Below are 56,973 nucleotides of genomic sequence, written 5' to 3'. Positions count from 1 at the left end.
TTCAAGGCAACCGACGGTTGAGTTGTTCATAACGAATGAGTCTCACCCTCAAGTTTAGGTTTAGGTATTGGCGCGTCGCGTTGATTCATTGACCTCTGCCCCATAGCGTTTCGGGCGTACGCTGAACAGTTACTGGACCAAGATCCAAGAGGGAGTGTCAGTGGGAGATCACCTGAAGGGGCAGGACATACAACCCGGCCTTTTCCCCGACGACTCCGTACCGGACGATCTGGTCGGGTATCGGGTTCCGAGCGCGTGCCAGATCGCGGGAATCACCTATCGCCAGCTCGACTACTGGGCTCGGACCTCGCTGGTCGTGCCGTCTATTCGGGGCGCCGCTGGTTCGGGAAGTCAGCGCTTGTACTCGTTCAAGGACATCCTTGTTCTCAAGATCGTCAAGCGTCTGCTCGACACCGGAATCTCCTTGCAGAACATCCGCGTCGCCGTCGATCACCTGCGCGACCGCGGTGTGCACGACCTCGCCAAGATCACACTGTTCTCCGACGGCACGACCGTGTACGAGTGCACCTCGGCAGAGGAGGTCGTCGATCTGCTGCAGGGCGGCCAGGGTGTGTTCGGCATCGCAGTCAGCGGCGCGATGCGTGAGCTGACCGGCACGATCGCAAACTTCCCGGCAGAGCGTGCCGACGGCGGCGAAGCCGAAGTTCGGCCCGAGGACGAACTCGCGTACCGACGCAAGAACAGGGTCAGTCGCAAAACCGGTTAAGATGGACCCACGTCATCGCCGCGCGGGAGAGTGTCGGTTATCGAGCCAGGTAACCGAACGCCGAAGGAGCAGCACCTCCCCGTCAATCTCTCAGGCAACCGGACCGCGCGGGCTTAGACGTCTCTGGAAAGCGGTGGGAAACCACCCGCCCACGGGGAAAGGCTCACGCCGCCTACACGGTGTGTGAGCTGAATCTCTCAGGCGCCACGACAGAGGGGGAGGGCTAACACCCCTCTACCCTGGAGTAGTCGTGACACGTTCTTTCGTCGACCGTCATATCGGCCCTGACGCAGCAGATCTCGCGCGCATGCTCGACCTGATCGGCGTCGCCACACTCGACGAAATCGCGGAGAAGGCAGTTCCTGCGAGCATCTTGGACAGTTCCGGGCTCGATGTACTCCCACCGGCGCTGTCCGAGCACGAGACGCTTGCCGAACTGGCGAAACTCGCAGCGACGACAACGGTCGCCACGTCGATGATCGGGCTCGGCTACTACGACACGCTGACGCCACCCGTCCTGGTCCGCGGCATACTCGAAAACCCGGCCTGGTACACCGCCTACACGCCGTACCAGCCCGAAATCAGTCAGGGCCGCCTCGAAGCCCTCCTCAACTTCCAGACGATGGTCTCCGATCTGACCGCGATGGACGTCGCCAACTCCTCGATGCTCGACGAGGCAACAGCTGCTGCAGAAGCGATGACGCTGCTGCGCCGGGCGAGCAAGTCGAAGTCCCCGCGCTTCGTCGTCGATGCAGACCTCTTCCCGCAGACGCTCGCCGTCATCGAGACCCGCGCCGAGCCGCTCGGCATCGAAGTCGTCTCGGCCGATCTGACGCAAGGACTGCCGGAGGGCGAATTCTTCGGTGTCGCAGCGCAGTTGCCCGGCGCGTCGGGTCGCGTCGTCGACTGGACCGACATGATCGCCGCAGCGCACGAACGTGGTGCGCTCGTCGCGATCGGCGCCGATCTGCTCGCGCTGACGTTGATCACCCCACCCGGCGAGATCGGAGCCGACGCCTGCTTCGGCACGACGCAGCGCTTCGGCGTTCCGATGGGCTTCGGCGGACCGCACGCAGGCTACCTCGCAGTCCACTCCAAGCTGGCGCGACAGTTGCCGGGACGACTCGTCGGTGTGTCCGTCGACGCAGACGGTGACCTGGCGTATCGCCTTGCGCTGCAGACCCGTGAGCAGCACATCCGTCGCGAAAAGGCGACGTCCAACATCTGTACCGCGCAGGTACTCCTCGCGATCCTCGCCGCCATGTACGCCAGTTACCACGGCGCCGACGGTTTGAAGGGGATTGCGGAACGGGTGCACGGGCACGCCGAGCGGCTGGCCGCAGCGCTGGGGTCCGCGTTGGTTCACACACGGTTCTTCGACACCGTCCTTGCAAAGGTGCCAGGCCGGGCCGAAGGTGTCGTCGCGTCTGCTCGCGCCGCCGGGATCAATGTGCGGCTTGTCGATTCGGATCACGTGAGCATTGCCTGTGACGAAGCGACGACCGAGGCACACATCGACGCCGTACTCGCAGCGCTCGACATCACTGGGCAGGAACCGGTTCGGGTCGACATCGCCGACCGCACCTCCGAATACCTCACCCACCCCGCGTTCACCCGGCATCGCACCGAGACTGCGATGCTGCGCTACCTGCGCGCGCTGTCCGACAAAGACATTGCGTTGGACCGCAGCATGATTCCGCTCGGATCGTGCACGATGAAGCTGAATGCCACGGCGGAGATGGAAGCGATCACGTGGCCGGAGTTCTCCAAACTGCATCCGTTTGCGCCGGTGGAGGATGCTGCCGCGATTCTGAGTGTGATCAAAGATCTCGAGGGTTGGCTGGCTGCGATCACCGGCTACGATGCGGTGAGCCTGCAGCCGAACGCGGGTAGCCAGGGCGAATACGCTGGGCTGCTTGCGATTCGGCAGTACCACCTCAGTCGGGGCGACGATCATCGCGACACCTGCCTCATTCCGTCGAGCGCGCACGGCACCAACGCCGCGTCCGCTGTGATGGCAGGGCTTCGGGTCGAAGTGGTCGCATGCCGACCGAACGGTGACGTCGACCTCGATGATCTGAAAGCCAAGATCGATGATCACGCCGAACGCTTGGCGGCGATCATGATCACGTATCCCTCCACACATGGCGTCTACGAGCACGAGATCAGCGAGCTGTGCGCAGCGGTGCACGATGCGGGCGGTCAGGTCTACGTCGACGGCGCCAACCTCAATGCCCTTGTCGGACTTGCCCGTCCGGGCAAATTCGGCGGCGACGTCAGTCACCTCAACCTGCATAAGACCTTCTGCATCCCACACGGTGGTGGGGGACCGGGTGTCGGCCCGGTCGGCGTGCGAGCACACTTGGCCGAGTTCTTGCCGGGACACCCCCTCGCACCCGAGTTGGGAAGCGGCTCAGCCGTTTCTGCGGCACCGTACGGCAGCGCGTCCATTCTGCCGATCACGTGGGCGTACATCCGCATGATGGGTGCGGCAGGTCTGCGGCAGGCGTCGCTGACGGCGATCGCGTCCGCCAACTACATCGCGCGGCGACTCGACGAGCATTTCCCCGTGCTCTACACCGGTGTCAACGGCATGGTCGCGCACGAATGTATCCTCGATCTGCGCGAGATCACCAAGCGCACCGGCGTGACCGTCGACGACGTCGCAAAGCGATTGGCGGACTACGGCTTCCACGCGCCGACTATGAGCTTCCCTGTTGCCGGAACGCTGATGGTCGAGCCGACCGAAAGCGAGAACCTCGACGAGATCGACGAATTCTGCGAAGCGATGATCGCGATTCGCGGCGAGATCGACAAGGTCGGTGCAGGCGATTGGCCGGTCGAGGACAACCCACTACGCGGCGCACCCCACACCGCCGAATGCCTGGTCGCGGAATGGAATCACCCGTACTCGCGTGAAATCGCCGTCTACCCGCGAGGCAAGTCTCGGCCGAAGGTGTGGCCATCCGTGCGCCGAATCGACGGCGCACACGGTGACCGAAACCTAGTGTGCTCGTGCCCGCCGATCGAAGCGTTCAGCAGCTAGCCTGCATCAGTTCCCGAGGACCTTCGTCAATGCCGGTCCGAGGTCGGCCGGCGGCACTCGTGTGAACGAGCCGCCGGTTCGGTCTGTGAGGGATTGTAGTGTCTGGCCCGCCGAGCCGTCGCCGAGCACGACGACGTCGACCCGGATCGGCCTCGCTGGATCGGTGGCGGCTGCGATGGCGTCGAGCAGCTGCTGCCCCGTCAGCGCAGAGTCGTCTTCCGGACCGTCCGTGATGAGCACGATCGAATTGGTGCGGCCGGGCACGTAGCCCGCGACCGCAGCCGTGTAGGCATCGACCAGGGTCGGGTACGCCTGGTCCGTCGCCGATGTCGACACTCGTACATCGTTCAGCGCGGTATCGACGACCTTCTTTCGCTCGGGGACGAGCGGTTCGGTTCGTGCGTCGACCTTGTACGGCTTGTTCACGTCGAGGTCTCTGCTGTAAGTCCAGATACCGAAGCTGGACTGCTCCGAAGCTGCAGCGACATAGCTCTTCAGTGCGTCGACAACGGACTGCAACCGAGTGCTCATGGATGCCGAAACATCGAGCAGCGCAGTGGTAGTGGTGCCGAGCACCGGATTGGCGACGAGTTCGGCAACCCGGTCGAGCACCTGCGCAGGTGCTGGCTGCAGCGATTGCTCGACATCGCCTACCTGAAAGCCGGCTTCCTGCAGAACCTGCATCTGCTCCCACTGAACGAGGTAGTCGACGAACATCGCCGCGGCCAGGTTCTGCGTCTCGTCGACCCACGGACCGGACAGCAACGTTGCCGGAAAATCAACGACAACAGTCGAACCCGACGGCGCGTACCCGGTCAGCACATCGTTGCTCAGCGTCGCGAGCCGTTGCTCCGTGGTCGCGACGGCGTGCGCCGGTGCGATCGCAGCATCGGGCGGTGCGAGGATTGCGGCGACGGCGTCGGCCGCAGTCGGAATTTTCGGGGCGGCACCGGCGAGCGCCGAGATCGCAGCCACCGCTTGACTGGCGCGCACCGTGTCCTCGCTGAGCGGACCGAAGCGTGAGCCCGCGGCGGCGGCACCCACTGCTTCTGCGGCGATGAGCGTCGAATCGGAGTCTGGTGCGGTCGGCATCGCCATCCGCAAGCTGCCCCAGGTCGGCAGACCAAGCGCGGCAAGTGAATTCGGATCGGTCTGCACCCGTGGCAGATCCTGCCAGCCGATGTTGCCCGATCGCAGTGCAATAGCGAGTGCGGTCGGCATGGCAAGGACCACTTGGCTGAACGCAACCGATCTCGGATCACCGTCGACTATGTTCGCCGGGATCTGACTCACCGCACGCGTCGATTGCGGAATCCACAGGGCCGGTTGTGGTCCGAGGGCTGCAGCGTCCCACGGAGCCGTACCGGCAAGGGCCGTCTGAACAGCCTGGGTCGGTCGACTGTTGACCGCGACGCTGACGCAGTGGTCGCGAACGACAGGCTCGGTCGCGTTGTAGCGGTCGGCGAGGACCTCGATCTGTGCCGCGAGGTCGGGATCCGCGGTGACGTCGAGCGTCGTGTTTCCCTCGACGCAGGACTCCGCAGCCGCATTGTTGCGATCGTCGATCGCGTCGCGCAATTCGAACCAGCCGACAACCAGCGCGATCACGACAACGATCGCGACCAGTGCGATGATCGGGCCTTTACTGATGCCTCGTCGTTGGCTACCACTTCGGTGGCTACCAGTGTCCTCGGAGTTGTCGGTCATGCCCACAACATCGTTCGGTAGCGGCCGGTCAGGGAGTACTCCTCGAGTCCATGGTGCACGCCCGTCAGGATATGCGCTTGGCGCTCGTGCGCGGTTGAAGGGTCTATGGACCCGTCATCCGCGCACGAGCGGCTTACCGCCTCTAGGCGTTCGCTGCTTTGTATTCTCTGCGGCGGCGATGCAGGATCGGCTCCGTGTAGCCGTTCGGCTGTTTGGTGCCCTCGAGGATGAGTTCCTTCGCTGCCTGGAAGGCGATGTTCGTGTCGAAGTCGGGGGCCAGCGGGCGATAGGTCGGATCGCTCGCGTTCTGCCTGTCGACGACCGGAGCCATCCGCTCGAGGCTGGCAACAACGTCGTCTTCGGACACGATGCCGTGACGCAACCAGTTGGCGACCAGCTGGCTGGAGATGCGCAGGGTCGCGCGGTCCTCCATCAGTGCGACGTCGTTGATGTCGGGCACCTTCGAGCAGCCGACGCCGTGATCGATCCAGCGCACCACGTAGCCGAGGATCGACTGCGAGTTGTTGTCGAGTTCGTTCTGCTTGTCCTCGTCCGACCAATTGGTATCGGCCGCAAGAGGAATCGTCAGGATGTCGTCGACGCTCGCGCGCCTCGACTTGGCGATCTCGTCCTGCCGGTCGAAGACGTTGACCTTGTGATAGTGCAGCGCGTGCAGGGTCGCAGCTGTCGGGGAAGGCACCCAAGCGGTGTTCGCGCCCGCCATCGGGTGTGCGATCTTCTGCTCGAGCATGTCGGCCATCAGATCCGGCATCGCCCACATACCCTTGCCGATCTGAGCCTTGCCTTCCAGTCCGTCCGCCAGGCCGGTGTCGACGTTGAAGTCCTCGTAGGAGGAGATCCACTTCTGCTTCTTCATGTCGGCCTTGCGCACAACGGCGCCGGCTTCCATCGACGTGTGGATCTCGTCACCGGTGCGGTCGAGGAAGCCAGTGTTGATGAACACGACGCGCTCTTCGGCGGCCTCGATGCATGCCGACAGGTTGACCGTCGTACGACGTTCCTCGTCCATGATGCCGACCTTGAGCGTGTTCTTCGGAAGTCCGAGAACCTCTTCGACGCGGCCGAACAGTTCGTTCGTGAACGCGACTTCTTCGGGTCCGTGCATCTTGGGCTTCACGATGTAGAGCGAGCCGGTGCGGCTGTTCTTCAGCTTGGTGTCGCCATTGAGACTGTGGACCCCGAGAAGCGAGGTGAACAGCCCGTCGAGGATGCCTTCCGGCACCTCGTTGCCCTCGGAGTCGAGAATAGCGTCGCTTGTCATCAGGTGACCGACGTTGCGGACGAACAGCAACGAACGGCCGTGCAACACAAGCTCTCCGCCCGCAATGGCGGTGTAGACCCGGTCCGGATTCATCACACGGGTGAAGGTCTTGTCGCCCTTGACGACCTCTTCGGACAGATCGCCCTTCATCAGCCCTAGCCAGTTGCGGTAGCCGACGACCTTGTCGTCGGCGTCGACGGCTGCGACCGAATCTTCGAAGTCCATGATCGTGGTGACCGCAGATTCGAGCACGAGGTCCTTGATGCCCGCGGGATCGGTCTGGCCGATCGGCGACTCGGGATCGATCTGGATCTCGATGTGGAGACCGTTGTGCTTCAACAAGATCGACGTCGGGGACACCGGATTGCCCAGGAAACCGACGAGCGCGGACCCGTCCTTGAGTCCGGTGATGCTGCCGTCGTCGAGGGTGACGAGCAACTTGCCGTCGGAAATCGTGTACGACGTCGACCCGACATGTGACCCCGACACCAGCGGCGCCGATTCGTCGAGGAAGTCGCGAGCGAAGGCGATGACCTTGTCGCCGCGAATCTTGTTGTAACCCTTGCCTTTTTCCGCACCATCGGCCTCGGAGATGGCGTCGGTGCCGTACAGGGCGTCGTACAGCGATCCCCAGCGCGCGTTGGCGGCGTTGATCGCGAACCGTGCGTTGAGAACCGGAACGACAAGCTGCGGTCCGGCGGTCTTGGTGATCTCGTCGTCGACGTTGGACGTGCTGATCTTGAATGCTGCGGGCTCGGGGAGGAGATAGCCGATTTCCTGCAGGAACGCCTTGTACGCGGCGCGGTCGTAGCCGGTGCCGGGATGCTCGCTGTGCCAGGCATCGAGCTTGCCCTGGATCTCGTCACGCTTCGCGAGCAGTTCACGGTTGCGGGGCGCCAGGTCGTCGATCACACGTTCGGCGCCGGTCCAGAAGGCGTCGGGATCGATTCCGGTCCCAGGGATGGCCTCGCTCGTAACGAAGTCGTGCAGGACCTTTGCGACCTGTAGACCACCGACCTGAACGCGCTCAGTCATGAACTGCCTCACTCTTTGCTGGTTTCGGGACACCTGATGTTACCTGGCGGTATCTGGCATCCAGTCAACCCCGATACCCCCTGCCGGTATTCCGGTCTTCAGCCCACGTCACACCCACCCGCGTATCCGGGCGAGGAGGCGACTGCGCAGCTCGACCGACCGCTCGGCCAGTGCTGCTTGCCCTCGAACGTATTCCGCTCGGCCTGCGGCGGTTTCGATCGGCACCGGTGCGTAGCCGTAGGACGACAGGTCGTACGGACTTGCCCGCATGTCGAGTTCGCGTGCCGCTAGTGCGAGTTCGAAACAGTCGAGCACAAGATCGGAGTCGACCAGTGGCGACAACTTGTAACACCACTTGTAGAGATCCATCGATGCGTGCAGGCAGCCTGGCTGCTCGCGTTCGATCTGGTGGCCGCGGGTGAGCTGCTCGATGTTGCGGGGCTCGGCGGCGGGAGTGAAGAAGCGAAACGCGTCATAGTGGGTGCACCGCAGGTTCATCGACTCGACCACGGCGTCCGTACCGTCGTGGCCCAGCCGAAGCGAAACACTATGCCGCAACGCCTCCGGCCCACCGCGATAGACCATCGCCCATTCGTGCAGCCCGAAGCAGCCGAGGTTTGTGGGTCGGGCCGCCGTGGCGGACAACAGTGCCGCGACGAACTCGACCGTCGAGCGCCGCTTCTCGAGGTACGCGTGATCGGCAGTCGCGCCCGCCTCGGTCGGTCGATACCCCTTCAGGGTCGAGTACTCGCCCGCCGACGGACCGCATAGTTCGACTCCGAAACCCGGATGCCAGCGCCGCAACTGCGCAGGACGTTGTGAGTAGTACGTGAACAGGAAATCGACGACAGGATCGGATCGGCGACCGCCGGCGGTTCCAGCGTCAGGACCGTCGATCAAAGCCGTAACCCGAGCGGCGTGCCGATCACGACGTGCCGTCCAGACTTCCTCGGTCAATGCCTCCATCGGCTACGTCTGGCGCCCCGGTACGACATCGGTGATCTTGTGTGTGCTGTCGCGGACCGTGCCGACGAACTCTTCGACAAGATCTTCCAGCGCAACGATTCCCACCGTGTTCCCGAGCAGGTCGACGGCTCGACCGAGATGGCTGCTGGCTCGCCTGAGTCTGCCGAGCGCCTCGTAGAGCGGCGTGGTGACGGTGACGGTCGGCAGGGCGCGAATCCCGGTCCGCGGGATGATCGTGTCGGGGCCGACCCTGTCGTCCATGATCTCGTCGAGGACGTCCTTGAGGTGGATGTAGCCGGCGAGCGAACCGTCGTTGGCGCGCACCGGATAACGCGAGTAGCCGGTCTCGATGACAGCCTGCTCGACGAGGCCGAGCTTGGTGCCACCACCGATCAACGGCACGCAGCGCGCCTTGTCGAGCGGTATGACGACGTCGGCGACCGTTCGGTCCGCGGTCTCCAACGCCTGCGTGAGTCTGCGGTGTTCCTCGGCGTCGAGGAGGCCCTCGGACCGCGATTCGCCGATGACCTCGGCGAGTTCGATCGCGGAGACCGTGGCGTCCAGCTCGTCCTTCGGCTCGATCCGCAGCATCTTCAACGTCAGGTTCGCGAAGAAGTTGTACGACGCGATCAGTGGCCGTGCGATCCGCAGCCACGCCAGATGCACCGGAACAAGCAGCACCGCGGTCCGTTCCGGACCTGCCAGCGCGATGTTCTTCGGCACCATCTCGCCGAGGAGAATGTGCAGCACGACGACAAGCGCGAGGGCAAGCGTGAACGCGATCGGGTGCAGAAGTCCCGGCGGCACGTTTACCGCACTCAACGGGATTTCGATCTGGTGCGCGATGGCGGGTTCGGCGACCCGGCCGAGCAGGATCGAGCAGATCGTTATGCCGAGCTGCGCGGCAGCCAACATCAACGACAGATTCTCACCCGCCTTGATGACTGTCTTTGCACCACGTTTGCCCTGTGCCACAAGCGCTTCCAAGCGGTCGCGGCGTGCGGAAATCAGTGCGAACTCGGCACCGACGAAAAAGGCGTTGCCGAGCAGCAACAGTACGGTGAGCCCGACTCCTACGTAGTCACTCATCGTGGCTCCGTTTCGATTCGAGTACCTCGATGGGAACCGGCGTCAGCAACACCCGATCGATGCGTCTGCCGTCCATCTTCTCGACGCGAGCGATCCAACCGCCGTGATCGGGGTCGGTCTCGTCGATGCCGTGCAGTGGCAACACAACTTCGTCGCCTGCTGTCGGGATCCTGCCGATTTCGGTGAGAACAAGTCCCGCCAAGGTGTCGTACTCGCCTTCCGGTGCGCGGTAGCCGGTCGCACTGGATACCTCGTCGATACGCAGTAGCCCGGAGCAACTCCAGCTCGCGCCGACCCGTTTGACGTCGAGGTCGGATTGATCGTGTTCGTCACGAACGTCGCCGAGGATTTCCTCGATCAAGTCCTCGAGGGTGACGACACCTGCGGTACCGCCGTATTCGTCGACGACGAGCGCCACCTGCATCCCGTCCGCCCTGACCCGCTCGAGTACCTCGTCGCCGTCGAGGCTCGACGGGACGATCGGGACGGTGCGCGCGATGGTCGAGAGCTGAGTCTTCTTGCGTCGTGCGGCAGGGATGGTGAACGCCTGCTTGAAGTGCACGAACCCGATCGTGTTGTCCAGGTCGCCGTCGACGATCGGGAAACGCGAGAAGCCCGTGCGCGACGCGGCCGCGATGAGGTCGGCGACGGTGGCCGTGGTGTCGAGCGTTTCGATCTTGACCCGCGGCGTCATCAGTTCCTCTGCGCTACGTTCGCCGAACTGCAGCGACCGGTCGACCAGCAGTGCGGTGCGTTGATCGAGCGCGCCGCGCTGTGCCGACGTCCGAACCAGCGAGCCGAGTTCCTGCGGCGAACGCGCCGACCGCAACTCCTCGGCAGGTTCGATGCCGAGTCTGCGGACGATCCAGTTGGCTGCGCCGTTGAGTCCGTTGATCGCCCATCGGAAGATCATCGAGAACGCGGCCTGGGGACCCGCGGTGAAGCGGGCGGTCGGCAGGGGCCGCGAGATGGCGATGTTCTTCGGAACGAGTTCGCCGTAGACCATCGACAGCGACGTCGCGATGATCAGTGCCAACGCCAGCGAGATACCGCCGACGGCGCCTTCGGGAAGGCCGACGCGTGAGAGCAGCGGCGTTATGAGGCGGGCGAGGACGGGTTCGGCGATATAACCGGTGATCAACGTCGTGATCGTGATGCCGAGTTGCGCGCCGGACAGCTGGAACGAGAGGGTCCGGTGCGCCTTCTGTACCTGTCTGGCACGTCGATCGCCGTCGCGGGCGTGTGAATCGACGGTGCTGCGCTCGAGCGCCGTGAGCGAGAACTCGGCGGCAACGAAGAGTGCCGTGCCGAGCGTCAGGGCAACGAAGCCGAGCAGGCTCAGGATGGTGATTGCAATGGCCATCGGCTATCGCCGCCGTCGGACATCGGGTGAACAGTGGACGCCGGGTTTCTCTCCCGGCTCGGTAGAGGACCCCTCCGAAGTGGAACTCTCGGAAGCCGACCCACCTGATGTGGAATCCGCGCTGCGCTCGCCCGCTACGGGTGCGGCACTGCTGCATTCGGGTGCCTCAGGCACCTGGTTCCTTTCGTTCGACCAACTCGAGTGCACCATCCTACCGGGCTGTGCGCGTGCGGACGTAACCGTCGTTACCAGCCCGACGGCAGCGGCCGCCCTTCGGCGAAACCAGCGGGGGATTGCACGCCGAGAACGGCTTTGTCGTGTAGTTCGCCCAGCGTACGGGCCCCCGCGTAGGTGCAGGTGCTGCGAACACCTGCGCAGATGTGGTCGATGAGATCTTCGACACCAGGGCGTTCCGGGTCCAGTCGCATACTCGAACTGGAGATCCCTTCCTCGAACAAACCCTTGCGCGCGCGGTCGAAACCGCTGTCGGTTGCCGTGCGCGCGGCGACCGCTCGTTTGGACGCCATGCCGAAGCTTTCCTTGTATGCATTGCCTGCGCGGTCGATGCGGAGGTCGCCAGGCGATTCGTAGGTACCTGCGAACCACGAGCCGATCATGACGTTCGCGGCGCCGGCGGCAATTGCCAACGCGACGTCGCGGGGGTGGCGAACACCGCCGTCTGCCCAGACGTGTACGCCGAGTTCGTTTGCAGCTGTGGCACATTCGGCAACTGCGGAGAACTGTGGACGACCGACGCCGGTCATCATCCTTGTCGTACACATGGCGCCAGGACCGACGCCGACCTTGATGATGTCGGCACCCGCTTCGGCGAGGTCTCTTGTGCCGGAAGCGGATACGACGTTGCCTGCGACGAGCGGCACGCCGAGATCGAGCTTTCGCACCGCACGCAAGGTTTCCAGCATCTTGTTCTGATGTCCGTGCGCAGTGTCGATCACAAGCAGATCCGCACCGGCGTCGACGAGCGCCTCCGCCTTGGCCGCGACGTCGCCGTTGATCCCTACCGCCGCGGCGATCCGAAGCTTGCCGTCCGCATCGACAGCAGGTTGGTAGATCCCGGCACGCACCGCGCCCGTGCGGGTCAGCACACCTGCGAGCGTGCCGTCGGGATGGGTGAGGACGGCGACGCCGAGATGTTTGGACTCGAGCAGTTCGAACACCTCACGCGGCGACGTCGAGACGGGAACGGACACGAAATCCGTTGCAGCGACGGACCGTAGCCGAGCGAACCGATCGACGTCCGTACATGCCGCCTCGGTGACGACGCCGGTCGGCCTACCGTCGACGACGACGATCGCCGCGCCGTGTGCTCGTTTGTGCAACAACGCAACAGCGTCGGAGACCGAATCGTCCGGTCCGAGCACGACCGGCGTGTCCGCGACCAGGTGCCGACTCTTGACGAAAGCAACGGTCGCCGCGACCGCCGCCGTCGGAAGATCCTGGGGGAGTACGACCAGACCGCCTCGGCGAGCGACTGTTTCGGCCATCCGCTTGCCCGCAACCGCCGTCATGTTTGCGACGACGATCGGGATCGTCGTGCCCGAACCGTCGGCGGAGGAGAGATCGACGTCGAACCGCGACGTGACGTCCGTCTGGTTCGGGACGAGGAAGACATCGTCGTACGTCAGGTCGTATGGAGGCGTGTGGCCTGGTAGGAACTGCACGTGGGGGATGCTACGCGGGACCGCGTGATCGTGAGAGTCGGCGAGATCGGTCAGAGTCCGATGGCAGTTGCGAAGCCCGGCCACGAATTGTGCAGATCGTCTTCCCAGTAGCCCCACGAATGAGTGCCGGTCGGGCGAAAGTCGAAGGTTGCTGGAATCTGGAGTTCGCCGAGGCGCATCGCGAGGTGCTGTGTGCATCCGAAGGTCGCTGCCTCGATGATGCCGCCGGTCACCGCCTGGTTGGCGAGCATCATGGGGTTGTCCTTCAACCGCTCGTTCTCCAGAGTTTCGTGGATGCCTGGTAGTCCGGTGCCCGATGAAATGTAGAGATGCTTGCCACGTAGCTTCTCCGCGTTGACGAATGGGTCGGCCGCCGCCCACGCGGGGTCGTCGCCGGGTCCCCACATGTTTGCGGTGTTCGCACGCCCACGTCCCTCGACGACCAGTCGTACGAATTGACGTCCGATCGGAGTGCTGGTTTCGGCGCAGCCGCTGTAGGCGCCGACCGCCCTGTATAGGTCTGGTGCGGCTTGTGCGAGAGCGAGGGCGGAGCTGCCTGCCATCGACACACCCGCGATCGCGTTCACACCGGTCGTACCGAGTGCGGCGTCGACGATCGGTGGCAACTCCTGCGTGAGAAAAGTTGTCCACATGGGACGACCGAGCACGGGATCGGGCTGCTGCCAGTCGGTGTAGTAGCTGAATGCGCCACCGTTGGGAATGACGACGTTGACGTTCTTGTCGGCGAAGAAGCCGTCGAGATCGGTCTGCGAGTCCCAGTTGGCGCCGTCCATGCCGCCGCCTGCGCCGTTCAGGAGATACAGCACGGGCCGCGGTGCACTGGTGTCTGCCGGCTTGATCACCTGCACTTTGATCATGCGGTCCATCGCGCCGGAGTACACGTAGAGGTTGAGACGGCGGTCGCTCAGCACTTCGGTCTGTTCGAGCGACGCGGGCTCGGCGCCGGGTTCGGCGACGGCGGGGGCGGCTGTCGCGAACGCGGTTGCGGCGAGCGCCGACGTGACGATCGTGGCCGCGGTCAGCCGTCGCGCGGACTTACGAAAATCGAACATGGATACAGCACCCTCTCCAACAGCGGCGTTGCTCGAAGGTTGTGGTGTGTGCACGTCGTGCGCACACACCCACCTCCGTCGAAAATTCGAGACTGGCTAGCTGCTGCCGAGCGCGACGGGCAGGCACAGGGAACCGAGGCACAGCGTGGCAGGCGGGGGCTCGGGCGCCGGCTCGTTTTCGAAGACCATGCATGCGGTAGCGCCTTCTTGCTGGATGCATTTGCCGTTGCCTGCGCTGGCGGCACCTGGTGCGAAAAGGGCGGTGGAGGCTGCGATCGTGACGCCTGCGCCGGCGACGATCAGAGTGCGGACGATACGAGAGCGGTACATGTGAAGCTCCATTCGGTGCAGCGTGACGGTTCACGCAAGTTGGACGAGCAAATCCCCGACGGACGCGGAACGAAGATTCGCACGACGAAAACTCCCGCGCCACAAAGCGACCGAACCGGTTCCGAATGGTATCCACTCTGTTACCAATGGGGTGAGTGGTGCAGATGTGACCAATGGGGTTCATGTGGTACCTCGAAAGCCGGTGGGGAGACTGTCAAAAGCGGCGCTGCGCAGGGGTTCTCGGCCGATCGCTAGGCTCGGCCGCTGTGTGGTGCACTCGCGTTTTGCTGCCCGTCGTCGCCGTTGCGCTGGTGGCCGGCGTCGGTCCATCGGCGGCGACGCCGACTTGGGGACCGCTCGCCCCGGCGAACCCCCATCTCGGTCCGATCGGAACGTCGACCATGCACGGCGACGCAGGCTCCTCGGACGCGACGCCGCTCGCTGGGCCCGGCTCCGGACCCGTGACCGTGCAGGCCTTGCCGCTCGGCGCAGCGTGTCCGACGATCCTGCAGGGCTCGGATTCGTTGGTGGTCGCACTCTGCACGTCGATCGTCGGACAGATTCCGACGGTGTACCTGATCGATCCACGCGGGCCGATCCCACTCGCGCAAATTGCGTTGCCGAAGGGCAGCCTGCTCGGAGGTGTGTACGCCTACCTCGACAACGACGATCGCCTCGTCGTGGTGGACGGCGAACGCAGACTGGTGCGCGTCGCACACCACGCGACGACCGACGGCGGTCGGCAACTGTCGATCGACGAGGCAACCGACCTGACGGGCGCAATACCGAACGGCGACAACGTGACCGGTCTCGCACCGGACTGGCGGGGCAACGTCTGGTTCGCGACGGGTGGTGGGATCGTCGGAGTCGTCGATGCGGCCGGCGTAGCGCGCACGCTGGCCCTGCCTGCCGGTGAACAGGTGAGCAACAGCATCTCGACTTCACCTACCGGCACCGCAGTCGCGACGACGGCCGCACTCTACGAACTGGTTGCCGACGACAGCGGCCGACCACAGGTTCGATGGCGAGCAGCCTACGACCGCGGTGTCGGTCGCAAGCCTGGTCAACTCGGTTGGGGAACCGGTTCGACGCCCACCTATTTCGGTCCGCAGACGGGTTCGGAGTACGTGACGATCGTCGACAATGCCGCGGATACCGTCGAACTGCTTGTGTTCCGTTCCGGTACGGGCGAACCGGTATGTGCCGTGCCCGTCCTTGCTAGAGGTGGTCCGGGCAGTGAGAATTCGCCTGTCGGCGTTGGTGGTTCGGTATTCGTCGCCGGTACGTACGGCTACCCGTATCCGACGGTTCCGGAGGGCGCAGGCCTTGCGGTGCCGTCGAGCGCGCCGTTTCCCGGCGGGATGACGCGCGTGGACGTATCGGCGGCGGGACAGTGTTCCGTCGTGTGGGACAACCGGATTCGCAGTGCCGCGGTGCCGCACCTGTCGATTGCAGACGGACTGCTCTACACCGTCGTCCGCGGCTCGCTGCCCGGTGCAGGCGATGTGACGACGCCGCTCGACGGATTCGCCTTCGCCGTCCTCGACCCGAATTCGGGTGCTGTGCTCGCGATGCAGGAGTTGCCGGGAACGCTGGCGGGGGACACGCTGCAGATGTCGGCGCTCATCAGCGCGGCCGGGGATTACCTGCAGGGCACGGTGACCGGACTTGTTGCCGTGCGTCCCGGCTAGTTCTTCGCGGAGTTGGCGCCTTCGGCCGCGTCCACCTGCGACCGTGACAGTGCAAGCGCTGTCGCCAGCATGACAACGACGGCGAGGATGGTCGCCGCGAGCCCGAGATCGCCGGTGCGCAGCCGTTCGTCGAGAACGGCCATACCGACGAAGATCGCGCCGAGTGGTTCGGCGATGGTGACCGCAGGCAGGGACGCCGAGATCGGACCGACCTGAAATGCCTTCTGCTGCAGAAACACTCCCGCGGCGCCCGCTGCGACAAGTGTGTAGGTCTGCCAGCTGGTCAACACCGCGCCGAGCCCGTCGGAGAAGAGGTCGGTGACGTACTTCGTCACAGCTGCGGCAAGACCGTAGAGCAACCCGCTTGCGGCACCGAGAAGTAGTGCGCGCCAATGTGCTTCGATGCGCGACAGGCCAGCGACAGTTGCAGCGACGACGACGCCGACCAAGATCGCCAGCGGCAGCACCCAATCGCCGAGCGGGGCGTCCGAATTGCCTTCTGTCGGATCGCCTACAACGAGAAACACGCCGAGCGCTGCGACAAGTGCACCCGCAAGCAACCAGGTTCGAGCATTGATTCGGCGGCCGGCGAAGCGTGCGGCGAGCGGCAGCGCGAACACCAGCGAGCAGACGAGGATCGGTTGCACGACCAACACGGACCCGAGCGCGAGGGCAGCCACCTGCATGGCATAGCCGCCGCCGTCACCGATCAGGCCGGCCCACCAGCGTGGGCTGCGCAGAATCCCGGTTACGAGCGACGAGCCCTCGGGCACAGCCGCGGCGGCGCTCTGTTGCGCGACGGCGGCGCAGGCGAAGAGCAGGGCAGCTAGCAGTGCGCAGGCGATAGACGCGATGGGGAGTCCGGACACCCGATCAGTGTGCCCCGCGTCTGCGATGCGAATGTGCGCGACGTGCCGACTTGTTCTCGTGTTTGGGCGTCCGCGGCTTCGGGGCCTGCGCCGGGGGAGCCACAACCGGCACCGGTTTGCCGCTCGGACGGCGCGCACCGGTGATGGCGATCATCGCGCGGTCACCGGGACGGACGTCGATCGCGGCTATTTCCACGCCTGCCTGGTTCGTCATCCGCTCGACTTCTTGGCGTTGGTCCTCGGTGACGAGCGTGACGACGACGCCGGCTTCCCCAGCACGCGCTGTGCGACCCGCGCGGTGCAGGTAGTCCTTCGGATCGAGCGGCGGATCGACGTGGACCACCAACGAGATTCCGTCGACGTGAATACCGCGCGCAGCGACATCGGTCGTCACCAGAACGGGCGTTGTACCGTCGGCGAAACCGGCCAGCGTCCTGGTGCGATGGTGCTGAGTTTTGCCGCCATGCATGGCACCCGCTTCGACGCCGACCGCTCGCAGTCCGTCGACCACTCGGTCGACACCGAACTTGGTCCGCACGAACATGATCGTTTTGCCTGGGCGCGAGGCGATCTCGGCTACCACCGCAGGCTTGTCGTGATGGTCGACGTAGAGCAGGTGGTGAGTCATCGTCGGAACCTCGACCGCGAGCGCGACCGAGTGGCTGACCGGCGACCGCAGATAACGCTCGACGAGGGTGTCGACATCGTTGTCGAGCGTCGCCGAAAACAGCAGGCGCTGACCGTCGCTCGGCGTGCGGTCGAGCAGGTCGATCACCTGCGGCAGAAACCCGAGGTCGGCCAGCCGGTCGGCCTCGTCGATGGTGGTGATCGCCACGTCCTCCAGCGACGCAGACCCCTGCGCTACGAGATCGACGAGTCGGCCCGGCGTCGCGACGAGGAGATCCACACCGCGGGTGAGTCGTTCGACGTTGCGTTTGAGCGGAACACCGCCGACGACACTGGCAACACGGAGACCGAGCGCGATCGCGACGTCGTCGAGTGCACGTTCGATCTGCTGCGCGAGCTCGCGGGTCGGCACGAGCACCAATCCGCGTGGCCGACCAGGCTTGGTCGACGCGCCCGCGAGGCGAGCGAGCATCGGGAGCCCGAACGCGAGCGTCTTACCGGAACCGGTGGGCGCGCGACCGAGAACGTCGTTGCCTGCCAACACATCCGGAATTGCCGCGGCCTGAATCGGAAACGGTGCGATGAGGTCCTCACGACGCAGGGCCTGCACCAGAAGAGGTGGCAGGCCCAGGTCGGAGAACGAAGGTGATGTGACCATCACGTGCGAACGCTATACGGTTCGCCGATCACGACGCTCGAAACCGCCGTACGAACCCGAATCGGCGCGACCACGGAAACCACCCGACGTCGAACCGCCGCGAGGCGAATCCACCCGGGCAGGGTCGCGACGCGGTGCATGGGGAGCATGCGGCGCAGCCGGTGCGTGGGGAGCGGCCTCACGACGCGGCGAGTACTCGCGACGCGGACCACGATCGGTCGTGCGGTCGCCCCGGTAGCCGGTGCTTTCGCGACGAGGTCCGCGGGTACGGCTGTCGTAGCCACCTTCGCGACGGCCACCGCGGACGGTTGGCTCCGGAATCGGCTCGCCACTCGGCTGCTGTGCTCCGGTGATCGAGGCCAATTCCGTCGAACCCGGTGCGACGGGAACGAGCTGAGCCTTGACGCCCGCCATGGACGTCAACTTGCGCATCATGTTGCGCTGGTTCGGGAGCACGATCGCGACGACGGTGCCCTTCTCGCCTGCGCGTGCCGTGCGGCCTGCGCGGTGCAGGTAGTCCTTGTGATCGGCCGGGGGATCGACGTGAACGACGAGGTCGATGCCGTCGACGTGGATGCCGCGGGCCGCGACGTCGGTCGCGACGAGCACGGGGGTGCGGCCGTTCTTGAAGCGCTCCAGGACGCGGGTCCGCTGGTTCTGTGCCTTGCCGCCGTGCAGCGCCTCGGCCGGAATGCCAAGTGCACGAAGTCGATCCGTGATGCCCTCGCAGCCGAGCTTGGTGCGGGCGAACATGATCGTGCGGCCCGAGCGGGCGCCGATCTCGGCGAGGACCTTGTCCTTGTTGCCACGATCGACGAGCAGGACGTAGTGGTCCATGGTGTCGACACTCGCGCGACCGTCTTCGGTCGAATGCGTCACGTGGTTGGGCAGGAACTGGCGAACCAGCGACTGGACCTCACGGTCGAGCGTCGCCGAGAACAGCAGGCGCTGACCGTCGGAGCGGGTCTGGCCGAGGATCTCGCGAACCTCGGGCAGGAAGCCCATGTCGGCCATCTGGTCAGCCTCGTCGAGCGCGGTGATTTCGATCGAATCGAGCACGCAGGTGTTCTGCCGCATGTGGTCGCCGAGGCGGCCAGGCGTCGCGACGAGGATGTCGACGCCACGGCGCAACTGGTCGACCTGCTTGTTGAACGGGGTGCCGCCGACAGCTGCACGGACGGTCAATCCGAGTGCAGATGCGTAGGGAGACAAGGAATCTACGACCTGGAACGCGAGCTCACGGGTCGGGACGAGTACCAGTGCACGCGGTCGCTTGGCGGCCGGGCGGTCGGTGTGGCGAGCGAGTCGCGCAAGCATCGGCAGACCGAAGGCGAGGGTCTTGCCCGAGCCGGTCTGTGCGCGGCCGAGGACGTTGATGCCGGCGATCGCGTCGGGAAGTGCCTTCGCCTGGATCGGCGACGGAACGGTGATGGAGTTGCGCGCCAGTGCGGCGACGACAGGCTCGGGAAGGCCGAGCTGGGCGAACGTAAGTGCAGGCGCCTCGGTCACGACAGCGTCGTTCGAAGCAATCTCATTCTGGACTTCAGCTTTTTGGACTTCAGCATTCAGGGCAGCGTTGTACACGCAGTAAAACCTCTCCGGACATAGGGCACGTCGCGGAGCGGTAGCTGTCGATGCAGCACGCACAAAGGGACGAGCCAGGGCACGGCTCACCGGTTTCCGCTTTGCAGAGGATCGGGCGATGCGCCACTTGATTCAATCGGCCACTCTGGCGGCCGTTATCGAGTGTACGCGATTCGACCCGTCGATAACGATTCCGCGGACGTGACGTGGACTACTCGCAAATGGTCAGGCGTTGAACAGGCGTTTCAACTCGACCAGCCACGGCACGGCTACGGCAATGGTCGGGATCACCAGAATGGCTGCCGAAGCGGTGTAGGCCGCCAACGCAATTCGCACGTCACCGGCTGGTCCGCTGAGGCGTTGCACCCGTATGAGCGTGTGGGGTCCGCCTGCTGCAAGCGCACCGTCGGGGGCCGCCGACCCGGCGCAGGCGACCAACGCGCGCGCGAGGGGAGTCGGACCGGTGACCTTCACGGCGGAGTCGTCGGCGAGAAGCTCGACGAGCAACGTCACCGATCCGAGCGCCGACCCGCTGCGCACGAACCGGGGAAAAGCCTCGTGCACTGCCGTGAAGGCTTCGAGAACCAGATCGTGACGCGCCCGCAGATGCGACCGTTCGTGGGTGAGCACCGCCTTGAGCTCGGACTCGTCGAGGCTCGCGAAAGTGCCTTCGCTCAACACAACTCGTCGGCGGAGGCCCGGCAGGCAGTAGGCGATGGGTTCGGTGGCTTCGAGGACGCGGATGTCGGCGGAGTGCACGCGGGTCGAGTCGTTCGCGCTGCGGTCGAGTAGGTCTACGAGCATGCGATGCCTGGCACGTCGGCGCCGGGTGAGCACCCCGACCCGCAGAACCGCGTAGATGAGACGAGCGCCGACGAGCAGGGTGAGGGCGAATACGACGACGTAGATCGTCCAGAGTGGGAGGCCGAGCGCGTCGATCTCTTTGGTCGGTGACGTGGTCGGACGGCCGTTCGCGCCGGGCACGAGGAGTTCGCTAGCAATTGCCAAGCCGGACCCGAATGCCGAAAGTACTGCGCCGAGACCGATCGCCTGCCAGAGCACGAGCGCTGCCCGCGGTGCCCGGTAAGGCCATGTTGCGCGAGCAAGCAACGCCGGTGCGGGACCTGCCAGCAACAGTGCAAGGAGGCCGAAAACCGGCGCGGCGATGTTCATCGGGTGACAGTGTTCCCTACGAAGTCTCCCGGATTCGAGGAATCAGCAGGTTCACGGCGCATGACTGCTGCTCTTGTCGATGTTCGGCGGGGCCTTCGCTGCTTCGGACTTTTCGAGTTCGGCAAGAGCCTCGCGCAACGCAGCGGCCTCGTCAGCGCCGACCTGACCGACGAAATGTACGAGCGCTGCCGCTCGGCCACTCGATTCCGCCTGTTGCAGTGCGTCGACCATCAGGCTCGCCACCAATTCGTCACGCCCCGATACGGGTGCGTACCGGTGCGCGCGGTCGTCGCGCTCCTGGGTCACGAGATCCTTCTTCGCGAGACGCTGTAGCACCGTCATCACCGTTGTGTACGCGAGTTCACGTTTTGCAGCGAGCGCCTCGTGTACCTGACGTACCGTCTGCGGTTCGCTCGTCGACCACAGATGATCCATAACAGCCCGTTCGAGCTCACCGAGTCCAGCCATCCCAAAAGTGTACGGCGACTCCGACACAAATGCGTACTACACACCGTCGTACGTAGAAAGCGCTGGATGTGGTATTCCTCATACTTGCGTCACGGCGTCGATCACGGGCTCCAGCGGGTGGCCCGAAGAACCTTTTACGAGGGGGCAGGGTTGGAACGGCTCGAGCAGTTGTCGTTGGTTACGGGAGCCTTGCCGTTGGTACTCACCGCGCTCGGCGCGCTCGGCGCCTGCTGGTTGCTCTTCGGCGGACGAACGCACTCGAGGCGCGCAGTGCCCATCGGAACGACGGCGGCTCTCGTGTTGACGGTCGTCCTCTACATCGTCGTCGAAAAGGTGTGGCATCCGTTCCCGGATCCGATCGCGACGGAGGTCTACGCCTGGATCGGGATCGGCGTAGCCGGCCTCGTTCTCCTCGTGCCGCGTATGCGGCGATCGACCCGCTGGATCGGCCGCATCGTGACTGTCCTCGCAGCGGTGGCTCTCGTCGTCACGGCAGGCGTCCAGATCAATCGGGTGTACGGGCAGTACCCGACGATTGCCGACGCGCTCGGTCTTCCCGACTCGAATCGCATCGACTTCGCAAATTTGCCAGGCCCGACCGGGCGGACCGTCGACGGGACGCCGCTCGACTCGGTCTGGAAGGCGCCGCAGAATCTACCGAGCGCAGGCAGGGTCACCTCCGCGGCCATCCCGGGTGCGAAGTCGGGGTTTGCCGCCCGCGATGCTCAGCTCTATCTCCCGCCGGCGTACTTTGTCGATCCGCGGCCACTGTTGCCCGTGCTGGTGCTGCTCACAGGCCAACCAGGTGACCCGAGGGACTGGTTTTCCGCAGGCAAGCTCGCCGTGACGATGGACGACTTCGCGAAAGAGCACGGTGGACTCGCACCGATCGTCGTGATCGCCGACGGACTCGGCAGCGAACTCGCCAATCCACTGTGTATGGACTCGAAACTCGGCAACGCGGGGTCCTACCTCGGGGTCGACGTACCGGCGTGGACGAAGGCGAACCTGCAGGTGAATCCGGACCCGAAGGCATGGGCAATCGCCGGTCTTTCCTACGGCGGAACCTGCGCGTTGCAAATGGCGACAAACTACCCAGACGTTTATCCGACATTTATCGACATGTCGGGTCAGACTGAGCCGACACTCGGCGATCGACAGCGCACCGTCGATGCAGCCTTCGGTGGCGACGAATCGGCATACGACAAGGTCAACCCGGCAAATCTGATGGCATCGCGCACGTACCCGAACTCCGCGGGGGTTTTCGTGGTCGGCAGCGACGACAAAGATTTCAGATCAGGACAGCAGGCGATGTACGACAAGGCAAAAGCAGCCGGGATGGACGTCCTGTACGTCGAACTGCCCGGCGGGCACAGTTGGGCGGTGTGGCAGCCGGGACTTCGGACTCAGCTGGGTTGGCTGGCACACCGATTGGGGCTGACCGCATCATGAGCGCGACAACACCGACCGAACCGGCCGAAGCTGCCGTTCCCAGACGCACCCTGCGCGATATGTCGCGCGCGGCACTGGAATCGGCGAACCGATACTGGCAGCCGATCGTCAAGACGATGCGTTTCGGCGCGCGTGGTGCCCCCGTCAGCATGGGTGCACTCGTGCTGCTGTGGGTGCTTGCACTCGTCACCGGCAGCGTGTGGCGGCAGTCGGAGTACGTCGTTCGTCATTTCGCTGTCGGCATCGTTCCATTCGAGCACTGGCGGATCTGGACACCGCTCAGCGCGGGTCTCTGGGCACCAACACTTTTCGGCTATCTCGGGGCGACCGTTCTGATCTTCTTCGTCGCCGCACCCATCGAACGAAAGATCGGGTCCACACGGTTCGCGATCGCCGCGGTGTCGACACAGATTCTCGGCGCACTGCTCGGACTCGGGCTGGCGGTGGCGGCCAAGTTGTTCGACGAGAGCTGGGGCTTCCGCCTGCACGTCGGTACGGCTCTCGGGCCGACCACCTGGATCGTCGGTGTCGCGATGGTCGCGAGTTCGCGGATGGACACCCTGTGGCGCAGGCGTATTCGTGTAGGTCTGATCGCTCTGCTGCTGACCCTCTTCCTGTTCGGCGGTCACCTGCAGGACGTGATCAGGCTGGCGGCTGCCTTCGTCGGGCTTGTGCTCGGTCCATGGATCGTCGGTAGGTCCTCGCGCGGGAAGGTGACGACAGGAACTCGCCGTGAAGGCCGGGTGCTCGTTGCGATCATCGTCGCCGCGAGTGCACTCGGACCTGCGTTGGCTGCGCTGTCGCCCAACGCAATCGGACCTTTTGCCGTGCTGCGAGAATTGTTCAGAGGCATTGCGTACACCACCGAAGAAGTCCGCGACATCTGCGACGCCACACCCGGGTCGCTCGACTGCAGGCGCGGGGAACTCGAGCTGCGACTCGGCGGTGTCGGACCAACAATTCTGTCGCTGATGCCGTCGTTGTTCCTGCTTGTCGTCAGTGACGGACTGCGTCGGGGGAGGCGCTTCGCCTGGTTTGCCGCCGTCGCCGGTCAGGTTCTGTTGCTTGCGATGTCGCTGCTGAACTACGTCAACAGGTTCGTCGGTGCCGACGAATCCGATTGGGTCTTCTACGATTTCGAATCAGCGACCGCCTACCGGACCATTGTGCCGTTCCTGACCCCGTTGGCGGTCCTCGTCGTTCTCGTCGCAACGCGCCGCTTCTTCGACGTTCGTGCACCACGCGGTACGTATACCCGGCTGGCTGCCGTCATGGCCGCGCTCACGGCCGGTCTCGCCGCGATCTACGTGCTCGGCGGACTCGCCGCACGCAACGCGTTCGATCACACACCGACGCTGAGCGGTCTGCTCGCGGATTTCCCCGAACGGTTGATTCCGCCCGTCTACCTGCAGTGGCTCGATCCGCGGTTCCTTCCGGACGGTGCTGTTGCGACGTTCCTCTACGAGTGGACCGGCGTTGCCTTCTGGCTGGTCGCCTCGGTGCTCGTACTCGGAACGTTCCTCGTCCCCGCCTACGGCGCCGAGACGGACGCGACCGGACGCGCCCGAGAGTTGTTGCGGCGCAGCGGTGGTACCGCTCTGTCGTGGATGACGACGTGGCGAGGCAACAGGTACTGGTTCGCCGCCGACGGCGCCAGTTTCGTGGCCTACCGCGTCGTCGGTGGGGTCGCGATCACAACGGGCGATCCGGTGGGGCCGCGAGACCGCTTGCGTGACAATGTCGTCGCCTTCGCCGAGTTCGCGTCGTCGAGCGGGTGGTCGCTCTGCTACTACTCGGTGAGTGTCGAACTGAAGGAGATCGCGGACGACCTCGGTTGGGGCGCAATCCAGGTCGCCGAGGAGACGGTGCTCGACCTGACGAAACTGGCATTCACCGGCAAGCGCTTCCAGGACGTCCGTACGTCGATCAACCGGGCGAAGAAGTCGGGCGTCGAAGCCGAGTGGACGACCTTCCACACTGCGCCGATCGAGATTCGCGACCAGATCGTGGCGATCTCCGAAGAGTGGGTGGCCGACAAGGGAATGCCCGAAATGGGCTTCACACTCGGCGGTCTCGACGAGGTCGACGATGTCGAGGTGCGCTGCCTCATCGCTGTCGACGCCGACCGTCATGTGCACGGTGTGACGTCGTGGCTTCCCGTCTACCGCGACGGTGTCGTGGTCGGCTGGACGCTCGACTTCATGCGACGCCGCTCCGACGGCTTCCGTCCGACGATGGAATTTCTCATCGCATCCGCCGCGCTGCTGCTCAAAGACGAAGGCGCAGAGTTCGTCAGCCTCTCCGGCGCACCGCTCGCCAAGGTCGGCGATGCCGCCTCGCAGGATGCGTTGCCCGCTCCCGATGCGTTGACGGGCGCACTCGATCGTTTGCTCGAAGTGCTCGGCGCCGCACTGGAACCCGTGTACGGATTCCGCTCGTTGCTCGCGTTCAAATCGAAGTTCCAGCCGGACTACGTGCCGATGTACATGGTCTTCGCCGACCCGGCCGCGCTGCCGAGCATCGGCAACGCGATCGGTCGCGCATATCTGCCGGAGGTATCGCTCGGGCAGGGTATGAAGCTGGTACGGACGATCATCGATCGCTAGCCGAGGTTCAGCTACACGGTGGATTTGGGTCCGCCGACCGCGCCGTACACATGCCTCGTGCCGATCGGAACGATCAGCGGTCGATCGGAGACGGGGTCTTCGATGACGGTTGCGTCGAGCCCGAAAACGCGCTTCAGCAATTCTGCGGAGACGACGTCCTTCGGCGGACCCGAAGCGACGATGCGTCCTTCCGCCATCACGATGAGTTGGTCGCTGTAGCGGATCGCGAGGTTGAGGTCGTGCAGCACCATCACGACGGTACGGCCGAGCTCCTCGTGCAGGTGGTCGACGAGGTCGAGGACGTCGATCGAATGGGCGAGGTCGAGATAGGTCGTCGGCTCGTCGAGCAAGAGAATGTCCGTGCCCTGCGCGAGTGCCATCGAAATCCAGGCCCGCTGGCGTTGTCCGCCGGACAGTTCGTCGATCGGTCGCTTGGCCAGATCTGCGATACCGGTCAGCTCGAGTGCCTCGGTGACCTCGCGCTCGTCGTCTCCGGACCACTGTCGGATCCAGGACTGATGTGGATGTCGGCCGCGCGCAACGAGATCGGCGACCGTGAGGCCTTCGGGAGCGATCGGGGTCTGTGGCAGGACGCCGAGGATTCGTGCGACGTCGCGGGATTTCATCGACGAGATGGCTTTGCCGTCGAGCAGCACCTTGCCTGCGCTCGGTCGGAGCAATCGTCCGAGGGAGCGCAGCAGGGTGGATTTACCGCAACCGTTCGGGCCGATGACGGTTGTTATGACGCCGGTCATCACCTCGAGGTCGAGGCCTTCGACGACCGTGCGGTCGCCGTAGCAGAGGGTGACGTCGACAGCCGCCAATCGAGTGCGGGTCATATCGACGCCTTCCGGTTGTTGCGTACGAGCAGGTAGAGCAAGAACGGGCCGCCGAGCGCTGCGGTGACGATGCCGACGGGAAGACTTATGGGGAGCAGCGTACGGGCGATGATGTCGCTTGCGAGGACAAGAACACCGCCGACCAGGGCCGAACCGACGATCGGCTCGCCTGGAGTGCGTAATAGTCGACGTGCAATCTGCGGTGCGGCGAGTGCGACGAACCCGATCGGTCCGCTGGCGGCGGTTGCCAGTCCAGCGAGTGCGACAGCGGAGAGCAGGACGACGCCTTGCCTGGCCTGCAGGCGCACACCGAGGGAGCGGGCCTTGTCGTCGCCGAACCGCAGCGTCGCCATGGCGGGTGCAGAGATCAGGGCGACGACGCCGAAGACGACGACGCCGATCGCGGTCGTCCGTACGTTGCTCCACCCCGCTTGATCGAGCGATCCGGTCAGCCAGAGCTGAATGGTGGCGACGTCGTAGGTGTTCGCTTTGACGAACAGCCACCCGACCATGGCAAGCATCATCGCGTTGGTGCCGATGCCGATCAGGACGAGTCGATAGCCTTCGACGGCGCCCTGCCAGGCGAGCAGGTAGATCGCGCCCGCGGTGACGAATCCGCCGACCAGCGCCGCTGTGGGTACGCCGATGCCTACGCCTGCGCCGAACCCGACGATCAAGCCGACCGCTCCGACGCTTGCGCCGGCAGTGATCCCGAGGATGTCCGGGCTGGCCAGCGGATTGCGCAGAACGGATTGCGTTATCGCGCCCGAGATTCCGAGCGCGATGCCGACGAGAAGCCCGACGAGTGCGCGGGGGAGTCGAACGTCGTTGACGATGAATCGTTGCGATCTGGTTCCGCCGCCGCCGAGTGCGTCGATGACCTGGCCGACACTCAACGAGAGCTCGCCGCGTCCGATGTCCACACAGAAGAGCAGCAGCAGCAGCGCGAGCAGAACGATGTTGACGAAGACCATCCACGGGCGAACGACGACCGATACGGGTCCGACTCGTACAGCTCGTCGGGTGACGGGCTTGGTGGTCTTGGCGACCTCGGTCATACGCTCACCAACTTGCGGCGGCGCACGAGTGCGACGAAGAAGGGTCCGCCGACCAGTGCGAGCACGATACCGACCTGCAGTTCGCCGGGGCGTACAACCACGCGGCCGACCACGTCGGCGAGGACGACAAGTAGTCCACCGAGCAGTCCGGCGTACGGGACGAGCCAGCGGTAGTCGGGTCCGGTGATGGTTCGCGCGACGTGCGGAACGACAAGACCGAGAAACGCTATCGGCCCGCAGGCGGCCGTCGCGGCACCGCACAGCAGTGTGATGGCCACGATGCCCATCGTTCGGTTGAGGGCGACGTTCGTTCCGAGCGACCGCGCAACGTCGTCGCCGAGACTGAGGACGTTGAGACCGGGCGTTCCGGCGAAGGCGATCACAAGTCCGACGATGACGAAAGGCAGGATCTGCCAGAAGACGGACGTGTCGCGACCGGCGATCTCGCCGACGACCCAGAAGCGGTAGGCCTCCAGCGCGTTACCGTGGAGCAGTACGACTGCGTTCGTCATGGCTTGCAGGAAGAATGCGACCGCTGCTCCGGCGAGGGCGAGGGTCAGCGGTGTGGCGCTGCCTTTGCCGATCGAGGCCGCGCCGAAGACGATCACACTCGCACAGAAAGAACCGACGAATGCAAACCAGATGTACTCGCTCGGTGCGTTGAGCGAGAACAGATGGATGGCGACGACGACGGCGAATGCGGCGCCGCCGTTGAGTCCGAGCAGTCCGGCGTCGGCGAGTGGATTTCTGGTGTGGCCCTGTATCAACGCGCCGGCAACACCGAGCGCGATACCGACGAGGAGCCCGAGCATCGTCCTCGGCACCCGCAACGCACTTACTATCTCGTCGGCCGCAGTGCCCGTCGGAGCGAAGACGGCGTGCCACACTTCACCGATCGTCAGTGGCTGCGCGCCGATCGCGATGCTGACCAGACCGACCACACACAGCAGACCGGCGAGCACAGCGAGGCCGCCGAGCCTGCGTTTGCGGGTCGCGCCGATCGAATCGTCGCGGGGGAGCGGGGCGAAACCGTCGTCGATCGCGTGTCGTTCCGCGACGACTTCGACGCCTGCCCGGTTGTCTGTCGACAACGCTGTCGAAAGCGCCCTGCGGTGTCCGATCGGATCGCTGGTTGCGGAGTCACGAATTACCAACCCGGTCAGAGCTTTTCCGAGGCTTTGGCCGGCGTCGCCGTCGCGGAAACCCCTGTTCCACACGAAGAGTGCGCCTGCACTCAGTAGCGTGATCGAGCCGAATACGGCACGGTCCGCGGTCCCGCCGCTGTCGACGCGGAGGGCTTGGACGATCAGAACGCCGATCACGATGGGGGCGCAGATCACAACTGCGTCGATTGCCGCCGCTGTGGCGCGAAGACGCCGAGGTACGGGGCCACGATCGGTCACGTCGGCGGGTTTCTCCTGCAAATCGGGCTGAGGGCAATGCTTCACGTTTGCCCCTGTGCCTGGTAAGCCTAACCTATCTTAAAACGGCTACGTCCTTGACTTCGAGGAGGCTTTCCATGCCCACCGCCGCGACCGCATCTCCGGTCGACCGGACGCGCACCGATCGGACCTGCACCGCTTTGGCGGACTCGTGTCACCGGTTGCGCCGCCTCTATCCCGATTACCCACGTGTGTACGCGGTAGCCGCCGTCGCCGACGAGGGTAAACGGCGCTGGTGGAGCTTGCGGGACGGGGTCGAGTCCGGACGCGTCGAGCAGATGTATGCTCGCGCCCGCGGAGAAATGAGCAGCGCCGATTCGGCAGCAGAGGTCGTTGCAACGTCGTTCATTCACGCGGTCGTCGGCCGGGTTGCCGCGTCGATCGTCCTCGAGGGTCGCGCGTGGGACCCCGGCATCGAGAACCTGTGGATTCACTCCGACAACGACGGGGGAATGGATTGGGCCGGCGTGGTCGACACGACTGTGCGTGCGCTGCCGGGCGATCCATGCGCTGCCGAAAAGGACGTGGTTGTGCTGCCGTGCGAGCAGTCGCTCGGCGTGTGGACCGCGCATCGGTGTGTCACGTCGCTCGACGCCGTCTACGAAAAGCTTTCCGACTGCACCGAACTCGGCTACCTCCGCTACTGGAGCATTGTCGGCGAAACGATCATCGGTGCCGCGACCTACGTACCGATTCTCGCCGAGGCGAGTGAAAGCGACGCGCTTCGACGCGGTCAGGGTCTGCTCGACGCGTTCACCACGATCGGTCGACCGGTTCGCAGGCAAAGGGTTGCGTAGTTAGGCAAGGCTTGCCTATAGTCATCAGCGGGACGCAATCGGACCGCGCCGGTGTCCAGAGGGCTGCTGAGACCCCCGGTCCTTCCCGCGACGGGCTTCGCGCCGAAAGGCGAGGAGCCCGTCGCTTCGTCGGGAACGTTGTCGTGTACATCTGATTGGGGTAGTCACACGATTCTGGAGGACCTCTTGACCGACAGTGCGCAGCAAGGCCTGAGTGGCATAACACCGGAGAAACTGACGCAGTGGGTCGGCGGTGGATTCGACGGGGTCATCGGACTTCGCTACACCGCGCTGGAAAGCGATTCCGTGCGCGCGCAATGGACCGTCGGTCCCGCGATGCATCAGCCCGCCGGACTTGTCCACGGTGGCGTCTACTGCGCAGTCATCGAATCGGTGGCCAGCGTGGCGGCCGGACTGTGGTTCGGCGACCGCGGCAGCGTCGTCGGCGTGAACAACAACACCGACTTCCTGCGAGCCGTTCGGTCGGGGACCCTCTATGCCGAAGCGACTCCGATCCACCGCGGCAAGACACAGCAGATCTGGGTCGTGACCATCAAGGACGACGACGACCGACTCTGCGCACGAGGCCAGGTCCGCCTGCAGAACATCAACGGTGAGAAGAAGCTGGGGCAGTAGCGCACCGACCCGCCCTTGCGCGTACTTGTACTGCCGTAGCTTCTGGTCCGTGTCAGAATTGCCCCCACCACGCTGGAGGAGAGGGCATGCGACTGTCGCCGCACGAGCAGGAACGACTGCTGCTGAGCTATGCCGCGGAGCTGGCCCGCCGCCGCCGCGCGCGTGGTGTGGCGCTGAATCATCCTGAGGCGGTGGCAATCATCACCGACCACGTGCTCGAAGGTGCGCGTGACGGCCGCTCGGTAGCCGAGCTGATGACCTCCGGTCGCGAGGTGCTGACGCGCGCCGACGTGATGGAAGGCGTGCCGGAGATGCTGCACGACGTCCAAGTCGAAGCGACCTTTCCCGATGGCACCAAACTGGTCACCGTCCATCATCCGATCAGCTGAGGGCCGACGACATGATTCCAGGCGAATACTTTTGTGCCGAAGGCGTTATCGAGATCAACGAGGGTGCCGACCGGGTGACGATCGAGGTGGTGAACACCGGCGACCGCCCAGTGCAGATCGGCAGTCACGTGCATTTCCCGCAGGCGAATGCCGCGCTGAACTTCGATCGCGCCGCCGCGCACGGTCGCAGACTGGACATTCCTGCAGGCACCGCGGTTCGCTTCGAACCCGGTCTCGGGCAGTCGGTTTCGCTCGTACCCCTCGGTGGAACGCGTGAGGTCCACGGTCTGTCGTTGACGCCACCAGGAAAGCTCGACTCGACGGTCGGAGACGTGAAGCCATGACAAGCCTGCCGAGAACTCGCTACGCGCAACTGTTCGGACCGACGACCGGTGACCGAATCAGGTTGGCAGACACCGACCTTCTGATCGAGATCACCGAAGACCGTTCCGGGGGGCCCGGGCTCGCCGGCGAAGAGGCGGTGTTCGGCGGCGGCAAGGTGCTTCGCGAATCGATGGGTCAGTCTCGTGCGACGCGCGCAGACGGGGCACCCGACACCGTCATCACCGGTGTCGTCGTCGTGGACCATTGGGGAATCATCAAGGCGGATGTCGGTATTCGCGACGGGCGGATCGTTGCGCTCGGCAAAGCGGGCAACCCCGACACGATGAGCGGAGTCCACCCGGACCTCGTTGTCGGTCCGTCGACGGAGATCATCGCAGGCAACGGCCGCATCCTGACCGCGGGCGCCATCGATTGCCACGTGCACTTCATCTGTCCGCAGATCATGGACGAGGCGCTCGGCGCAGGCATCACCACTCTGATGGGCGGCGGCACCGGACCTGCCGAGGGCAGCAAAGCGACCACGGTGACGCCTGGGGCCTGGCACCTCGCGAGGATGTTCGAAGCGACCGACGGCTGGCCGATGAACATCCTGCTGCTCGGCAAGGGCAACACCGTCAGTGCCGACTCGATGTGGGAGCAACTACGTGCGGGCGCTTCGGGTTTCAAACTGCACGAGGATTGGGGCTCGACGCCCGCCGCGATCGATGCGTGCCTGACCGTTGCCGAGGCAGCAGGTGTTCAGGCCGCACTGCACTCGGACACGTTGAACGAGGCCGGTTTCGTCGAGGACACACTCGCTGCCATCGCGGGGCGGGGCATCCACGCCTATCACACAGAGGGTGCGGGCGGTGGCCACGCTCCCGACATCATCACAGTCGCCTCGTACGCGAATATTCTTCCGAGCTCGACGAATCCGACCCGACCCCACACGGTCAACACACTCGACGAGCATCTCGACATGTTGATGGTCTGCCATCACCTGAGCCCGTCGATCCCCGAAGATCTTGCGTTCGCGGAGAGTCGAATTCGTCCGTCCACCATCGCCGCAGAGGACCTGCTGCACGACCTCGGTGCGATCTCGATGATCGGCAGTGACGCGCAGGCGATGGGCCGCATCGGCGAGGTGGTCATGCGGACCTGGCAGACCGCACACGTGATGAAAAAGCGCAGAGGGTCGCTGGCGGGGGACACCAACGCCGACAACACACGGGTGCAGCGCTACATCGCGAAGTACACGATCTGTCCGGCGGTCGCTCACGGGATCGAGCACGAGGTCGGGTCGGTCGAGGTCGGCAAGCTCGCCGATCTGGTGCTCTGGGAGCCCGCCTTCTTCGGCGTTCGCCCGCACGTCGTCATCAAGGGTGGTGCGATCGCATGGGCCGCGATGGGTGATGCGAACGCCTCCATACCGACCCCGCAGCCGGTGCTTCCGCGTCCCATGTTCGGAGCCGCTCCGAAGGTTGCTGCCGCCACCTCCGTGCATTTCGTGTCCGAACAGGCGATCGAAGACGGTCTCGCCGACCGCCTTGCCTGCGAGCGCAAACTCGTCGCCGTCGGCAACGTCCGCAAACGCAGCAAGGCCGACATGCCGAACAACGATGCGATGCCGCGTATCGAAGTCGACCCCGATACGTTTACCGTCCGCATCGACGGTGCGGTCTGGCAGGAGCAGCCTGCGACCGAATTGCCTATGGCGCAACGTTATTTCCTGTTCTGAGCCGCATGGGACTTTCAACGCTGTTTGCATTGGCCGATTCGCGGTTGCCGACCGGTGGGCACGTCCACTCCGGTGGTGTCGAAGAGGCGATCACGTCGGGTCTCGTTCGCGACACCGTCACCCTCGACGCGTTTCTGCGACGCCGCATCAGGACGGGCGGCCTGGTCGCGGCTTCGATCGCTGCCGCGGTGTGTGCTGGCCTCGACGTGCTTGTCGCCGACGCCGAGACGGATGCGCGAACCCCGTCGCCTGCAGCACGGCTCGCATCGCGCGCGCAGGGCCGGGGGATGGTCCGCCTCGCCAAACATTCATGGCCGGAACATGATTGGTCGGCGCTCGGCGTGCGGCCGCATCAACCGGTCGTTCTCGGCCGGGTCGCTGCGCTCACCGGAGCTTCGGCGACCGAGACTGCGACCGTCGTCGTCTATACAACGATGACGGGCACAGCGACCGCAGCGCAGCGCCTGCTGGCACTGGATCCGAGCGACGTCGCGACGCTGACCATTCGGCTCGCCGATCTCTGCGACGCGACAGCGCACGCCGCAACGGCGACGCTGGCGAGTCTGTCCGATCCGCTGCTCGACGTTCTCGCCCAGCGGCACACCGAACGCGAACGACCACTGTTCGCGTCCTGACGACCACAACGAACGACAGTCACGAGGGAGCAGCACATGCCACCGCATCTGATCGACGGTGAACCGCACAGTCACGTCCACGACCGACCCAAGCGAGTTCGGCAGCCGGGGGAGCCGCTGCGTATCGGTATCGGCGGTCCGGTCGGATCCGGCAAGACGGCCCTCGTCGCAGCACTGTGCCGCCAGCTTCGGGACGAGCTGTCTCTCGCCGTCCTGACCAACGACATCTACACCACCGAGGACGCGGACTTCCTGCGTCGCAACGCGGTACTGCCGGACGAACGCATCACGGCCGTGCAGACCGGTGGCTGTCCCCACACCGCGATTCGCGACGACATCACCGCAAACCTCGACGCCATCGACGATCTGATCGAATCGAATCCGCCGCTCGATCTGATCCTCGTCGAATCCGGCGGTGACAACCTGACCGCGACGTTCTCGTCGGGCCTGATCGACGTCCAGATCTTCGTCGTCGACGTCGCAGGCGGCGACAAGGTGCCGCGTAAGGGTGGACCCGGCGTGACGTTCTCGGATCTGTTGGTGGTCAACAAGACCGACCTCGCTCCCATGGTCGGCGCCGACCTCGGGGTGATGGAACGTGACGCCGTGCGGGTTCGCGAAGGCAGGCCGACCGCTCTCATCTCCCTCACCGAGGATCCTGCCGCTACGAAGGTGTTGACCTGGGTGCGCGAACAATTGGCGGCCGTTGTATAGCGAACTTCTCATCGTCGCCGAGCGCGGCCGGCTGCCGCAGATCTCGGGCTTCGGTGCGATCACGGCGAGGATCACCGATCCCGAAACAGTGCACCTGATCGGTGCGGCAGCGACGCCTCTCGGCGGGGATCGCATCGACGTCACGGTCCGCGTGTGCGCGGGTGCCCGCCTGCGGGTTCGCTCGGTTGCGGCGGCGATTGCTCTCCCCGGCTCGTCGCAACTCACATCGAGCGCGCGGTTGACCCTCGTCGTCGCCGACGACGCGTTTCTCGATGTCGACCAGGAACCGATGATCATTGCCGGCGGCGCCGATCATCGGGCGAAAACCGTTGTACGACTGGCAGCGTCGGCCACAATTCGCGTACGCGAACGGGTCCAGTTGGGCCGAACGGGCGAAACCAACGGTCGCTGGCAGGGTGCGCTCGACGCAGATCTCGACAACGGTCCACTGCTGCGGCACTGCGTCGAACTCGGTGCGACAACCGCGAGCACCGACGTCATCGACGCTCCGCAAGCAGCTGTCGGTGAATTGCGCTATCCCGATTCGCGGCCCGCCGAACTGTTCGGATTATCGGCCGCTCGACTGCCTCTCGCGGCGGGCGGCTCACTCTTGACGTGGCTGGGTGCCCGATTGCCCGCGGATCTCGCTACCGTGGAACGGTGAGCGAGCACACCCCCGAGGATTCGACCCTGTTCGATCCGGAACACGTGGCGCAGGCCCGTGCGGCGATCGCCGCCGCCGACGATCTCGGCCTGTGGGTACGTCGATTCGAACTGCTCGGCGACCCGACCCGGCTACGCATACTGCTCGGCATGCATCGCTCGCCTGGGATCTGCGTGTCGGATCTCGCGGCTGCGCTGTCGATGACCGCGACAGCGGTGTCACAAGCGCTGCGGTTGCTGCGAAACCAAGGGTGGGTCGCGGTCGAGCGGGACGGCAAGAAGATGACGTACCGGTTGGACGACGAGATCGTGCATCGATTGCTGCACGACCTCGGCGCCACCCATGCCACGCCTGTCGGTACGGCTCGTGCGGCGCATACTCACTCGGCTCATACTCACACCGAGCAGGTGCCGCACGACTGATCAGCCTGCTGCTTTGCTTTCGGCCTTTTCCGGCTCGGCTTTGTTCAGCGCGGCCTTCTCGGCTTGAGCTTTGTCGTAGTCGGCCTTCTCCGGGTCCGCGGTCTGGCCCTGTGCGGCTAGTTCCGCAGCCTGCTTCTGGTTGAGTTTCTCCATGGCGGTTCGGGCGTAGACCATCTGCCCGGTGATGGCCATCTGACCGCGGTTGCGACCAAGGAACGTGATGAACCACGCGACGATCGTTGTGAAGCGGTTCTTGTAGCCGACCAGGTAGAACAGGTGCAGAGCGAGCCAGGAGAGCCAGGCGATGAAGCCGGCCATCTCGAACTTGCCGACCTGGGCAACCGCGTTGAACCGCGACACCGTTGCCATGCTGCCCTTGTCGAAGTACTTGAACGGCTTACGGGCAGCTGGATCGTCCTTGCCTTCGAGGCCTGCCTTGATCAGCTTGGTCGCGTACTTCGCACCCTGGATCGCGCCCTGTGCCATACCGGGTACGCCCTGCACCGACATCAGATCGCCGACGACGAATACGTTCGGATGGCCCTTGAGTGTGAGGTCGGGTTCGACGACGACACGGCCTGCGCGGTCGGTCGTCGTGCCGTCGGACTGTTCGGCCAAGAGCTTGCCGAGTGGGCTGGCCTGCACGCCTGCCGACCACACCTTGCACGCCGATTCGATCCGACGCTCGTTGCCGTCTTTGTCCTTGACGGTGAGGCCCATGTAGTCGACGTCCGTGACCATGGCGTTGAGCTGAATTTCGACGCCCATGCTTTCCAGGCGCCGCTGTGCCTTCAGCCCGAGCTTTTCGCCCATCGGCGGCAACACAGCCGCCGCTGCGTCGAGCAGAATCACGCGGCAATCGCTCGGATCGATGTTTCGAAACGCGCCGTCGAGCGTGCGGTCGGCAAGTTCGGCGATCTGGCCGGCGAGTTCGACTCCGGTCGGGCCTGCTCCGACGACGACGAAGGTCAGGCGACGGTCGCGTTCGGCCTGCGATGTCGTCACCTCTGCGGCCTCGAAGGCACCGAGAATACGACCGCGCAGCTCGAGAGCGTCGTCGATCGTCTTCATACCCGGTGCAAAGGTGGCGAAGTGGTCGTTGCCGAAGTACGACTGCTGTGCGCCTGCCGCGACGACGAGGCTGTCGAACGGTGTCACCGTATTCATGTCGATCAGCTTGGACGTGACGGTGTTGTTCGTCAGGTCGATGTCGGTGACGTCGCCGAGCAGGACCTCTACGTTCTTCTGCTTACGCAGGATCACGCGGGTGTAGGGAGCGATCTCGCCCTCCGACAGAATTCCCGTTGCGACCTGGTACAGCAGTGGCTGGAACAAGTGGTGCGTCGTCTTCGCGATCAGGGTTACATCGACGTCGGACTTCTTCAGCGCCCTTGCTGCGGTCAAACCGCCGAAGCCCGACCCGATGACAACTACATGATGGCGTGGCTTAGCAGACTTGATGCCCATTCCCTCGCTCCTCGAAGATTCGCTCGCGCACAAAACTGGCGGCCGAAACTGGACGCCCCGCAACAAACCGTAGTCGGCTTCGTCGTGGCCGTCCTGCCAACGTCCAATTCCGGGCGCGAAAGAGGAAGGGATCTCAGCGTCGAAACGCTGCCGTGGTGAACTCGTCGGCGGGGTAGAAGGCCTCGATCGCCAACTCGGCGAGCGTCACGTCCAGTGGCGTCCCGAACACGGTCGTCGTACTGAAGAAGGCCAGGTCGGGCGAGTTTCCATCGGGCGAGCCGCGAAACCGAACGGGGACGACGAGTGCTCTCGTGTCGTAGGCGCGGTCCATGTCGTCGCCCGGGTACGCGCTTAGTTCCCGGTGCAGCGAAGTGAGCTGGGAATCACCGGTTGCTGCGATCTGGTGGGCCAGTCGGTCGAGGATGTGAGCGCGCCACTGGCCGATATTCGCGATCCGCGGCGCCATGCCATCGGGATGCAGGCTGAGGCGGAGCACATTGATCGGTGGTTCGAGCAGGTGTTCCGCGCAACCCGTCGTGAACAGCGGCACGGCCTCGTTGCCGTCGACCATGTTCCAGTGTCTGTCGACGACGATGGCTGGATAGGGGAGATGGCCGTCGAGAATTTTCCGGATCGCGTCCGACACCACTGCCATCGGTAGATCGCTCAGCTGATGCTCCGCATAGGCCGGGGCGAACCCACCGGCCAGAAGTAGCGAGTTCTGTTCGCGCAACGGGATTTCCAGCTGTTCGCTCAGCTTCAGCAACATCGTCCGGGTCGGCTTGGACCGCCCTGTCTCGACGAAGCTGAGGTGGCGAGCCGAGACTTCTGTGCGAAGTGCGAGGTCCATTTGGCTCATCCGCCTGCGTTCGCGCCAGTGTCGCAAGAGCACTCCGACCGGTTCTTGCGCCTCGAGAGTGGTGGTCATAAAAGGTGACGTTAGAACACGAGGGGAAGGGTGGCCATTACCTCGGAGGTAGGCGTCACGCCCGGCTTTCCGGCACGATCGGACCGCTCACCTGTTCGCCACCGACCGACGCGATTGCAGGCCAGATGAATGCGGTGAGCTGTTCGACGAGTTGGGCGCGGCTGATCGTGCCTGTGGTACTCCAGTCCTCGGCAGCCATCAGCATTGCGCCTACGGTCGCGCACGCCCAGGCGCGTGCAGCGCCGGCAGGCAGGACGACGTCGGTGGACCGCATGATCGTCTCGAGGACGGTCGTAGCCCAGTCGGCCGATCGGTTGAACATCGGTCGCTGGCTGCCGGTCGCGTCGTCGGAGTACCAATCCTGCATTAGCAGCGGATGCAACTTCGGGTTCGCTTCGACGAAACTGCAGAAGAGGTCGATCAGTTCGGCGAGCAACTCCCGTACGGGACGGTGCTGGTCGAGAATAGTGTTGGCCTGCATGGTGATTCGCTCGGTGTGGCGAACAGCCAAGGCATGGACGAGCGCGCGCTGATCGGGGTACATCGCGTAGACGGCCGTTCGTGCGAAGCCGGCTTCGACAGCGATGTCGGAGAACGAGACCGAGGGTCCCGTCCTGGCTATCACCTGCTCCGCGGCATCGAGAAGTTCCTCGCGCCGGACCGCCGCGTCGACGCCGGGACCGGGAGGTCGACCGCGAGGGCGCCGGGTATCGAGATCTCTTGTCACAGATAACTCCCTGGCGTAATGTACGTCACGTACTTTAACGGGCAACGGTGCCCGTCCACGTGTATTGCGAGCCTAGTTCGCACGCAACGGCAGTGGCACCGTTCGGCGCTGGAGGCCGCAGATGGTCACTGCACAACCAACACCCGACTCCGCGCGCAGGCTCGCCCGCGAGAACCGGCGGTTCTTCGAGATTCCCTCCTCGACGCTGCTCGACCGACTGCTTCGGCTCGCCCCCGAACGCAGCAAGGTGCTCGCCGAGCCGCCACCAGGTAGTGGATTGCGTCCCGTCGTCGGCGACATGGCGCTCCCGTTCGTCGGCAACGGCCTGGCGTTTCTGCGTTGGGGTCCGGCATTGCAGCTCGACCTCTACCGACGCTTCGGACCCGTCTCGTGGTGCAAACCGCTCGGCAACACCACGGTCTTCGTGACCGGACCGGAGGCGACGCAGGTGGTCGTCAGCAACAAGGACAAGGCCTTCGGTCAGGGCTGGGATTACTACATCGAACGATTCTTTCCGCGTGGGCTTTTGCTGTTGCAATTCGACGAGCACATGTTCCATCGCAGGCTTATGCAGCACGCGTTCACCCGCGACCGGCTCGACTGGTATTTCGCCGAGCTGACCACGCTGGCGGATACCGCCATCGCGCGCTGGCCGGCGGATAAGGAACTGCAGCTCTATCCGACGATCAAGAGCCTGACCCTCGAGATCGCGGGGGAAATCTTCATGGCGGCCGACGTCGGACCCGAACGGGATCGACTCAACGACGCGTTCGTCGCGTGCACAAGGGCACCGCTGTCGGTGATTCGTTTTCCGATCCCCGGTGGCCACTGGAGGGCGGGGATCAAGGGACGCAAGGTGCTGGAGGAGTACTTCTACCGCATGCTGCCGAGCAAACGTGAGTCCGTCGAGGGAGACTTCTTTTCCGCGCTCTGCCATGCCGAAACCGAAGACGGCGAACGGTTCAGCGACGAAGACGTCGTCGATCACATGATCTTCCTCATCATGGCCGCACACGACACATCGACGATCACCGCGACAACCGTTGCCTACTACCTGGGCAAGCACCCGGAATGGCAGGACCGCGTGCGTGCGGAAGTGCTTGCGCGCCCGGCCGGCCCGCTCGACATCGCCGCCCTCGAACAGTTGAAGACGCTCGAGATGGTCATCAAGGAATGCCTGCGCCTGGTTGCACCGGTGCCAGGACTCGTTCGCAAAACGGTGAAGGACACGGAGATACTCGGTCAGTACATCCCGGCGGGGGTCACTGTCGCCGTGGACAACTGGGTCAATCACCTGCTGCCCGAATACTGGACCGAGCCAGAACAATTCGACCCGGACAGATTCAGTGACGAACGGCGCGAAGACAAATCGCACCGCTACGCCTGGGTGCCGTTCGGTGCGGGCGCGCACAAGTGCATCGGCATGCATTTCGGCATGCTGGAGGTAAAGACGATTCTCGACGCAATGCTGCGCAACTACGAGTGGACGATTCCGGCCGACTACGAGATGCCGTGGTCCTACTCGTCCATGCCGTTTCCGCGCGACGGGGCACCTGTCGTACTGCACCGGCGCCGCTGAGGCGCGCTGCTATGAACTGGATACGCCAGTGAGCGACCGAGTCCTCGATGAGTTGCACGTCGCGATCCAGCTCCTCGAGCTGGGACAACACAAACTCCTCCGCGCGATGGGAGGCCATTCTCTGCTCAATGTCAGGTCGGTGGCACTGAAGTCGATGTCGGTTCGCTGAGATGGAGGACCGAGTAGGTCAGCCAGTCCGGATCGGTGTCGTCCATTTCGGCACCCGCAACGAACTCGACCGTGCACCAGGACGTCGGATCGATTCCGGCAACCGACAGGTGCGTGTGCTCGGACTTCTCGGCGGCAGTCTCGACGTGTGAACGTAAGTCCGCGGCTACCTTCGTCAGGTCCGCGTCGGCGCCGAGCGGAGTCGTCCGGATCCTGCCGAAGCGTACGGCGGCCGCAGGGGCTTGGCCGAGCCTGCGACCGACCGGGACCCAGGTTCTGACCGATGGCCGACCGAAGTCGTCGACGATGGCCTGGAATCCGGCCCGGTTCCACAGAAAGTCTCCCGCTGCCGGTGCGTCGTCCCACAGGTAGAACGGCGCGTACTGGTTCACCAAGGCACCGTCGACGCCACGTTCTCGCACGCAGTACGCCTTGAACCCGAGCCCAGCCCGGTGGTCGAGTGCATGACCCCGAGTGCGGACCCGCTCACGGATGACGGCCATGTCGTAGTCGGCGGGCAAAGCAATCGCGTACTGCATGATCAGCTGCCCCGGCGGCGCGAAAGTCGTTGTGCTCATCCGACTTCCGGCTTCCAGTCCCGTTCGGAAACCTGCTCGTGCCAGTGCACGGAGGCACCGTCCGGGGTTTCGGTCTGCACGGCGACGTGCGTCATGGCGTCGGTCGGGCCCGCTCCGTGCCAGTGTTCCTCGCCTGCGTCGGTCCATACCGCCACGCCGGGACGCAGTTCTATCCGTCGGCCGTCCCGTGTTCCGACAAAGCCCTGCCCTGCAGTGCAAATGAGCAATTGGCCACGTTCGTGCGAGTGCCACGCGGTCCGACCGTACGGTTGAAACGAGACGACATAGGCATGAAGCTGCGGATCGCCATCGGGTGCGATGTGGGCGCCGAACACATCACCCGTGAAGCGTGGATCGTCTGCAAAATGGCTCATCGACCCTGCCATGGACTTCATGATCGCTTTCCCTTCTTCGACTTTCGGGGAGTTGCTACCGGCCGGGGGAGTAGCGCGACTGCGCCGCGCACAGCACGTTCGAAAGGATCCGCACTGCCCGCCGCACGCGCGAGGACGTAGCCGCCCTGGACGACTGCGAGCACGGTCTCTGCGAGATCTGCCGCAGGCGTGCCGGGTGCGATGTCGCCCGAGGTCTGTGCTTCGTCGATGACCTCGACCATCAGCGCGCGGACCCGCTGGAACGCCGTATCCAACATTTCGCAGAGTGACGCGGTGGCGAGAACGTCGGCGTCGCCGGCCATCCGGCCTACTGGACAGCCTTTGAGTACGTCGCGCTGCAGTTCGAGGTAGGCCACAATTCGTTCGCGCGGGCCGCCCGGGCCGTGCAGGACAGCCTCGGCTTTGGTCAGAACAGCGTCGGCGTTGCGCTCGAAGGCCGCCAACGCCAGCTGCTCCTTGCCGGTGAAGTGGTGGTACATGCTGCCTTGGCCGACGCCCGCACCGGCAAGGACTGCCCGCGGACTCGTCGCGGCATAGCCACGCTCCCACAGCAGTGCCCGTGTTGTGTCGATCAATCTGTCCCGCGTGGCTTTGGTGTCGGTCACTCTGTACATACTAGTAGTTACAATCCGATCGGCGTCGGTCACCGGTGGACCGGGCGTGCCAAGTTGGCGAGATCGATCGCGACGTGAAGATCGACCGACACTGCAGGCTCGGACTCGTTGTGTCCTCGCCCCCACCGTCCTACTGTGAGGTAGCGGGCGAGGACGAGGCAGCGATGCACGAGATGTCGATAACGCAGAGCGTCGTCGATGCAGTCTGCTCACATGCCGCTGGTCGTCACGTCAACTCCGTGAAATTGCAGGTCGGCGCACTCTGCGCCGTCGTCCCGGACTCCATGCAATTCTGCTTCGAGTTGGTGACCGAGGGGACCATCATGGAAGGTGCCCTGCTCGAAATCGAGCAACCACCAGGTGCGGCGCACTGTCGTGGCTGTGGAACCGATTTCGCCGTAAGGGACTTCGTGCTTCTCTGCGACTGCGGCAGCGCCGACGTGGATGTCGTATCGGGTCGTGAGCTGCGAATCATGTCGATGGAAGTGAGCTGAACCATGTGTGCGACCTGTGGATGCGGTGACGACGGTGGTGCGGTCATCACTCTGGCCGGCGAGGGATCGCACTCACACGACGGACACACTCACGAGCACTCGCACGATCACGAACACACCGACCACGATCACGACCACGTGCACGATCATTCGCACGTACACGAGCACAGTCACGCTCACGATCACACCGATGAGCACACACACGATCATTCGCACGACCACGCGACCGAGACGATCACGCTCGAGCAGAAGGTCTTGGCGAAGAACGATCTACTCGCCGAACGAAATCGGGGCTGGTTCGCCGGGCGCGGCATCGTCGCGTTGAACGTGATGAGTTCGCCGGGAGCGGGCAAGACGACGCTGCTCGTCCGCACGATCGGGGACCTGGCGGCAACCCGACCGATAGCCGTCGTCGAAGGTGATCAGGAAACGATGCTCGACGCCGAACGCATCGAGGCGACCGGCGCATCGGTCGTCCAGATCAACACGGGAGCGGGGTGTCACCTCGACGCCGAAATGTTGCAGAACGCCCTCACCGCGTTGGACCCGCCCTCGGGAGCGCTGCTGTTCGTCGAGAACGTCGGCAATCTGGTGTGTCCGGCGCTCTTCGACCTGGGGGAACGGTCCAGGGTGGTCGTCATCTCCGTCACCGAAGGTGCCGACAAACCGCTCAAGTATCCGCACATGTTCGCCGCGGCCGACCTGGTTCTCGTCAATAAGTCGGATCTGCTGCCCTATGTCGATTTCGATCTCGAAACTTTCGAAAAGTACGCTCGCTCAATCAATCCCAGTGTCGAGATGATGACCGTATCGGCAACCACAGGTGCGGGAATGGACCAGTGGTACGCCTGGGTGCGCGGCCAGACATTCTAAGTGGCCGCCAACGTTGACAATGGTCTTCTGGAGTAGCAAATTAGTGATCAACATCACACAAGAGGGCCGACGGTCGACTCCGGTGATGTAGGAACCTCTGCCCGGGTTCCGGAAGGCGCTCACTATGCCGACAAAGGAAGCAATAGCAGCCGAAGACACTCTCATCCACGTGCTCTGGATCAATGCGGGTCTCAGTTGCGACGGTGATTCGGTGGCCCTCACAGCCGCCACCCAACCCAGCATCGAGGAAATCGCTCTCGGTGCCCTGCCCGGCCTCCCGAAGATAGCGGTGCACTGGCCGCTGATCGATTTCGAATGCGGTCCACAAGGCGGAGCAGACGACTTCTTGGAATGGTTCTGGAAAGCCGATCGCGGCGAATTGGAACCGTTCGTTCTCGTAGTCGAAGGTTCGATCCCCAACGAACAGTTGCACGGGGAAGGCTATTGGTGTGGTTTCGGCAACGACCGCGAAACCATGCAGCCCATCACGACAAGCGAATGGCTCGACAAACTCGCGCCGAAGGCGACAGCCATCGTTGCGGTCGGGACCTGCGCGACCTACGGCGGTATCCACGCGATGGCCGGAAATCCGACCGGTGCGATGGGGGTTCCCGACTACCTCGGTTGGGATTGGAAGTCCAAGGCAGGCATACCGATCGTCTGCGTTCCCGGCTGCCCTGTGCACCCGGACAACATGTCCGAGACGCTGACCTATCTGCTCTACATGGCGACGGGCCAGGCTCCGATGATTCCGCTCGACGACGCATTGCGTCCGCAGTGGCTGTTCGGCGCGACCGTCCACGAGGGGTGCGATCGCGCCGGCTACTACGAGGAAGGCGACTTTGCCACCGAGTACGGCTCACCGAAGTGCATCGTAAAACTCGGTTGCTGGGGTCCGGTCGTCAAATGCAATGTGCCGAAACGAGGTTGGATCAACGGCGTCGGCGGTTGCCCCAACGTCGGAGGTATCTGCATCGGCTGCACGATGCCGGGATTCCCGGACAAGTTCATGCCGTTCATGGACGAACCACCAGGCGGCAAGCTGTCGACGAAAGCTTCCGGTCTCTACGGTTCGGCAATTCGTAGCCTGCGCAAGGTGACCAAGAAGACCTTGGACAAAGAGCCGCAGTGGCGCGCAAAGGGCAAAGAACTCACCACGGGTGCCACACGCACCTGGTAACTCCAGGCCCGGACCCACGCCTGCCTCTGAGAGGGCGATTCGAATGACAACGATAATTCCAGGTGCCTCCAGCAAATCGACCGGTTCGGACGGCCTCGTCGAAATGGCGTGGGACCCGATCACGCGCATCGTCGGCAGCCTCGGCATCTACACCAAAATCGACTTCAAGCAGCGCGAGGTCGTCGAGTGCCACAGCACCTCGTCGATCTTCCGTGGCTACTCGATTTTTATGAAAGGTAAGGACCCCCGCGACGCCCACTTCATCACCAGCCGCATCTGCGGCATCTGCGGCGACAACCACGCCACGTGCTCCTGCTACGCACAGAACATGGCATACGGGGTGAAGCCGCCGCATCTCGGCGAGTGGATCGTCAATCTCGGCGAAGCCGCAGAATACATGTTCGACCACAACATCTTTCAAGAGAATCTGGTCGGCGTCGACTTCTGCGAAAAGATGGTGTCCGAGACCAACCCGGGGGTGCTGGAGCAGGCGAACCGAACCGAGTCACCGCACGCGGGTGAGCACGGCTACAAGACCATCGGCGACATCATGCGGGCGCTCAACCCGTTCACCGGTGAGTTCTATCGCGAAGCACTGCACGTGAGCCGATACACGCGAGAGATGTTCTGCCTCATGGAGGGTCGCCATGTGCACCCGTCCACGCTGTATCCGGGCGGTGTCGGCACCGTCGCAACGATCCAGCTGATGACCGACTACATGACTCGTCTGATGCGCTACATCGAGTTCATGAAGAAGGTCGTACCGATGCACGACGACCTGTTCGACTTCTTCTACGAGGCGCTGCCCGGCTACGAGCAGGTCGGCCTGCGCCGCACCCTCCTCGGCTGCTGGGGATCGTTCCAGGATCCGGACGTCTGCAACTTCGCTTACAAGGATATGGAGAAGTGGGGCCGCAAGATGTTCGTCACCCCCGGCGTCGTCGTCGACGGCAAACTGGTGACGACGTCGCTCGTCGACATCAATTTGGGGATCCGAATCCTTTTGGGCAGTTCGTATTACGACGACTGGACCGACCAGGAAATGTTCGTGAAGAACGATCCGCTCGGCAACCCCGTCGATCGTCGGCACCCGTGGAATCAACACACGAATCCGCATCCGCAGAAGCGGGACATGGACGACAAGTACAGCTGGGTCATGTCGCCGCGGTGGTTCGACGGCACCGATCATCTCGCCCTCGACACCGGTGGTGGACCGCTTGCGCGACTGTGGTCCACCGCGTTGGCGGGTTTGGTCGACATCGGCTACGTCCAGTCGACCGGTAACAGCGTCAAGATCAATCTGCCGAAGACCGCACTGAAGGGGCCCGCCGAGTTCGAGTGGAAGGTTCCGGTGCACGGCAGCAACACGATCGAACGCAATCGAGCACGCACCTATTTCCAGGCCTACGCGGCGGCGTGTGCACTGCACTTCGCGGAGAAGGCACTCGTCGAGATCCGTGCAGGCAGGACGAAGACGTGGGAGAAGTTCGAAGTACCCGACGAAGCCATCGGATGCGGCTTCACGGAGGCTGTTCGTGGAGTGCTGTCCCACCACATGGTGATTCGTGACGGCAAGATCGCGAACTACCATCCGTATCCACCGACCCCGTGGAATGCCAACCCGCGGGACAGCTACGGCACGCCGGGTCCCTACGAGGATGCGGTACAGGGTCAGCCGATTTTCGAGGAGAACGATCGGGACAACTTCAAGGGGATCGACATCATGCGGACCGTCCGCAGTTTCGATCCGTGCCTGCCGTGCGGCGTGCACATGTATCTCGGCGAAGGCAAGACCCTCGAAAAGTTGCACTCGCCGACACAATCCGTCACCGGCGAGTGATCGACGGTAGACGGCGGGATACAGGCGAACATGGAGCACGAAAGGGACAGCAGCAGCGAGGATTCCGGCCAGTGGCGCTCCGCGGGTGAACGCATCGAGTCGTTGCTCGACGCCAGTTCGGCCGGTGGTGTCGTCGCTCGTGAGCGAGCCGAGCAGCTCGTGCGGGAAGTCGTCGATCTGTACGGCGCGGGCCTCGAGCGAGTCATCGGAGTGTTGCGGGCGACGGGGAATCACGCGGTGCTCGACGAGCTGGCGACCGACGACCTGGTCGCCAGCCTGCTCCTCGTCCACGGCCTACATCCGCACGACGTCGAAACTCGGGTCCGCACTGCGCTGGACAGCGTGCGACCGTATCTCGGCTCGCACGGTGGCGACGTCGAACTGATCGGCGTCGCGGATACCGTTGTGCGGCTTCGTCTGACGGGTAGTTGCAAGACCTGCCCGTCGTCGTCGGTGACACTCGAACTCGCGGTCAAGGACGCTGTCCAGGCAGCGGCGCCCGAAACGACCGACATCGAAGTGGTCGGCGAACCGGCCGCGCCGAAGGGATTGATATCGGCCGAGTCACTTATGGCGAGAGTGCATTCGGTATCGCAGGTGTCCGGATCGTGGGTTGCGGTCCCAGATCTTGCCGAACTCGGTCCCGGTGAGGTCGGGGGATTTGCGGTCGGCGGGTTGTCGATCCTGGCAGCTCGGGTCGGTGACGACCTCTACGCCTACCGCGACCGTTGTCCGGCATGTCTGAACTCCCTTGCCGGCGCAGTACTCGCGCGTCGTGCGGGCGGCGTGGCAGGTGACGCGATCCTGCGTTGCCCGATCTGCCATGCGCACTACGACATTCGCAGCGCCGGTGCAGGCCTCGACGACAGCTCCGAACACCTCGACCCACTTCCGGTCCTGATCAAGGACGGCGTGCTGTCGATCGCCGTACCCGCAGCAGAGGCGGCCGGATGACGACAGGGACCAACGGCCGCATCCCAGGTTCGGCGCTGAGCGTGCTGCGCCGGATTGCAACCGAGCGTCCACGTCAGGTCGTCGGCGAACGTTGCGAGATGTGTGCCGAACCCATCCGCGACGAACATCAGCACGTGGTGAGTATGCAAGGGCGCCAACTGATGTGCGTCTGCCGCGGCTGCTACCTGCTGTTCAGCGACCAGTCGGCCACCCTGCGCTACCGTGCGGTCCCGGATCGTTATCTGACGTTTCCCGACTTCGGGTTGTCGCCGGGACGCTGGGATGCGTTGCAGATACCGGTCGGACTCGCGTTCTTCTTCCGCAACTCGGCTCTCGATCGGACCGTCGCGTTCTATCCAGGTCCCGCTGGTGCAACGGAATCGGAACTGCCGCTGGATGTCTGGGAGGAGGTGTGCGCCGAGAATCCGGAGTTGTCGTTGCTGCTGCCGGATGTGGAGGCGCTACTGATCCGGATACCGGACCGTGGCGAGGGCGATCCCGAGTGCTACCTCGTCCCGATCGACGCCTGCTATCAGTTGGTCGGAACCTTGCGGAAGCTGTGGCGGGGATTCGACGGCGGGCAGGATGCACGCCGTGAGATCGACGGCTTCTTCGAGCAGGTCACCAACCGTGCGCGCGTCGCGAGGCTGCCATGACCGAGCTGGCGTTCGCGGTGCTCGAAGTGACGGCGCAGGCTCACGGGGCTGTGCCGATCCTCAATGCCCGCTTGCGGATAGACGAAACGACTGGGACGCCGGTACGTGCGGTCGCGCTGCGGGCGCAAGTGCGGATCGAACCGCAGAAGCGTCGCTACACCGAGGACGAAGGCGCTGGGTTGCAAGATCTGTTCGGTCCTCGTGAGCGGTGGACGTCGACGCTGCGGTCCTTCATGTGGCTGCAGGCGACCGCGATGGTGCAGGGGTTCACCGACACGTGCGAGGTCGACCTCGCGTTGCCGTGCACCTACGACTTCGAGGTCGCGGCGTCGAAGTATCTGCACGCGCTCGGCGAGGACGGCGTCGTCCCGATCGAGTTCCTTTTCAGCGGAACGGTTTTCACGAAAGGCGATACCGGATTCAACGTCGCCCAGGTTCCGTGGGATCGCCAAGCGTCCTACGACCTACCGGTGTCGGTGTGGAAACAGTTGATCCGCGAACATTTTCCGAGCACCGGCTGGCTTCGGCTCGACCACGAGACGATCGAAGCGCTCGCGAAGTTCAAGTCCGATCGAGGATTGATCAGTCTCGACGAGGCAGTGCACCACCTGCTGCAGCGGGAGGTGAGCGCATGACAACCTATGCGGGAATCGACAATGTGCGAGCGGTCGCGGATGCGGTGCTGTACGAGGGCTACCTGCTGTACCCGTATCGGTCCACGTCGGGAAAGAACCAGTCGCGCTGGCAGTTCGGCGTGCTCGGCCCACCCGGTGCAGCCGATGCCGGCCTCGGCGAGGACTCGTCGATGTCGACACAGGTTGTGGTGCGCTCGATCGGCGACTGTCGATTGTCGATCACCGTCCGCTGCCTGCAACTTCAGCGTCGCCGCATCGAACAGGCGACCGGGGACGGTTTCGTCGCGGTCGGTGACCTGACCGTCGGCGCAACGCGCTGGGTGTCGTGGGACGAAGCGATCGAATGCGAGGTCGAGATCGGACCTGTCGAGCTGGCCAACGTCGGCACCGGGATCGAATTCCCTCTGCATTTCGAGGGTGGTTCGGAGACGGAGGTGTTGCGGCACAACGACGTTGTCGAAGGTCGCGTAGTGCGGTCCAGGTCGTCGCTACACGGGTCCGTGGCGGTCTCGGTCGAGGAAGTCGGAGAGTTTTCGCGCGTGGCCGTTGCGGTTCACAACCGCGGTGGATCCGCCGCGACGAAGGACCAGGCGATCGGCACGTCGTTCATCGGAGCCCATCAAATCCTGACAATCGAAGCCGGGCAGTTCGTTTCGCTACTCGAGCCTGCCGACGACGCGGTTGCCGTGGTAGTCGGCTGCGCTCAGCACCGCTGCTTCCCTGTGCTCGCAGGTGCGCCGGGTGAAACCGACATCGTTCTCGTCTCACCGATCATCCTGTACGACTACCCCGAGGTCGCCGAACAGAGCGGTGGCGCGTTGTTCGATTCGACGGAGATCGACGAGATCCTCAGCCTGCGGATCATGACGCTGACCGACGAGGAGAAGGCGCAGGCGCGGGCGACCGATCCGATGGCGGCGGCGATCATCGATCGATGTGATGCGATGTCGCCGCAGGAACTCGCGCAACTACACGGCGTCCTGCGTGATCCGCACCCACGGATGCTGCCCGAACTCGACGACGAAATCCCCTGGTGGTCCGAGGAATCCGATACCAGCGTGCAGCCCGAGTTGGACGGCATCTCGATCGACGGAGTACATGTCGCGAAGGGTTCGATGGTCCGCTTGAAGCCGTCCCGCCGGGCGGATGCGCAAGACCTGTTCTACGACGGGCAGATCGCGCGAGTCGCGCTGGTGCACGGCGATGTCGACGGCGAGATCCACGTCGGCGTCGTCCTCGTCGACGACCCCGCCAGCGATATGCACGACTGGTACGGCAGGTACCTCTACTTCGCACCCGACGAACTGCAGCCCCTTTCGTCGGATGCGGTCACAGGAAAGGAGATTCGACAATGAGAGTAATTGGAGAAGTCGCCACGATCGCGATGGCGGTGCTGCTCGCCGCCGGTGTGGTCGTGGGCATCAGTTCGCTGCCCGACATCAAGCGGTACATCCGAATGCGGCAAATGTAGGTGGAGCCGTCACAGGCCGACCTGCGATCCGACCCCCGAATATTGGTCGCCGGGATCGGCAATATTTTCCTGTCCGACGACGGGTTCGGCCCGGAAGTGTTGCGTCGCCTGGCAGGACGTGAACTCCCCACCGGCGTGCGCGCGGTCGATTTCGGAATTCGTGGCGTCCATCTCGCCTACGAATTGCTGGACGGATGGGATGCGCTGATCCTGGTCGACGCTGTGCCTGATCGAGGGGAGCCCGGTCGCCTTCGGGTGTTCGAAGTCGACTCCGATCAGGATTTGGGCGCTGCGCAATTCGATGCGCACAGCATGGATCCGGGTGCGGTATTCGCCAGTCTGCGCGCTTTGGGCGGAACGCTGCCACCGACGGTGATCGTCGGCTGTCAGGTCCTCAGCATCGAGGAGGGTATCGGGTTGACTCCCGTCGTCGAGGCTGCGGTCGTCGACGCAATCGATGCCGTATTCGACGTGTTGGAAAGGAGGATCGCCTTATGTGCCTGGGAATCCCCGGCCAGGTAGTGCGAATGCTAGAGGGCTACGGCGATCAACTGGCACTCGTCGACGTCGCAGGAGAGAACCGAAAGGTGAACATAGGCATGCTCGCCGACGGCGTTACCGTGGGACCAGGGGACTGGATAGTGATCCACATGGGCTTCGCCATGGAGAAGGTGGACAAGGCCGGAGCCGATTCCGCCATGGCGGGGCTCGAGATGATGGGTCGGCCGCGGGAGGACTGACCCTCTGCTGGAACATGTTCACCTCGCCAATGCATTGCTGACCTCACATGCCTGATCAGCCATGTGAAGTCAGCAATCGGACGGCGAGGTCGACTGTCGCCAGCGCGGATGCGGCGAGACCGTCGCCCGCTCGATTGCCCGCGTCCAGCGCGCTGCAACGGTGGCAAAGTCGTCGAGCTCCGACCACACCCAGCGCACGACCTCGGCACCACTGTCGCGAAGGCTGTCTTCGCGCCGCTTCTCCTCGAAGATTGCTTCGCTTGGAGTTTGGCCGGGGCGCAGCAACTTTCCGTATTTGGAGGCGCCGTCGAATTCGCCGATCACACCGAGGTCGGGAAGGCAGAAGTCCGTCCGCCCGAGAAACTGCCCGTCCGCGCTGACGATTCGGTATTGCAACTCCGGCGCAGGCAGACCGGCTTCGTGCATGCGCACCCGGCTTCGTGATTCGCCGACGCTCTCACTACGACCGTCCATAAATCGGATGGCGCGACGTGCCGCCGGGGCGCCTGGTCTACGGGGCCAGCGGCGCAATCCGTCGAACAGTTCATCGTGTGTCAGGCCGAACTTTTGCATCGCAGCATCCCCGACGACAACGGCTTGTTCGAACGGGAACGTGCGGGCTAGGTCAACAACCGTCCGCACCGGACCGAAGACCGGTATTCCGTCGATCGCGGTCACTTCGTCGGCAGCGAAGGGTGCTGACCGTAGGTGAGTATGGGTCGAGCTTCGACCACCATTGGATCGATCGATTGTCGACGTGACCTTGCGCAGGCTCGTATTCCATAGCGGCAAGCCGAGCAGCACAGCAGCCGATGTGTGGCTCACTACCGACTCGACGAGGAGTTTCGGCACTGTGGACGAGATCAGCACTCGATGTCGTGCGACGGCGTCGAGGTCGGTCGCTGATTCGGCGGGGCAGTAGACGCCTGGACGAACACGTATCAGGTCGCCGTCGTCGCAGCGTCGTTGCAGTTCGTCGTCGGTGAATCCTTCCGTGAGTGCAGTACTCCGGAAGACGAGCGATGGAAGGTCAGGCGGCACAGCACGAGTCTGGCTACTTTCGGGCTATCGCGATACCGGGGTTGTGGATAACTCCGACCTGGGCTGACTTATCCACAGGAACACGTTCACGTCGCCAATACATTGCGGACCTCACATGCCTGATCAGGTATGTGAGGTCGGTAATCGGCGTGCGACGTCGGTTCGCGCGGTCAACCGACCGAATGAGCCAGCCGGTGATTGGTCCGCGTCAGTTGCCAGTCCGTCCAGTATGCGAGTTCGTCGACCTGCTGAGGGGCTAGCCAGTCGCAGACGAAGTCCCAGTGCACAGCAACGTTGTCGCCGACGTGCAGGTGCGACACGAACTGTCCGCTGTCAACGCGATGCTTCACCGGTCGGTCGACCTCGTCGCCGAGCGCGAGCAAGCCGTCGAACTGCAACGGCCGTGACCGGACGATGACGTCGTCGTCGCGCACCTCGACGACCTTGCCCCACCCGATCCGGCACGAATCCAGGACGTGCACCGGCTGCGGCATTCCCGAGGTGAGCAGGCGCGACCACGGGTACACCCCGAAGACGTGGAATGCATGTGTCGGAGCAACCTCGTCGAGCAGGTCGTCGGTGAGGTGCTTCCAATAGTTTCCGGCAGCGGATGCAAAGCGCGACAACAGCTCCGTGCCGAACTGGCGACGATCGATCGCCGTGGTCAGTTCGCTGCCGGTCCAGTAGGCGCGGACGACGTGGTCGTCGAGCGGATCGGCGTTGCCGCTGAGGTCGGCGATCAACTTCTGATACGGCCACGCACCGCTGAAGCGGCGGGCCAATGCTCCTACATCGGCATCGACCTCATGACCGCACGCGACAGCCTCGAGTGCTTTGCCGTCGGCAGGGCCGCAGTAGCCCAACGCATTCGGGGCATAGGCGTACTGCGCGAACAGCCGGTGGCCAGCCGGCACTGTCATTCAGACTCCCGCCCGCTGACCGACGAGCAACGCGGTGTCACGATGCAGCCGACCGAAGTTGTAGTAGGCGGCGCACGCACCTTCCGGTGACACCATGCAGGTCCCGATGGGCGTTTCGGGAGTGCACGCAGTACCGAACACCTTGCATTCCCACGGCTTGATAACGCCCTTGAGCACCTCACCGCACTGGCACGCCTTCGGATCGGCGACTCGCACACCCGGCATCGAGAAGCGTTCCTCCGCATCGAATTCGGAGTAGTTCGTGTGCACCTTCAACGCGCTCTGCGAAATGAAGCCGAGGCCGCGCCACTCGAAGTGCGGGCGCAATTCGAACGTCTCGGCCATCAGCTTCAACGCCGCAATATTGCCCTCCGTCTTCACAACTCGGGTGTACTGATTCTCGACCTCGCAGCGACCCTCCCGGATCTGGGCGAGGAGCATGTGGACCGAGGCGAGTATGTCGAGCGGTTCGAAACCGGCGACGACCATCGGCTTGCCGTAGACCTGCGGCACGAACCGATACGGGTGCGTTCCGACGACTGTCGACACGTGACCCGGTCCGAGGAAGCCGGACAGTCGAAGGTCGGGCGACTCGAGGATCGCCTTGATCGGCGGGACGATGGTGACGTGGTTGCAGAACACCGTGAAGTTCTTGACGCCCAATTGCTTTGCCCGAACCAGCGTTACGGCTGTGGACGGCGCAGTCGTCTCGAATCCGACGGCGAAGAACACCACCTCCTTGCTCGGGTTGTCGACGGCGATCTTCAAGGCGTCGAGGGGTGAATAGACGAACCGCACATCCGCGCCTCGCGCTTTGGCCTCGATCAGGTTGCCGCGCGAACCTGGCACACGCATCATGTCGCCGAACGTCGTGAAGATGACGGCCGGGTGCTCGGCGAGTGACATGGCGTCGTCGACCCGCCCCATGGGGATGACACAGACGGGACAGCCCGGGCCGTGGACCAGTTCGACATTCGGCGGCAGCAGGTGCTCGATCCCGTGTCGGTAGATCGTATGCGTGTGCCCGCCACACACTTCCATGAACTTGTACTCGTCCGTGCCTGCAAGCTTGTAGATGGATTTGACCAGCGCTCGTGCCGCGGCCGGGTCTCGGAATTCGTCGACGAACTTCATCTGGACTACCTCACGCTATCTGTGACGAGTTGAATGCGTCGATCTCGTTGACGTAGTCGGCGCCCATCTTCTGAACCTGATCGAGGGTCAGCTGAGCCTCGAGTTCGTCGATCTTCGACATCGCGAAGCCGACGTGGACGAGCACCCAGTCACCGACAACCAAGCCGTCGTCAGCGAGCAGGCGGACACTGATGATCCGCCTGATTCCGTTGACGTCGACCTTGGCGAGGTGCTGCTCGGCGTCGACGATGTCCACGACCTGTCCAGGGATTCCCAAGCACATCGTGGTCCTCCTTTCTCCGAAGTACGAAGTTGCTCAGCAGATACGGGGGAGGGGGTCGCCGACGAGCATGTCGACGATGCGGCTGCCACCGAATGCGGTACGTAGCGCGACGATGCCCTGTGGGTCGCTCAAGATCTCACCGATCACCGCTGCAGACGCGCCGAGCCGATGCGCTCGTAGTGCGGCAAGCGCGGCATCGGTCTGCTCCGGCGGTACGACGGCGATGAACTTTCCTTCGTTCGCTACGTACAGCGGGTCGATGCCGAGCATGTCGCAGGCGCCGAGCACCTGCGGCAGGATCGGCAGTGTCGCCTCGTCCAGAATCACTGCGACACCGGCAGTTTGGGCGAGCTCGTTCGCAACCGTCCCGACGCCACCGCGGGTGGCGTCACGCATCCAACGAGTGTCGGGTGCTGCAGCGAGCATCGCTTCGACGAGCCCGTTGACGGGCGCGGTATCGGAGTCGATGTCGGCTTCGATCGCGAGTTCGCCGCGTGCCAGCATGACGGCCATACCGTGCTCGCCGATGGTGCCGGACACGATGATGCGGTCACCCGGGCGGACGAGATCGGCGGAGAGTCGGCGTCCTGCGGGAATCAGTCCGACACCGGCGGTGGAGATGTAGAGACCGTCGGCTGCGCCTCTGCCGACGACCTTGGTGTCGCCGGTGACGATCTGCACACCCGCGGCCGCGGCGGACTCCCGCATGTCGCTGACGAACTGTTGCAGCCGACCGATCTCGAAACCTTCTTCGATGACAAACGCGGCCGATAGCCATTGTGGCCGTGCGCCGGAGACGGCAAGGTCGTTGACCGTGCCGTGCACAGCCAGATTGCCGATCGATCCGCCGGGAAACCGCAACGGCTGAACGACGTAGGAATCCGTCGAGAACGCCAGTCGCTCGCCCGACGGCAGTGCGAGGACGGCCGCGTCACCGAGTTGTTCCAACTCCGGGTTGCGGAATGCTTCCAGGAACACCGCATCGGTGAGCGCCGCCGACGACTTACCACCGGCACCGTGGGCGAGCGTAATGACCGTGTCCAGCAGCCGGGGTCTACGTTTGCGGAACGCGTCGATGCGTTCGAGCACTCGATCCTCACGGGCTTCCGACATCGACCGATCCGCGCCGACCTGAGAACTTGTCATGAATGTGCTCCTGACGTGGCTGTCGCTGCGGCCCTTGTGTTGTGCGCCATGTGCTGTTGCATCGCCGACCACAGGTGATAGCCGATGACGGCGTGACTTTCCTGGATCCGGTGGATACTTTGCGATCGGATCGTGAAGCAGAAGTCGAGGTAGTCCGCGACTGCCATACGTCCGCCGTCGTGACCGGCGAACCCGATGGTCAACAGCCCACGCTTCTTCGCCTCTGTCAGCGCCGTCATCAAGTCGTCGGAGTTCCCCGACGTCGACAGGGCGATCGCGACGTCACGCTCCGTGGCGTGAGCGATGATCTGTCGCGAGAAGATCAGGTCGAATCCGACGTCGTTTCCGAGTGCGGTCACCACCGACATGTCGGCTGCGAGCGACCAGGCCGCGACGGGACGACCGCGTGCGGGACGGCTGAACAGCGACGCCAATGTTGCAGCGTCGGTAGAGCTTCCGCCGTTGCCGAAGGTATAGAGCCTGCCGCCGCGAGCGAAGCGCTGTGCCATGTCGGCGCCGGCGGCATCGACGGAGTCTCCCCATTCCTGCAACGATGCGTGCTGCAACTTCTTGCTGACGTCGGCTTTGCCGCGTGCCGACGAGGCAAGGTCGCGAAGCAGAGCACTTGCGTCCGTCTCCTCGCCATCGATGAACGGGTAGAGGAAATTGGTGTTGTCGCCGGTGCCCTCGGGAGCGTTCATAGCGCCGTCCCCGTCGTGTCGTCGATCTTCGTGATCGCGGTACCGCCGTGCACAAGCAGCAGATCGTTCACCGAAACCTCGCCGAGCACAGTCACATCCACGAATTCCTCACCGGTTGCGGTCCGCACCAACGCCGAATCCATGACGTCGGCAGGCGGAACGAGGACCTCGGCAAGGCGGCCCTGGTCGCTGCACGTGATGCAGACCTCGTCGGTGCAGTCGGCATCCCGCGCCGGTTCCGTCATCAGCCCCGGGTGCTCGAAGCACACGTGCGTCAGTTCCCAGAGCAGGTGATACATCAACACGAATCGCCCGGTCGCGGGCACCATCGGATCGTCGGACGCGACCCAGAGGGTGTGGTCGGCGCTCCCAGGGGCGGGCCGCGGACCGTAGCCGATCCAGATCGTATCGGCGCCCCACACCGGGGCTCGCCTCATGACGTCGAGTACTTGCGGATCGTCGGCCGATGCCACCGCGATGATCACATCACCCGGACGGGTCGCCACTCGGCACTGAGCCACGGGGTCGACCTCGACGAGCGCGACGGAGGGCAGCGCCCGTTTGCCCATGATGACGGGGTGGACGAATTCGACGGCGATGTGGTGCGCATGTGGTTCCCACTGCGGCGAGATGGCCCAGAGCGTTGCGCCCGCGCTGAATCTACGTGCCAATGCCAGGGCCGCGGCCGCGAGATCCGCGGACAGATCGGCATCGATCAACTCCGTGTCGGTCGATTCGAGGTCCACCGGCGCACTGGCTGTCATCGCGGCTACTCCGTTTCATCGATCCTTGCGTAACGTGCGCGTCCGACGACGGCTTGGCCTATGGAGAGACCACCGTCGTTGCACGGCACCTTTTCGTGGCACAGGACTTCGAAGCCTCTGTCTTGCAACGTAGTTCGCATGACGCGCAGCAGTATCCGATTGCCGAACACACCACCCGTGAGCCCGATCGTCGACACCTGCGATCGTCGAGCGAGGTCGGCCGCCAACTCTGCTGCCGCCGAGGCGAGCGCGAGGTGGAAGCCGAGGGCGAGGTCTGCGGGTGCGAGCCCGGACCGCAGGCCGTCGAGCAGTTCACGCAGCAGACCGCCGAGTCGAAGTTCGTCGCCCTCGATCGCCATGTGCAGTGGAATTGCGTTGTGTGCCGACCGCGCAAGGGTTTCGAGTTCGATCGCAGCCTGCGCCTCGTAGCTGACCCGGTGGCACACGCCGAGCAGTGACGAGACGCCGTCGAACAGTCGCCCGATGCTGGTGGTGCGGATGCAGCCGGTACCCGAAGCCAGTTGTGACGCAACCAGTTTGCGCTCGGCTGGATCCAGTGTCGCGGTTGCTCCCGGTGCGTCGATGCCGACCTCGTGCAG

The 56,973-nt window shown here is 64.2% G+C and carries 57 protein-coding genes and 1 riboswitch (2 of these 58 only partly in view); of the genes, 27 read left to right on the top strand and 30 right to left on the bottom strand.

All coding sequences use genetic code 11. From position 1 onward, the window contains the following. The 3 genes from JGU71_RS03760 to gcvP form a co-directional block, all read left to right on the top strand. Window positions 1–21, top strand: the end of a protein-coding gene (locus JGU71_RS03760; RefSeq protein ID WP_199702220.1) for a bifunctional nuclease family protein. 453 nt of this gene lie to the left of the window's left edge; 21 of the gene's 474 nt are visible here — the last part of the coding sequence; its start codon lies off the left edge, out of view; the stop codon is at window positions 19–21. Between the two features lie 139 nt (window positions 22–160). Continuing rightward, entirely contained in the window at window positions 161–727 is a 567-nt protein-coding gene (locus tag JGU71_RS03755; protein WP_199702217.1) for a MerR family transcriptional regulator, read from the top strand. Window positions 728–740: 13 nt separating this feature from the next. Further along, a riboswitch (glycine riboswitch) is annotated at window positions 741–843 on the top strand. Window positions 844–1,034: 191 nt separating this feature from the next. Then, on the top strand, window positions 1,035–3,773 hold the full coding sequence (gene gcvP, locus JGU71_RS03750) for an aminomethyl-transferring glycine dehydrogenase (RefSeq protein ID WP_233528756.1): 2,739 nt from the start codon (window positions 1,035–1,037) through the stop codon (window positions 3,771–3,773). Between the two features lie 6 nt (window positions 3,774–3,779). Here gcvP and JGU71_RS03745 read toward each other — a convergent pair whose 3' ends face one another. The 8 genes from JGU71_RS03745 to JGU71_RS03710 form a co-directional block, all read right to left on the bottom strand. Continuing rightward, window positions 3,780–5,480 (bottom strand): vWA domain-containing protein, encoded by a 1,701-nt coding sequence (locus tag JGU71_RS03745; protein WP_199702211.1) that lies wholly within the window; start codon window positions 5,478–5,480, stop codon window positions 3,780–3,782. A gap of 142 nt (window positions 5,481–5,622) precedes the next feature. Further along, on the bottom strand, window positions 5,623–7,797 hold the full coding sequence (locus JGU71_RS03740; RefSeq protein WP_199702208.1) for a malate synthase G: 2,175 nt from the start codon (window positions 7,795–7,797) through the stop codon (window positions 5,623–5,625). A gap of 108 nt (window positions 7,798–7,905) precedes the next feature. After that, window positions 7,906–8,763 (bottom strand): 3-methyladenine DNA glycosylase, encoded by an 858-nt coding sequence (locus tag JGU71_RS03735; protein WP_199702205.1) that lies wholly within the window; start codon window positions 8,761–8,763, stop codon window positions 7,906–7,908. Window positions 8,764–8,766: 3 nt separating this feature from the next. Continuing rightward, on the bottom strand, window positions 8,767–9,852 hold the full coding sequence (locus JGU71_RS03730; protein WP_199702202.1) for a hemolysin family protein: 1,086 nt from the start codon (window positions 9,850–9,852) through the stop codon (window positions 8,767–8,769). Then, window positions 9,845–11,215 carry a hemolysin family protein gene (locus JGU71_RS03725; RefSeq protein WP_199702199.1) on the bottom strand — a complete coding sequence of 457 codons (1,371 nt, stop codon included), beginning with the start codon at window positions 11,213–11,215 and terminating at the stop codon, window positions 9,845–9,847. The genes JGU71_RS03730 and JGU71_RS03725 overlap by 8 nt, the downstream gene beginning before the upstream one ends. A 245-nt stretch (window positions 11,216–11,460) precedes the next feature. Then, window positions 11,461–12,897 carry a GuaB1 family IMP dehydrogenase-related protein gene (locus JGU71_RS03720; RefSeq protein WP_199702196.1) on the bottom strand — a complete coding sequence of 479 codons (1,437 nt, stop codon included), beginning with the start codon at window positions 12,895–12,897 and terminating at the stop codon, window positions 11,461–11,463. A gap of 50 nt (window positions 12,898–12,947) precedes the next feature. Continuing rightward, the gene (locus JGU71_RS03715) at window positions 12,948–13,970 is read right to left on the bottom strand and encodes an alpha/beta hydrolase (protein ID WP_199702193.1); all 1,023 of its coding nucleotides are present in this window, start codon (window positions 13,968–13,970) and stop codon (window positions 12,948–12,950) included. A 96-nt stretch (window positions 13,971–14,066) separates the two neighbouring features. Then, complete coding sequence (locus JGU71_RS03710) at window positions 14,067–14,300, bottom strand: hypothetical protein (protein WP_199702190.1); 234 nt, start codon at window positions 14,298–14,300, stop codon at window positions 14,067–14,069. A gap of 266 nt (window positions 14,301–14,566) precedes the next feature. Here JGU71_RS03710 and JGU71_RS03705 point away from each other — a divergent pair, with 266 nt between their 5' ends. Further along, a complete protein-coding gene (locus JGU71_RS03705; protein ID WP_372433087.1) occupies window positions 14,567–15,991 on the top strand; it encodes a hypothetical protein in 1,425 nt (474 codons plus the stop codon). On the opposite strand, the gene JGU71_RS03700 is transcribed toward JGU71_RS03705, so the two are convergent. From JGU71_RS03700 to JGU71_RS03680, 5 genes are all read right to left on the bottom strand, one after another. Next, window positions 15,988–16,860, bottom strand: a complete 873-nt coding sequence (locus JGU71_RS03700; RefSeq protein WP_199702187.1) for a DMT family transporter — start codon at window positions 16,858–16,860, stop codon at window positions 15,988–15,990. The two genes, JGU71_RS03705 and JGU71_RS03700, sit on opposite strands and share 4 nt — an antisense overlap. Window positions 16,861–16,864: 4 nt before the next feature. Next, the gene (locus tag JGU71_RS03695; protein WP_199702861.1) at window positions 16,865–18,145 is read right to left on the bottom strand and encodes a DEAD/DEAH box helicase; all 1,281 of its coding nucleotides are present in this window, start codon (window positions 18,143–18,145) and stop codon (window positions 16,865–16,867) included. A gap of 12 nt (window positions 18,146–18,157) precedes the next feature. Then, on the bottom strand, window positions 18,158–19,654 hold the full coding sequence (locus JGU71_RS03690; protein ID WP_307829477.1) for a DEAD/DEAH box helicase: 1,497 nt from the start codon (window positions 19,652–19,654) through the stop codon (window positions 18,158–18,160). Between the two features lie 300 nt (window positions 19,655–19,954). After that, window positions 19,955–20,902: a M56 family metallopeptidase gene (locus JGU71_RS03685; protein ID WP_199702184.1), complete on the bottom strand. Its 948-nt coding sequence runs from the start codon at window positions 20,900–20,902 to the stop codon at window positions 19,955–19,957. 51 nt (window positions 20,903–20,953) lie between these two features. Next, the gene (locus tag JGU71_RS03680; RefSeq protein WP_199702164.1) at window positions 20,954–21,370 is read right to left on the bottom strand and encodes a BlaI/MecI/CopY family transcriptional regulator; all 417 of its coding nucleotides are present in this window, start codon (window positions 21,368–21,370) and stop codon (window positions 20,954–20,956) included. 150 nt (window positions 21,371–21,520) lie between these two features. On the opposite strand from JGU71_RS03680, the gene JGU71_RS03675 reads away from it, so the two are divergent. Continuing rightward, on the top strand, window positions 21,521–22,822 hold the full coding sequence (locus JGU71_RS03675; protein WP_199702161.1) for an alpha/beta hydrolase-fold protein: 1,302 nt from the start codon (window positions 21,521–21,523) through the stop codon (window positions 22,820–22,822). 59 nt (window positions 22,823–22,881) lie between these two features. Further along, entirely contained in the window at window positions 22,882–25,428 is a 2,547-nt protein-coding gene (locus tag JGU71_RS03670) for a bifunctional lysylphosphatidylglycerol flippase/synthetase MprF (protein ID WP_233528751.1), read from the top strand. A gap of 11 nt (window positions 25,429–25,439) precedes the next feature. On the opposite strand, the gene JGU71_RS03665 is transcribed toward JGU71_RS03670, so the two are convergent. Genes JGU71_RS03665 through JGU71_RS03655 form a run of 3 tightly spaced genes read right to left on the bottom strand, consistent with a single transcriptional unit; the run spans window position 25,440 to window position 28,728 of the window. After that, window positions 25,440–26,267, bottom strand: coding sequence for an ABC transporter ATP-binding protein (locus tag JGU71_RS03665; RefSeq protein WP_199702140.1), 828 nt, complete (start codon window positions 26,265–26,267; stop codon window positions 25,440–25,442). Then, window positions 26,264–27,325: a FecCD family ABC transporter permease gene (locus tag JGU71_RS03660; RefSeq protein ID WP_199702137.1), complete on the bottom strand. Its 1,062-nt coding sequence runs from the start codon at window positions 27,323–27,325 to the stop codon at window positions 26,264–26,266. The genes JGU71_RS03665 and JGU71_RS03660 overlap by 4 nt, the downstream gene beginning before the upstream one ends. Continuing rightward, window positions 27,322–28,728 carry a FecCD family ABC transporter permease gene (locus JGU71_RS03655; RefSeq protein WP_307829476.1) on the bottom strand — a complete coding sequence of 469 codons (1,407 nt, stop codon included), beginning with the start codon at window positions 28,726–28,728 and terminating at the stop codon, window positions 27,322–27,324. Before JGU71_RS03655 ends, JGU71_RS03660 begins: the two co-directional genes overlap by 4 nt. Before the next feature lie 116 nt (window positions 28,729–28,844). Here JGU71_RS03655 and JGU71_RS03650 point away from each other — a divergent pair, with 116 nt between their 5' ends. The 9 genes from JGU71_RS03650 to JGU71_RS03610 all read left to right on the top strand — a co-directional run bounded on the left by JGU71_RS03650 (window position 28,845) and on the right by JGU71_RS03610 (window position 35,086). Beyond that, window positions 28,845–29,564, top strand: coding sequence for a hypothetical protein (locus tag JGU71_RS03650; RefSeq protein ID WP_199702131.1), 720 nt, complete (start codon window positions 28,845–28,847; stop codon window positions 29,562–29,564). Between the two features lie 186 nt (window positions 29,565–29,750). Next, window positions 29,751–30,200: a PaaI family thioesterase gene (locus tag JGU71_RS03645; protein ID WP_233528600.1), complete on the top strand. Its 450-nt coding sequence runs from the start codon at window positions 29,751–29,753 to the stop codon at window positions 30,198–30,200. A gap of 86 nt (window positions 30,201–30,286) precedes the next feature. After that, complete coding sequence (locus JGU71_RS03640; protein WP_199702128.1) at window positions 30,287–30,589, top strand: urease subunit gamma; 303 nt, start codon at window positions 30,287–30,289, stop codon at window positions 30,587–30,589. 11 nt (window positions 30,590–30,600) lie between these two features. Further along, window positions 30,601–30,933, top strand: coding sequence for an urease subunit beta (locus JGU71_RS03635; RefSeq protein ID WP_199702125.1), 333 nt, complete (start codon window positions 30,601–30,603; stop codon window positions 30,931–30,933). Then, on the top strand, window positions 30,930–32,651 hold the full coding sequence (locus JGU71_RS03630; protein ID WP_199702105.1) for an urease subunit alpha: 1,722 nt from the start codon (window positions 30,930–30,932) through the stop codon (window positions 32,649–32,651). Before JGU71_RS03635 ends, JGU71_RS03630 begins: the two co-directional genes overlap by 4 nt. Window positions 32,652–32,656: 5 nt before the next feature. Beyond that, window positions 32,657–33,286, top strand: a complete 630-nt coding sequence (locus tag JGU71_RS03625; protein WP_199702103.1) for an urease accessory protein UreF — start codon at window positions 32,657–32,659, stop codon at window positions 33,284–33,286. Between the two features lie 36 nt (window positions 33,287–33,322). Further along, window positions 33,323–34,000 (top strand): urease accessory protein UreG, encoded by a 678-nt coding sequence (ureG, locus tag JGU71_RS03620; protein ID WP_199702101.1) that lies wholly within the window; start codon window positions 33,323–33,325, stop codon window positions 33,998–34,000. Further along, window positions 33,993–34,664, top strand: coding sequence for an urease accessory protein UreD (locus JGU71_RS03615; protein WP_199702085.1), 672 nt, complete (start codon window positions 33,993–33,995; stop codon window positions 34,662–34,664). Before ureG ends, JGU71_RS03615 begins: the two co-directional genes overlap by 8 nt. Next, the gene (locus tag JGU71_RS03610) at window positions 34,661–35,086 is read left to right on the top strand and encodes an ArsR/SmtB family transcription factor (RefSeq protein WP_372433086.1); all 426 of its coding nucleotides are present in this window, start codon (window positions 34,661–34,663) and stop codon (window positions 35,084–35,086) included. The genes JGU71_RS03615 and JGU71_RS03610 overlap by 4 nt, the downstream gene beginning before the upstream one ends. Here JGU71_RS03610 and JGU71_RS03605 read toward each other — a convergent pair whose 3' ends face one another. The 3 genes from JGU71_RS03605 to JGU71_RS03595 form a co-directional block, all read right to left on the bottom strand. Next, window positions 35,087–36,553, bottom strand: coding sequence for an FAD-dependent oxidoreductase (locus JGU71_RS03605; protein ID WP_199702069.1), 1,467 nt, complete (start codon window positions 36,551–36,553; stop codon window positions 35,087–35,089). Between the two features lie 133 nt (window positions 36,554–36,686). Continuing rightward, the gene (locus tag JGU71_RS03600; protein WP_199702066.1) at window positions 36,687–37,481 is read right to left on the bottom strand and encodes a helix-turn-helix domain-containing protein; all 795 of its coding nucleotides are present in this window, start codon (window positions 37,479–37,481) and stop codon (window positions 36,687–36,689) included. Between the two features lie 55 nt (window positions 37,482–37,536). Then, window positions 37,537–38,208 (bottom strand): TetR/AcrR family transcriptional regulator, encoded by a 672-nt coding sequence (locus tag JGU71_RS03595; RefSeq protein WP_199702064.1) that lies wholly within the window; start codon window positions 38,206–38,208, stop codon window positions 37,537–37,539. A 121-nt stretch (window positions 38,209–38,329) separates the two neighbouring features. Here JGU71_RS03595 and JGU71_RS03590 point away from each other — a divergent pair, with 121 nt between their 5' ends. After that, complete coding sequence (locus JGU71_RS03590) at window positions 38,330–39,787, top strand: cytochrome P450 (RefSeq protein ID WP_199702062.1); 1,458 nt, start codon at window positions 38,330–38,332, stop codon at window positions 39,785–39,787. Window positions 39,788–39,918: 131 nt separating this feature from the next. On the opposite strand, the gene JGU71_RS03585 is transcribed toward JGU71_RS03590, so the two are convergent. From JGU71_RS03585 to JGU71_RS03575, 3 genes are read right to left on the bottom strand one after another with little or no spacing between them, the layout of a single operon-like run. Beyond that, entirely contained in the window at window positions 39,919–40,533 is a 615-nt protein-coding gene (locus tag JGU71_RS03585) for a DUF4865 family protein (protein WP_233528598.1), read from the bottom strand. Next, a complete protein-coding gene (locus JGU71_RS03580; RefSeq protein WP_199702055.1) occupies window positions 40,530–40,928 on the bottom strand; it encodes a cupin domain-containing protein in 399 nt (132 codons plus the stop codon). The genes JGU71_RS03585 and JGU71_RS03580 overlap by 4 nt, the downstream gene beginning before the upstream one ends. Next, on the bottom strand, window positions 40,925–41,533 hold the full coding sequence (locus JGU71_RS03575) for a TetR/AcrR family transcriptional regulator (protein WP_199702053.1): 609 nt from the start codon (window positions 41,531–41,533) through the stop codon (window positions 40,925–40,927). The genes JGU71_RS03580 and JGU71_RS03575 overlap by 4 nt, the downstream gene beginning before the upstream one ends. A 173-nt stretch (window positions 41,534–41,706) precedes the next feature. On the opposite strand from JGU71_RS03575, the gene JGU71_RS03570 reads away from it, so the two are divergent. From JGU71_RS03570 to JGU71_RS03525, 11 genes are all read left to right on the top strand, one after another. Further along, a complete protein-coding gene (locus JGU71_RS03570) occupies window positions 41,707–42,036 on the top strand; it encodes a hydrogenase maturation nickel metallochaperone HypA/HybF (RefSeq protein WP_199702856.1) in 330 nt (109 codons plus the stop codon). Window positions 42,037–42,039: 3 nt separating this feature from the next. Then, a complete protein-coding gene (hypB, locus tag JGU71_RS03565) occupies window positions 42,040–42,909 on the top strand; it encodes a hydrogenase nickel incorporation protein HypB (protein WP_199702051.1) in 870 nt (289 codons plus the stop codon). Between the two features lie 124 nt (window positions 42,910–43,033). Beyond that, entirely contained in the window at window positions 43,034–44,089 is a 1,056-nt protein-coding gene (locus JGU71_RS03560; RefSeq protein WP_199702049.1) for an NADH-quinone oxidoreductase subunit B family protein, read from the top strand. Between the two features lie 43 nt (window positions 44,090–44,132). Further along, window positions 44,133–45,929: a nickel-dependent hydrogenase large subunit gene (locus JGU71_RS03555; RefSeq protein ID WP_199702047.1), complete on the top strand. Its 1,797-nt coding sequence runs from the start codon at window positions 44,133–44,135 to the stop codon at window positions 45,927–45,929. Between the two features lie 30 nt (window positions 45,930–45,959). Next, window positions 45,960–46,883, top strand: coding sequence for a NifU family protein (locus tag JGU71_RS03550; RefSeq protein ID WP_199702036.1), 924 nt, complete (start codon window positions 45,960–45,962; stop codon window positions 46,881–46,883). Further along, entirely contained in the window at window positions 46,880–47,539 is a 660-nt protein-coding gene (locus tag JGU71_RS03545) for a DUF5947 family protein (RefSeq protein ID WP_199702031.1), read from the top strand. The genes JGU71_RS03550 and JGU71_RS03545 overlap by 4 nt, the downstream gene beginning before the upstream one ends. Then, a complete protein-coding gene (locus JGU71_RS03540; RefSeq protein WP_199702029.1) occupies window positions 47,536–48,174 on the top strand; it encodes a DUF6084 family protein in 639 nt (212 codons plus the stop codon). Before JGU71_RS03545 ends, JGU71_RS03540 begins: the two co-directional genes overlap by 4 nt. Further along, window positions 48,171–49,529, top strand: a complete 1,359-nt coding sequence (locus tag JGU71_RS03535; RefSeq protein WP_199702027.1) for a hypothetical protein — start codon at window positions 48,171–48,173, stop codon at window positions 49,527–49,529. The genes JGU71_RS03540 and JGU71_RS03535 overlap by 4 nt, the downstream gene beginning before the upstream one ends. Continuing rightward, window positions 49,526–49,645 carry a DUF6893 family small protein gene (locus JGU71_RS30530; RefSeq protein ID WP_372433084.1) on the top strand — a complete coding sequence of 40 codons (120 nt, stop codon included), beginning with the start codon at window positions 49,526–49,528 and terminating at the stop codon, window positions 49,643–49,645. Before JGU71_RS03535 ends, JGU71_RS30530 begins: the two co-directional genes overlap by 4 nt. Next, window positions 49,646–50,167 (top strand): hydrogenase maturation protease, encoded by a 522-nt coding sequence (locus JGU71_RS03530; RefSeq protein WP_307829475.1) that lies wholly within the window; start codon window positions 49,646–49,648, stop codon window positions 50,165–50,167. Beyond that, window positions 50,140–50,385, top strand: a complete 246-nt coding sequence (locus tag JGU71_RS03525; RefSeq protein WP_199702026.1) for a HypC/HybG/HupF family hydrogenase formation chaperone — start codon at window positions 50,140–50,142, stop codon at window positions 50,383–50,385. The genes JGU71_RS03530 and JGU71_RS03525 overlap by 28 nt, the downstream gene beginning before the upstream one ends. Before the next feature lie 69 nt (window positions 50,386–50,454). Here JGU71_RS03525 and JGU71_RS03520 read toward each other — a convergent pair whose 3' ends face one another. The 8 genes from JGU71_RS03520 to hypF all read right to left on the bottom strand — a co-directional run. Continuing rightward, complete coding sequence (locus JGU71_RS03520) at window positions 50,455–51,426, bottom strand: hypothetical protein (protein ID WP_199702024.1); 972 nt, start codon at window positions 51,424–51,426, stop codon at window positions 50,455–50,457. Between the two features lie 170 nt (window positions 51,427–51,596). Beyond that, on the bottom strand, window positions 51,597–52,346 hold the full coding sequence (locus JGU71_RS03515; protein WP_199702022.1) for a DUF6390 family protein: 750 nt from the start codon (window positions 52,344–52,346) through the stop codon (window positions 51,597–51,599). After that, window positions 52,347–53,480: a hydrogenase formation protein HypD gene (gene hypD, locus JGU71_RS03510; protein ID WP_199702019.1), complete on the bottom strand. Its 1,134-nt coding sequence runs from the start codon at window positions 53,478–53,480 to the stop codon at window positions 52,347–52,349. Window positions 53,481–53,490: 10 nt separating this feature from the next. Next, a complete protein-coding gene (locus tag JGU71_RS03505; RefSeq protein WP_199702008.1) occupies window positions 53,491–53,763 on the bottom strand; it encodes a HypC/HybG/HupF family hydrogenase formation chaperone in 273 nt (90 codons plus the stop codon). 33 nt (window positions 53,764–53,796) lie between these two features. Further along, window positions 53,797–54,909, bottom strand: coding sequence for a hydrogenase expression/formation protein HypE (hypE, locus tag JGU71_RS03500; RefSeq protein WP_233528596.1), 1,113 nt, complete (start codon window positions 54,907–54,909; stop codon window positions 53,797–53,799). Then, complete coding sequence (locus JGU71_RS03495) at window positions 54,906–55,610, bottom strand: D-sedoheptulose-7-phosphate isomerase (RefSeq protein ID WP_199702006.1); 705 nt, start codon at window positions 55,608–55,610, stop codon at window positions 54,906–54,908. The genes hypE and JGU71_RS03495 overlap by 4 nt, the downstream gene beginning before the upstream one ends. Beyond that, entirely contained in the window at window positions 55,607–56,374 is a 768-nt protein-coding gene (locus JGU71_RS03490) for a hydrogenase assembly protein HupF (RefSeq protein ID WP_199702004.1), read from the bottom strand. Before JGU71_RS03490 ends, JGU71_RS03495 begins: the two co-directional genes overlap by 4 nt. 5 nt (window positions 56,375–56,379) lie before the next feature. Continuing rightward, window positions 56,380–56,973, bottom strand: the 3' portion of a protein-coding gene (hypF, locus tag JGU71_RS03485) for a carbamoyltransferase HypF (protein ID WP_307829474.1). 1,743 nt of this gene lie beyond the right edge of the window; 594 of the gene's 2,337 nt are visible here — the last part of the coding sequence; its start codon lies beyond the right edge, outside the window; it ends in the stop codon at window positions 56,380–56,382.

It is taken from the genome of Antrihabitans stalagmiti (assembly GCF_016482825.1).
GTDB classification, from domain to species: domain Bacteria; phylum Actinomycetota; class Actinomycetes; order Mycobacteriales; family Mycobacteriaceae; genus Antrihabitans; species Antrihabitans stalagmiti.
Note: the sequence above shows the minus strand (reverse complement) of the source record. Positions and strands in the feature narration are given on the sequence as shown.

Coding starts and splice junctions, on each gene's coding strand:
- JGU71_RS03635 (WP_199702125.1), top strand. CDS start 30,601: ATGATTCCAGGCGAATACTTTTGTGCCGAAGGCGTTATCGAGATCAAC.
- hypB (WP_199702051.1), top strand. CDS start 42,040: ATGTGTGCGACCTGTGGATGCGGTGACGACGGTGGTGCGGTCATCACT.
- JGU71_RS30530 (WP_372433084.1), top strand. CDS start 49,526: ATGAGAGTAATTGGAGAAGTCGCCACGATCGCGATGGCGGTGCTGCTC.
- JGU71_RS03580 (WP_199702055.1), bottom strand. CDS start 40,928: ATGAAGTCCATGGCAGGGTCGATGAGCCATTTTGCAGACGATCCACGC.
- hypE (WP_233528596.1), bottom strand. CDS start 54,909: ATGACAAGTTCTCAGGTCGGCGCGGATCGGTCGATGTCGGAAGCCCGT.
- JGU71_RS03715 (WP_199702193.1), bottom strand. CDS start 13,970: ATGTTCGATTTTCGTAAGTCCGCGCGACGGCTGACCGCGGCCACGATC.
- JGU71_RS03605 (WP_199702069.1), bottom strand. CDS start 36,553: ATGGGCATCAAGTCTGCTAAGCCACGCCATCATGTAGTTGTCATCGGG.
- JGU71_RS03740 (WP_199702208.1), bottom strand. CDS start 7,797: ATGACTGAGCGCGTTCAGGTCGGTGGTCTACAGGTCGCAAAGGTCCTG.
- JGU71_RS03525 (WP_199702026.1), top strand. CDS start 50,140: ATGTGCCTGGGAATCCCCGGCCAGGTAGTGCGAATGCTAGAGGGCTAC.
- JGU71_RS03545 (WP_199702031.1), top strand. CDS start 46,880: ATGACGACAGGGACCAACGGCCGCATCCCAGGTTCGGCGCTGAGCGTG.
- hypD (WP_199702019.1), bottom strand. CDS start 53,480: ATGAAGTTCGTCGACGAATTCCGAGACCCGGCCGCGGCACGAGCGCTG.
- JGU71_RS03710 (WP_199702190.1), bottom strand. CDS start 14,300: ATGTACCGCTCTCGTATCGTCCGCACTCTGATCGTCGCCGGCGCAGGC.
- JGU71_RS03505 (WP_199702008.1), bottom strand. CDS start 53,763: ATGTGCTTGGGAATCCCTGGACAGGTCGTGGACATCGTCGACGCCGAG.
- JGU71_RS03535 (WP_199702027.1), top strand. CDS start 48,171: ATGACAACCTATGCGGGAATCGACAATGTGCGAGCGGTCGCGGATGCG.
- JGU71_RS03665 (WP_199702140.1), bottom strand. CDS start 26,267: ATGACCCGCACTCGATTGGCGGCTGTCGACGTCACCCTCTGCTACGGC.
- JGU71_RS03555 (WP_199702047.1), top strand. CDS start 44,133: ATGACAACGATAATTCCAGGTGCCTCCAGCAAATCGACCGGTTCGGAC.
- JGU71_RS03630 (WP_199702105.1), top strand. CDS start 30,930: ATGACAAGCCTGCCGAGAACTCGCTACGCGCAACTGTTCGGACCGACG.
- JGU71_RS03560 (WP_199702049.1), top strand. CDS start 43,034: ATGCCGACAAAGGAAGCAATAGCAGCCGAAGACACTCTCATCCACGTG.
- JGU71_RS03540 (WP_199702029.1), top strand. CDS start 47,536: ATGACCGAGCTGGCGTTCGCGGTGCTCGAAGTGACGGCGCAGGCTCAC.
- JGU71_RS03660 (WP_199702137.1), bottom strand. CDS start 27,325: ATGACCGAGGTCGCCAAGACCACCAAGCCCGTCACCCGACGAGCTGTA.
- JGU71_RS03730 (WP_199702202.1), bottom strand. CDS start 9,852: ATGAGTGACTACGTAGGAGTCGGGCTCACCGTACTGTTGCTGCTCGGC.
- JGU71_RS03625 (WP_199702103.1), top strand. CDS start 32,657: ATGGGACTTTCAACGCTGTTTGCATTGGCCGATTCGCGGTTGCCGACC.
- JGU71_RS03490 (WP_199702004.1), bottom strand. CDS start 56,374: ATGACAGCCAGTGCGCCGGTGGACCTCGAATCGACCGACACGGAGTTG.
- JGU71_RS03650 (WP_199702131.1), top strand. CDS start 28,845: ATGCCCACCGCCGCGACCGCATCTCCGGTCGACCGGACGCGCACCGAT.
- JGU71_RS03600 (WP_199702066.1), bottom strand. CDS start 37,481: ATGACCACCACTCTCGAGGCGCAAGAACCGGTCGGAGTGCTCTTGCGA.
- JGU71_RS03670 (WP_233528751.1), top strand. CDS start 22,882: ATGTCGCGCGCGGCACTGGAATCGGCGAACCGATACTGGCAGCCGATC.
- JGU71_RS03640 (WP_199702128.1), top strand. CDS start 30,287: ATGCGACTGTCGCCGCACGAGCAGGAACGACTGCTGCTGAGCTATGCC.
- JGU71_RS03515 (WP_199702022.1), bottom strand. CDS start 52,346: ATGACAGTGCCGGCTGGCCACCGGCTGTTCGCGCAGTACGCCTATGCC.
- JGU71_RS03570 (WP_199702856.1), top strand. CDS start 41,707: ATGCACGAGATGTCGATAACGCAGAGCGTCGTCGATGCAGTCTGCTCA.
- JGU71_RS03680 (WP_199702164.1), bottom strand. CDS start 21,370: ATGGCTGGACTCGGTGAGCTCGAACGGGCTGTTATGGATCATCTGTGG.
- JGU71_RS03590 (WP_199702062.1), top strand. CDS start 38,330: ATGGTCACTGCACAACCAACACCCGACTCCGCGCGCAGGCTCGCCCGC.
- JGU71_RS03735 (WP_199702205.1), bottom strand. CDS start 8,763: ATGGAGGCATTGACCGAGGAAGTCTGGACGGCACGTCGTGATCGGCAC.
- JGU71_RS03495 (WP_199702006.1), bottom strand. CDS start 55,610: ATGAACGCTCCCGAGGGCACCGGCGACAACACCAATTTCCTCTACCCG.
- JGU71_RS03695 (WP_199702861.1), bottom strand. CDS start 18,145: ATGGTCACATCACCTTCGTTCTCCGACCTGGGCCTGCCACCTCTTCTG.
- JGU71_RS03745 (WP_199702211.1), bottom strand. CDS start 5,480: ATGACCGACAACTCCGAGGACACTGGTAGCCACCGAAGTGGTAGCCAA.
- JGU71_RS03585 (WP_233528598.1), bottom strand. CDS start 40,533: ATGAGCACAACGACTTTCGCGCCGCCGGGGCAGCTGATCATGCAGTAC.
- ureG (WP_199702101.1), top strand. CDS start 33,323: ATGCCACCGCATCTGATCGACGGTGAACCGCACAGTCACGTCCACGAC.
- JGU71_RS03725 (WP_199702199.1), bottom strand. CDS start 11,215: ATGGCCATTGCAATCACCATCCTGAGCCTGCTCGGCTTCGTTGCCCTG.
- JGU71_RS03550 (WP_199702036.1), top strand. CDS start 45,960: ATGGAGCACGAAAGGGACAGCAGCAGCGAGGATTCCGGCCAGTGGCGC.
- gcvP (WP_233528756.1), top strand. CDS start 1,035: ATGCTCGACCTGATCGGCGTCGCCACACTCGACGAAATCGCGGAGAAG.
- JGU71_RS03685 (WP_199702184.1), bottom strand. CDS start 20,902: ATGAACATCGCCGCGCCGGTTTTCGGCCTCCTTGCACTGTTGCTGGCA.